Below are 52,109 nucleotides of genomic sequence, written 5' to 3' on the forward strand. Positions count from 1 at the left end.
TGGCGCGTTCATGGACACGGCAGGGGTGTTTGTGGAGGGCTCCACCACCTACGAATGGGTGCTGCAAGCGGAAAACCTGCTCGCGGAACCCCACAAGTGGCAGCAATTCTACGGCGCTAAGCCCACCTACGTCTTCACCTCACGCGAACTGCCCGTACCCGAAGGGGCCGACGTCCGCTTTGTCCGCGGAGCCGTACCTGAGGTGCTGGAAGAGATCAGGGCGGCCGCTGGCGAACTGAATGTGTGGGTGGTTGGCGGCGGTGATCTGGCCGGACAATTCCTGGATGCGGGGGCGCTGGACGAACTCGTCCTCACCCTGGCCCCAGCCACCCTTACCTCTGGCGCGCCTCTGCTGCCGCGCAATGTGGGAACGGATCGGCTAAAACTTCGCAGCGCCGTGCAGCAGGGCGCATTTGCCGTGCTGAACTATGAGGTCCTGGCGCTGGGTGGTGAGTCGTAATGAGCATTACCGTAGATACTTTACGCACAGCCGCGCTGGCTTTGAGTGGAGCGTATGAGGACTTTCCGTTCGGGCCGGAAATCAGCGTGTTCAAAGTCAAGGTGCCCAGCAGCGGCGGGGTAGAGCGTGCTGGGAAGGTGTTCGCCCTCGGCAACCTCGATAGTGAACCCTTGAGTATCAGCCTCAAATGCGACCCCGAACTGGCCCCGGCCCTGCGGGCTGCACACCATGGCATCACGGGTGCCTATCATATGAACAAACGGCATTGGAATGGCGTTGACACCTCCACCGTGGAGGCGCAGATGGTTTTGGAAATGCTGGAAGACTCATACGATCTTGTGGTGGCTGGGTTTCCCAAGAAACAGCAACTTACATTGGAGTGGAACGCATATGTCGCCAAAAGCTGACAGAGGTTCGTTGGATTACCCGTATCTGGGCCTGACCCGCCTGGCCGCGCAACAAGCTGCCGCAGACATTGACTGGCCCAAGGGCTTTAACCACGTGGACAAGATGCTCGCCGTAGGGGGCGGGCAAGAGGGCTTTGACGCGCTGGCTGAGGGCATCATGAGCTGGGAAATTCAACGCCGTGCCGGGCTCGAAGTTAACGCTCCGCCGCGGGCCGTTGTTGGCGCGCGGGTTATCAGTGGATTCGGGGTGGGTGCGCTCCGGCTCCCCATCCCGTGCGAGGTGGTGTGGGCCATGGAACCGCAATGGGCGCCCGGCCCTGACGGACAGGATATTGAACTTGCCGGTTTCGGATACGGAACCTTGCCGGGGCACCCGGCGCTGGGTGAGGAAGCATTCATTGCCATGAAGAAGCCCGACGGCGGCGTCCACTTCAGGCTGTTGGCGTTCAGTAAACCGGCGGGCCTCATCTACGCTTTGGGATCACCCATTACGAAGTTGACCCAAGCGGGCGTGACCCGGTCCTACCTGCAAGCAGCCCGGACGTTAGCCGGCGGCTTCTAGCAAACCCGAGGGGCCCACAACTCCTTGGGCCCACGCGCCCGAGGGGCCCAACGCCTTGGACCCACAGCTCTTTGGGCCCACAACTCCGAGGGGCCCAAAAGCCGGGTCGCTTGCGACCCGGCTTTTGGGAGGAGTTGGGGACTAGCCGAAGTACTTCGGCAAAGTTCCCTCGTGTGCAACGCGCAATTCGTCCAGCTCGGCGGTGAACAGGCCTTGAATATCCAGGGCGGCACCTGCCGCATCCACCACGCCGATGCGTGAGAGCGGGAAGTTCCGGGCCGTGCACATGTCGTTGAAGCGGACTTCTTCGCTGCGCGGAACCGACACGATGGCGCGTCCCTGTGTCTCGGAAAACAACAAAGTGAACACGTCCACGCCGTCCCGGGCCGCCACGTCATCCAGGGCAACTCGTGCCCCGGTGTTGAAGCGTAGCGCCGACTCAACGAGGGCTGCGGCGAGGCCGCCTTCGGAGAGGTCGTGGGCGGAATCGATCATGCCGTCGCGGGAGGCGTTGATTAGGATTGCACCTAATTCACGCTCGCGCTCCAGGTTCACCGCTGGCGGGAGGCCGCCTAGGTGGCCGCGCATGTTGGCCCATTCGGAACCGTCCAGGTCATCGGCCGTGGTGCCGAGCAGGTAGATGGCCTGGCCATCCTCAGCCCATCCCGAGGGCGTGCGGCGCGCAACGTCGTCGAACTTGCCCAAAACAGCCACAACAGGTGTGGGGTGGATGGGGGTGGTGCCCGTCTGGTTGTACAGCGAGACGTTGCCGCCCGTGACCGGGATGCCCAACACCATGCAGGCGTCGGAGAGCCCGCGGATCGCTTCGGCCAATTGCCACATGACATCCGGGTCCTCAGGGGAACCGAAGTTCAGGCAGTCGGAGACGGCCATGGGCACGGCGCCGGAGGTTGCCACGTTGCGGTAGGCCTCAGCCAGGGCCAGCTGTGCGCCGTGGTACGGATCTAGGAAGGTGTAGCGGCCGTTGGCGTCGGTGGCCACGGCAAAGCCCAGACCGGTTTCCTCATCAACGCGGATCACGCCGGCGTCATCGGGGAACGCCAGTGCGGTGTTGCCGCCAACATAGCGATCGTACTGGTTGGTGATCCAGTCCTTTGAGCACATGTTCGGCGATGCAACGAGCTCCAGCATGGCAGCCTTGAGCTCCTCCGGTGTGGAGGGACGGGCGGCGTCTTGAACCGAGCCGGTGAACGTGTCAGCCTGCAGGGCATCCTGCCACTCGGGGCGGGCGTAGGGGCGGTCGTAGACCGGGCCGTCGTGCGCAACGGTGCGGGGATCGACGTCCACAATGACTTCGCCGTCCCACTTGATGATCAGGCGGCCCGTGTCGGTGACCTCGCCAAGCCAGGAGTACTCCACGGCCCACTTCTCCATGACGGCTTCAAACGCTGCAATGTTCTCCGGGGAGACAACAGCCATCATGCGTTCCTGCGACTCTGACATCAGGATTTCGCCCGGGGTCAAGGTGGGGTCGCGCAACAGTACGGAGGTCAGCTCAACTTCCATGCCGCCGTCGCCGTTTGAGGCCAGTTCGCTGGTGGCGCAGGAAATACCTGCCGCGCCCAAGTCCTGGATGCCCTCAACCAGGGAACCCTTGAACAGTTCAAGGCAGCACTCGATCAGGACCTTTTCGGCGAAGGGGTCGCCCACCTGGACGGCGGGGCGCTTGGAGGGCTTGGAGTTGTCGAAGGACTCGGAGGACAGGATCGAGGCCCCACCGATGCCGTCGCCGCCGGTGCGTGCACCGAACAAGACAACCTTGTTGCCCTTGCCCGAGGCATTGGCCAGGCGGATGTCCTCGTGGCGCATGACGCCCACGGCGAGGGCGTTGACCAGCGGGTTGCCCTGGTAAACGGAGTCAAAGACCATTTCGCCGCCAATGTTCGGCAGGCCCAGCGAGTTGCCGTAGCCGCCGATGCCGGCAACGGCACCGTGCATGACGCGTGCGGTGTCCGGGTGGTCGATGGCGCCAAAACGCAGCGGATCCATGACGGCAACCGGGCGGGCGCCCATGGAGATGATGTCGCGGACAATGCCGCCAATGCCGGTTGCGGCACCCTGGTACGGTTCGATCATCGTGGGGGAGTTGTGGGACTCGATCTTGAACGTCACGGCCCAGCCGTCGCCCAAGTTGGTGACGCCGGCGTTCTCACCGATGCCCACCAGCATGTCTTTCTTCATCTCCTCCGTGACCTTCTCGCCGAACTGGCGAAGATGGTTCTTGGAGGACTTGTAGGAGCAGTGCTCACTCCACATGACCGAATACATGGCCAGTTCCGCGGCGGTGGGGCGGCGGCCCAAAACCTTCACGACGTCGTCGAACTCGTTTTGCTTCAGGCCCAGCTCGGCCCACGGCAGTTCAACATCCGGGGTGATGGCGGCATTGGCAACCGTGTCCATGTTGAACTTTTTCGCGGATTCTGTTGAGATCTCGCTCATTTATTTGTCTCCCAGAAGAATGTTCAAAACTGAGTTGAAGAAGCCCAGGCCGTCGGTGCCCGTGTGGCCAGGGCCATACCCGGCTTCAACGGCGTGCTCGGGGTGCGGCATGAGGCCCACTACGTTGCCGGCAGCGTTGGAGATGCCGGCAATGTCGCGGCGGGAGCCGTTCGGGTTCCCGCCCATGTAGCGGAAAGCCACGAGTCCCTCAGCCTCAAGGGCGTCCAGAGTCTTCTCATCGGCAATGTACTGGCCGTCCTGGTTCTTCAGGACAATGGTGATGTCCTCGCCGGCGGCATAGGCGTTGGTCCATGCGGTGGTGTTGTTCTCCACGCGCAGTACCTGATCGCGGCACAAGAACTTCAAGTGATCGTTTTTGATCATGGAGCCGGGCAGAAGGTGCGCCTCGGTCAGGATCTGGAAGCCATTGCAAATACCCAAAACAGGCAGCTTCGCATCGGAGTTGGCGGCATCTACAATCTTGGTCATCAGCGGCGCGAAGCGGGAGATGGCGCCTGCGCGCAGGTAATCACCGTAGGAGAATCCGCCCGGGATGATGACGGCGTCAACATCGGCCAGCTCGGTGTCGGCATGCCATAGTTCAACCGCGGTGGCACCGGAGAGGCGCACTGCGCGAACGGCGTCGCGGTCATCCAAGGTACCGGGGAAGGTGACCACGCCAATGCGTGCACCCGCCAGACGGGAATCAACCGGAGCCAGGGTGGCTCCACCAATCAAGGGAGTTTCACTCATAACTAGTCCGCCACAACTTCGACGTTGACAACGTCTTCAATCACCGGGTTCGAGAGCATGGTTTCAGCGGCTTCGCGGGCCTGGGCCAGGATTTCCTCGGTCACCTCGCCGTCCACGGTCAATTCAAAGCGCTTGCCCTGGCGGACTGCGGAGAATGCGGTGAATCCCAGGCGAGGGAGTGCGCCAACAATGGCTTTCCCCTGCGGGTCCAGAATTTCGGGCTTGAGCATGACGTCGACAACGATCCGGGGCATCGAAGGAACTCCTGGTGATTAAGAGGGGGTGCCGCGGAGGTGCCGTCTTACGCTGTCTTTGGGCCAGGGTGTTTGGGCCTGAAAACCTATAAGGGAAGCGCTCCGCGAGCTTGCCATCCCATTCTACGCAAGTGTGTGCAAACTCTGGAATTCGTGTGGTGCACATCTCATGTGCGGGCGCAGAGTTCGTGATCCTAGCTAGAGGACCAAATGAAATCCGCCAGCTTGCACCGCCGATGGAAGAAGCCCGGAGCGGCCGGTGGACCACCCGGTTGGGTCAGCCTTTTTCTCCGTTTGCGGATTCCTTGATAACCGAGAACGTCAGGCCCGCCAGCGCTACAGTGGGCGGCTAGCGAAACGTTGGCGGGTTTCGGGGGCTCTGTTGTTAGCCAGGGCCTCCCTATGTCTTGAGTCGGAATTTAGATCTGCGCTTGAGGACCGCATGTCTCACGCCTCATTTACCCAAGTCATATTTGAGAGCCACTTCACAGAGTGATGCATAACACCGTACGATAGGGCGGACGTCCTATGTCCAGTGGGTTGGGCGCGCAACGTTGAGCGTTTGACCGTTTTTACCGGCCGCTTTGGCCGCTCGAGAGGAATAGATGAAATCTATCAACAGGGTGCCCCGCTTAAAACGCGGAAAAGTAGTGGGCACCGCAGTTCTGCTGGCTGGCGGGCTGCTTGCCGGTATGGTGGCCGGGCCAGCCTTCGCCCAGGATCCTGCTCCTGCCCCGCTGGCAGTGACAAGTAGCTATACAGAACAGATTTTGGCTCAGAACGGCGATAATAAGATTGACCCCTCGCTGGGCCGTTACTACCGCATCCCCGCACTCGTAGATCTTGGCAACGGGATCGTCCTGGCCTCCTATGATGGACGCCCCGACGGTGCTGACGCACCCTCGCCCAACTCCATAGTTCAACGCCGCAGCACCGATGGCGGCAAAACGTGGGGTGCCCCCACCTACATTGCCCGCGGTCAAGAGGCCAAGAACGGCAATCTGCGCTACGGCTTCAGCGATCCCAGCTACATTTTTGACCAAGAGACAGGGGATGTTTTCAACTTCCATGTCTATTCAAAGGACGTTAGTTTCCAGGGCAGCGGCTATGGCAATGACGACGCGGACCGCAATATCATCAGCTCCGCGGTGGCCGTTTCAAAGGACAAGGGTCTGACCTGGTCCACCGATCCGGGCAACATGCCTAACCTCCCGCCGTCGGACTACACGGCCGAGTCAGCCTATGCCGGCCTTGATGGTCCCCTCATCACGGACATCGTGAAGCCTAATGGTGACGCCAACAACGTTGGCGGGATCTCCGGTGTCTTCGCCGCCTCCGGCGAGGGCATCCAGCTCAAGTACGGCCCCAACAAGGGCCGTTTGATCCAGCAGTTCACCGGCAAGGTCAAACAGGCCAACGGCAATGTCCCGTACCAGGCGTACAGTGTCTACTCCGATGACCACGGCAAGACGTGGGAGCGCGGCGCCTTCACCGGCACCGGCATGGATGAGAACAAGTCCGTGGAACTCTCCAACGGTGATGTCATGCTCAACTCACGCGCCAGCTCCGGTGAACGCGCCCGCAAGGTTGCTATTTCCAAGGATGGCGGCCAGAGTTACGGCCCTGTCACGGTGGATACCAACTTGGTTGACCCGGTCAACAACGCCTCCATTACCCGCATGTACCCGCATGCTGCCCAGGGGTCCGCCGAGGCCAAGATGCTCTTGTTCTCCAACGCGAACTCGAGTAACGGCCGCAGCAACGGCACCATCCGTTACTCCTGCGACGACGGCACCACCTGGAGCGCGGGCAAGCAGTTCAAGGCTGGCGCCATGAGCTACTCAACCGCCACGGCCCTCAGCGGTGGCGCCTTCGGCGTCTTCTACGAGGGCGATAACAACACCATGACGTTCGGCAAGTTCGACGCCGCGTGGCTGGAAGTTGACTGCGGGGCAGCCATGAACGCAACACTGTCAGGAGCGGCCGCCACTGGCGCCAACGGTGCCACGGTTCAGGCGACCTTGACGGTTCGCAATAACGCTGAGACTACTTTGTCCGGTGCGACGGCGTCATTCTCGCCTAAGACGGGGTGGACCTTCGGTTCCACGATTGTCCCCGATGTCGCTGCTGGTGCGTCGGTTGACGTGCAGGTACCCGTCACGATCCCCAGCTTCCTCAAGGCCGGAAATAGCACCGTGAGCGCCACATTGAGCCGGGGCGCCTTCAAGGTCACTTCCAACGTGAGTGTAACTGTCACTGGCGGCGCAGCCAGCAACATTGCCGGCCTTGATATCAAGGGGTTGGCCACTGACACCGCACGCGATCTGGCGGCGACCCCCTACACGGTTGGCAGCCTAGTGCCCTACAAGTTCCAGGTTGATAGCCTGAGCAACGTAGCCGTTGAAGCAATCCCCACCTCGGGCAACTTCAACCCACTGTTGCGCGTAGCAGAGGGTGGAACTACAGATACAGGGAACTGCCGTTTCGGAAACCTAGGAGTTGGCAACGGCTACCCTTGCACCACTCCGAAGCATGCCGTCACCGCCGCCGAGCTGGCTAACGGTTTCTTTGTTCCGCTGACCACTTGGGAAGCACGTGCCACAGGCGCGGAAACCAAAAAATACACCATCACCGGTGCCGAAATTGACCTGTTGGTGCGCAAGCCGTCGGTGACGGCTACCATCACAGCTGGTGAGCTCGTGGACGTTGACGAGAGCGGGTTCGCTTCAGTTGGCGACACCGTCACCTACACCTCTGTTGTTACCAATAACGGGAACGTCAACCTCTCGGATATCACGGTTTCAGGGTGGGATAAATTTAGCCTCGCCGCAGGCGAGAGTAAAACAGTCACGTCCCTCTACACCCTGACCGCAGCAGATGTTGCGGCCAATATGGTTGGAGCCAAGGGATTGGCTGTAACGGCAAAGAACGGTCTGAAATCTGCTGCGGCAACGGCTTCTTCAGCCCCCGTCAGGGCCTGTTCAGATGCGTTGTGTGGGGCCCGTGCTCCCATGGCCAACCAGATCCCACAGAATCAGCTCACCATCAAGTCAGTTTCCTCCCAGGAACTGGTCGGTGAGGCAGCGCCCAACGGTCCTGCAAAGGCCCTCATTGACGGCAACATTGATTCTTTCTGGCACACCAAGTGGCAGGACGGGACCGATCCGTTCCCCCACTCTGTGGTTTTTGACCTCGGTGCCAGCTATGACGTCACTGGTTTTGAATACACACAGCGCCAGAATGGGCCCAACGGCAGGATCAAGGACTACGAGATCTTTGTTTCGGACAGCCCCACTGAGTTCGGTACCAAGGTAGCCAGCGGTACATTCACCAGCGTTCTCGAAGGCCAACGCATCACCATAGAAGGCAACAAGTCGGGCCGCTACCTAAAGCTCGTTGCGTTGAACTCGATCGCCAACAATGCTTATGCTGGTGGAGCCGAAGTCAACATTGCCGGCGTGGCCGTCTCAACTGTCCCTGCCGTCATCAGTGCCACCCCCGGCACTGTTGCAGCAGGCAGCGACATCACGGTTTCACTCTCCGGATTCCCCGCAGATAGCGTTGTTGAGCTCACGCTCAACAACGGGCTGTCACTGGGCACCGTCACCACCGATGCCGCAGGCGCTGTTACTAAGACTGTGACCGTTCCTGCAAACACACCCGCTGCCAGCCACGAGCTGAGAGCAACCTCTGGAACCGCCACCGCCACCACGGCACTCGTTGTTACGCTCAAGCCTGTTGTGGGCGCCACCGTCACCGGTGAGCGTGCGGACAAAGACCGTGACCTGGCCACGAGCCCGTACACGGTTGGACAGTCACTGCCGTACAACTTTGTTGTCAAGAGCACCGCGAACGTAACCTCCTCCGTCTACCCGACGGCTGGCGAGTTCACCGGCTTCAACATCACCGGGACGCCGAACTGCCGCTACCGGGACCTCGCCGCAGGGGCAGCTTTCACATGCACCACAGCCAAGCGGGTCATCACGGCCGAAGATGTTGCCAACGGCTTCTTCACTCCTGTCACGAAGTGGGCTGCTGAAGCTACCGGTGCAACGAAGGCTGAATTCACGGCCGACGGCGGCGAAGTGGACGTTCTTATCCGCAAGCCTTCCCTGGCGCTGACCATTGGTGCAAGCGTTCTCGCCACCCAGGACGAAAGCTCCTACGCAAGCGAGGGCGACGTAGTCACCTACGCCGTCACGCTCAAGAATGACGGCAACGTCGCCTTGACGGGTGTTAGCGTGCCGGGTGTTGACGGTATCGCCGCAACGCTGGCAGCCGGTGCGAGCAGCACAGGAACTATCAAGCACACGGTGACGGCCAACGACCTCACGGCAACTGCCATTGATGCCAAGTCCTTCACTGCCACGGCAAGCAACGGTTCAAAGGCCGCGTCAAAGGAGGCAACACGGGAGTCGTTCGCGCTTCCCGCAGCACCCACCACGGATCCGACGACGGCACCGCCCACGATGGATCCCACGACAGATCCGACAACGGCACCGCCCACGACAGATCCGACAACGGCACCGCCGACAACGGCACCGCCCACGACAGATCCGACAACGGCACCGCCGACGACGGCACCGCCCAGCACTGCACCAGGTGCTGATGAAGCCACAGGCGAAGTGAACGTTACGCAAGTGCCCGCGGGCCAGGCTGTGACCATCACCGGTAAGAATTTCAAGCCGGGAACCACTGCTACCTTCACGCTGCATTCTGAGCCTGTAGTGCTCGGCGAGGCAGTTGTTGGCGAGGATGGCACAGTGTCCCTGACAGCCACCATCCCGGCCAGCGTTCCTGCCGGTCAGCACACGGTGGTCATCACGGGCACGGATGCCTCGGGCGCCGATGCTGCTATCAGCATCGAACTCCAGGTGACCGCGGCCGGCGGCACACCGAGCGCAACTGCCACGGCAACCGCGACTGCCACAGCCACCGCAACCACTACGGACGCCGCCACCGCACCTGGCGCCAGCAGCCAGGCCGGTAACGGCAACTCAAACGGCGACCTGGCCAGCACGGGCTTCAGCCTCATGCCGCTGGGTCTCGCCGGAGCAGTACTCGTCCTGCTAGGTGGCATCCTCGCCATGCGCAGGGCCTCAATGAAGGGTGCCCGGCACTAGTCACGGCGCACTAAAGAACTAAGGCGGGTTGCCAGCATCCAGGATGCCGGCAACCCGCCTTAGTTTTTTACTCCAGAGCCCTCAGCGCGTGGCGCCCAGCGCCTCAAGGGCCGCACCCAGCCGCTCGCGCAGCACGGCGGATTCGGCGCTGAACGCGCGCTGGTGCGCTACGTAATCGGCCTTGCCAGAAGCCGTCTCAATCTCGATGGGAGGATATCCCCAGGCAGCGAGGTCGTACGGGGAGGCTTGCATGTCCATGGCCCGGATCCGCCACGACAGTTCAAAGCAGTCCATGACCAGCTCACTTGGCAGCGCGGGCGAGAGCTTGTACGCCCACTTGTAGAGGTCCATGTTCGCGTGCAGGCAGCCGGGCTGTTCCAACTCGCGCTGGTTCTCCCTGGTGGGCCGCAGCTCATTGAGGCCGGACGCTTGAGGAGTATAAAAACGGTACGCGTCAAAGTGCGTGCAGCGGATCTTGTTGTCCTCAACAACCTGGTCGGTTCCCGTGGAGCCGAGCCGGAGTTCAAGGTATTCGTGCCTAACCTGGTTGGCTTCCTGCTGGTAGACCATGGCCCATTCGTGCAGCCCAAAGCAACCGAACTGGGCCGGGCGCAATGCTGTGCGGCCCAGAATGATCCGCGCAAAATCCACGGCTTCCTTGCGCTGGTCCAGAAACTTTCCCAGATCAAGCACCACGCCGGAGCCTTGCCCAGGCGCCCCGCTCGCCTCGAGCTCCTCTGGCGTCGCTTCCCGGTAAAATTTCCAGCCGAGCCGTTCGGCCGCTGCGGTTCCCGTCAGAACCGTGCCCGCACCGGGGTGCCAGCGGGAAAGCTGACCCGGTTTTTGTGTGTAGTACGTGAAAAGGAAGTCCTCAACAGGGTGTTTTGCTCCTGCTGACCGGCGAGCCAGATAGGGCGCGGCATACCGGTCAACACGGTGGCGGTGCGCCAAGGCACTGGCTTGCCAGGCATTCTCGGCAAGGGATAGTGGGGCAGGGATCATGGCCTCAATTATCCGTCATGGCGGCAGGGGCCATCGCGCCGCAGTCCGCGTGAGTGGCGGAATCAATCAGGGCCATCATGGACCTATGCAGATCCATGGCGCCAGCGCGGTCAAGTCCGAGCCGGGCCATCATGGTGCCCGGCACGGAAAGCGCCTTGGTGCGGAGCTCGGATCCAGCCGCAGTGAGGTCCACCGCCAAGGCGCGTTCGTCAGCGCTGTCCTTGGTGCGGGTGAGGTAGCCCAAGATCTCCAGGCGTTTGAGTAGCGGGGAGAGCGTGGCGGACTCCAGCAAGAGGGCGCTGCCAATGTCCTTGACACGGCGCGGCGCCTGCTCCCAGAGTGCCAACATCACAAGATACTGCGGATGTGTCAGGTTCAGCTCGGCCAGCACAGGCTTGTAGGCGGCAATGACACTGCGGGCGGCCACACTCAGGCCAAAGCACAGTTGACGTTCAAGCAGGAGATCATTCTCCACGATACTCACTCAAGTCACCCCTCATTTAGTTAGTGCACTAAGTAACACTGTACTATGGGCCGTATTGTCTTTATTAGCCGGGTTGAGAAGGTGTTTTTCAGCCCCCAGGCCTCGAGGAAAGCCCTATGCCCAAGTTGTCCCCAGTACAGAAGCTGATGCGGTTCACCGGACACCTGCGCTACATTTTAGGCCCCGCCAGCAGCAGCCCATTGGACCATGAGATGACTCCGGAGAATAAGAAGCTCCTTGCGCAACAACAGGCGGCTAGCCAGGCATTTGTTACTGTGACGCGAGCCGATGGCAGCAGCTATCTGGTACCTATTGACCCCAAGGATCAATCCCTGCGCTAAACGTTGGACGCCACATTTACATCCGTGCCTTTGGTGTGCTTCAGGCGTAAACTAAAGAAATCTTGCACGCAAATTTCTCCTGTGGAGAGGGGGTGTTGATGATGACGAGCGGTGACAAGTTCGTGAACAAATTCATGCATGCCACAGAGAAGTTCCAGGTGCTGTTCGGACCTGCTGACCAAGGGGACATGGATTCCCCCGTGGTGCATCGCCACGACGAGTTCGAAGACAGCAGTGATGAGCAACTGACCCACTTTGATGAGCACACGGATTCAAGCGGCCACCATTACGCTGTCCGCAAGGACGAAGAGCCAGCCGAGGAACATTAGCCCCAATAAGAAGCTGACCCACAGAATTCTGCGGGTCAGCTTTTTGGTGGGGACTAGCGGCCCGTGCCACCGTAAACAGTGGCCTCGTCTTCGCTGTCCAAACCAAAGGCCTGGTGCACCGCGCGGACAGCCGTATCCAGCAGGTCCGCACGCGTGACTACGGAGATGCGGATCTCTGAGGTGGAGATCAAATCAATGTTCACGCCGGCGTCGGACAGGGCCTTGAAGAAGCTGTAGGAGACGCCCGGGTTGGAGCGCATGCCTGCGCCGATGAGGGAGAGCTTGCCGATCTTATCGTCATAGATCAGATCCTCGAAGCCAACCTCATCTTGCTGGGCGCGCAAGGCTGCCAGCGCATCTTCGCCTTCGATCATGGGCAAGGTGAAGGAAATATCCGTCTTGCCGGAACCGTGCGTGGAAATATTCTGCACGATCATGTCGATGTTGGTGTGTGCGCCGGCGATGATGCCGAAGATCATGGCAGCCTTGCCGGGGATGTCCGGCACGCCAACAACGGTGACTTTACCTTCGGACCGGTCGTGGGCCACGCCGGAGATGATTGGCTGCTCCAAGGCAACTCCCTCTGAGATTTTGATTTTGTCGTCAGGGCTGGGCAGAACCCAAGTTCCCTCGTTGTCGCTAAAAGATGAGCGCACATGGATGGGCAGGCCAAAACGCCGTGCATATTCCACGCAGCGCAGGTGCAAGATTTTGGCGCCAGAGGCTGCCATTTCCAGCATTTCTTCGCTGGAGATCTTGCTGATCTTCTGGGCGGTGGGAACCACGCGCGGATCGGCCGTGTAGATACCGTCAACGTCGGTGTAGATTTCGCAAACATCAGCGTTCAAGGCCGCGGCGAGTGCAACGGCGGTGGTGTCGGAACCGCCGCGACCCATGGTGGTGATCTCATGCGTTTGGCGGCTCATGCCTTGGAAACCGGCAACAATCGCCACCTTGCCCTTGTCCAGGGCGGTGCGGACGCGGTGCGGGTCCACATCAATGATGCGGGCCTTGCCGTGAATGCCGTCGGTGATCATGCCGGCCTGGCTGCCTGTGAAAGACTGCGCCACACCGCCCTGTGAGCTGATTGCCATGGCCAACAGAGCCATGGAAATTCGCTCTCCAGCGGTCATCAACATATCCAGCTCGCGCGCCGGGGGATGCTCGGAAACCTGCGCGGCCAAATCCAACAGCTCATCGGTGGTGTCACCCATGGCTGAAACGACAACGACTACCTCGTGGCCCGCCGCCTGGGTGCTAACAACCCGACGGGCAACGCGAAGGATGCCCGCGGCGTCGGACACGGAGGAACCACCGTACTTTTGAACAATCAGGCTCATGGGTGCACACTCATTGACTTACCTAACGCGAAACTAGGAGAAGGAAATTTGGCTGCCGCTCGCGCCTTGCCACGCCTTGCGCTAGGCCAGTGCGGCATCATCAGCGCGGAAGGCAGTTGAGGAAAGTTTAGCGCGGAAGGGGTGTCAACGTGGAATTATTGTGTCCACATGGTGGTCCATGACGCCGCCGCTTTACTGCCTTGGCGTCTCTTTTTCTTCCCGTACTCCAGCTTTGCGGGCAAACACGCACAATATCAGTCGGCGGGATGAGGACGGGGTGCACGCCTGCGCCTATGCTGATCCAAAGGCCGCTACCGCGGCATAACCGCGGGAGAGTCCAGCGGCACCGCCCGCGGCGAGACCGCGGCACAGAGGGAGGCCACGATGACCGAGTTCTTGCCACCACCGCCCGCCACGGCTTCACCGCCACAGCCAGCAGCGCAGCCAAGCCCAGAGCAACTTGCGCCAGACGGGATTTTCCCGCCTGAGGGTTTTCGCGGACTCAGCGCCAAAGGGCTCTCCCGCAGCTTCGGTTCCGTGCACGCCGTAGTTGATATGGAGCTTCTTGCTCCGGCTGGGCAGGTAACGGCACTCATTGGGCCTAACGGCGCAGGCAAAACCACGTTGCTGCTCATGCTTGCCTCGCTGCTGGCTCCAGATACCGGGAGTATCAGCGTCATGGGGATTGACCCCGTCAAGGACCCCACCGTGGCTCGGGCCAAAATTGGTTGGATGCCGGACACCTTAGGGGTGTGGGAATCCCTGACTGTGCGCGAAATCCTGACCACCATGGGTCATTTTTATCATCTACCCAAAGCCGGAATTCCGGGCCGTGTGGAGGAACTGCTGACGCTAGTGAGCCTTTCGCCGCTGGCGGATCAGAAGGCGCGCGTGCTTTCCCGCGGGCAGCAGCAGCGGCTCAGTCTGGCCCGGGCCCTGATTCATGATCCGGAGGTGCTGTTGCTGGACGAACCGGCCTCCGGGCTCGATCCGGGATCACGCGTGGCCCTGCGACGTATTCTGCGGAATTTAGCCGCACACGGAAAAGTAGTGGTGGTTTCCTCCCACGTTCTTGCAGAACTCGATGAAATTGCTGACGGTGCCGTGTTCGTCAACCAAGGCCGGACGGTACTGGCACAGACAGTTGCGCAGGCTGCGGACCAGGGCCGTAGCTACTGTATTGCAGCCCTTGACCCCGCTGCGCTCGCGGAAGCGTTGGGAAATTTGGGTGTGGAATTTTCCCACGGCACGGTCCGAGCAGAAAGCGTTCTGGTTACTGTTGGCTCCGAGGTAGGGGCCGCGAAACTATTGCAGGACCTCATGGCTGCGGGCGTGGCTGTGCATGATTTTGGGCCCGCAACAGGGGCCTTGGAAGAGACCTATATGAGCATGGGGGTGGAACAGCCGTGACAACAACAGAAACTACGCCGTCAGCACCGGGCCTAGATACAGTTCCCGGACAGAGCAATAAATTCCGCCGTTATGTGAATGGCATCAGCGCAGTCATGGGCATGGAACTGCGCCAGCGGCTGCGCTCTCGCGGCTGGTACATCATGCTAAGCATCTGGTTTGTCCTCATTGGCCTGGTTGCTGTTCTCACCTGGGTCAGCTGGCAGGCTCAGACGAATAGGACAGATTTTTCCTATGTTCCACCGGACCAACTTGTGGAGGGACCAGGCCCCCTGATCTTTGAAGCAGTGCTGGCTTTTGTGCTGTTCTTTGGCTTGCTAGTGGCGCCAGCGTTTTCCGCCAATGCCATCAGCGGAGACCGCTCCGCGGGCACGCTCGCTATCATGCAGGTGACCTTGCTACGGCCAGGCCAACTGCTGTGGGGAAAGTTCCTGGCATCATGGATCGCTGCGCTGGCATTTCTCGTGGTCAGTGTGCCATTCCTTGTGTTTGGAATTATCCAAGGTGGTCTAGGGGTGGGGTACATCTTTATTGCCCTCCTCATGCTTGCTGCGGAACTGGGGGTGGTCTGTGCCCTGGGTGTGGGTATTTCGGCGCTGGCCAACCGTCCACTCTTCTCCATTGTGGTGACCTACTTGGTGGTGGCGTTGCTGAGCTTTGGCACGCTCATCGCTTTCGGTTTGGGTGCTCTGCTGAGCAACGGAACAGTGTTGGCGAATCAGACCTACTACAAGGCGATCGTCTATGCTCCTGCCCCGAATGGCGAGGTTGAAGGCGAGGATTCACAGTACTATCCGGTGACGCCGAACAAGGCGGATATAACGGATGAGAACAATGAGTATGCCTGTTATGGGCCGCTGGTGGAGAACCAAACAACTAGGACTGAGCGCGTGGCGTGGCTGCTGGCCATGAACCCATTTGTGGTGGTTGCCGATGCCATTCCCTATCCCAGCCACAGTGCGCAGGAGCAGTCGTATTACGGATCCGGAGTGTTCGAATCCATTAGCCAAGGCGCCCGCTACTCTCAGGCGGGGCCTAACGCGACGTACCAGTGTGCGAATGGCAAGATCGCACCGCAGTACCTGGAGCAGGACAAGCCGCTCTGGCCGCTGGGCCTGGGGCTGCAGCTCCTCGTCACGGCCGGAATCCTGGGCCTTGCGTGGCGGGCGCTGCGCACACCAGCTGGAAAACTCGCGAAGGGCACTCGTATTGCCTAATAACACCACCTAAAAACGAGTGCATAGATCATGCCGGCCCCCAGCTTGGGGGACCGGCATTATCTATGCACTCGATGCGAATTTTGGGCTTTTCGCCTGCTGAACTACTGCAGAACGGGAACCTGGGGTGCCTTCATGAGCACCACATCTGCCGGGATCTGGCGGATGGCGCCCTTGTCTGCGCTCGTGGCCATGGAGGCGTAGGCGCGAAGGGCGGGGGAGACCTCGCGCTCGCGGCCCACAGGCTGGTAGCCGGTGGTGGATTCAAGGAGTTCGCGGCGGGCATCAAGCTCCACCGGATCCACCATAAGTTCTAGGGAACGGTTGGGGATGTCGATGCGGATGATGTCCCCATCCCTGACCAGCGCGATGGGTCCGCCGGCCGCAGCCTCGGGGGAGACGTGGCCAATGGAGAGTCCGGAGGTGCCGCCGGAGAAGCGGCCGTCCGTGATCAGCGCACAGACCTTGCCCAGCTTCAGGCCCTTCAAGAATGAGGTGGGGTAGAGCATTTCCTGCATGCCGGGGCCACCGCGCGGGCCTTCGTAGCGGATGACCACCACGTCCCCAGGCTTGACCACCTTGGAGAGAATCTTTTCCACGGCTTCGTCCTGGGATTCGCAGACCACGGCCGGGCCCTCGAACGTCCAGATGGACTCGTCCACACCCGCGGTCTTGACCACGGCGCCGTCGAGCGCAATGTTTCCGCGCAGCACGGCCAAGCCACCGTCCTTGGAGAAGGCGTGCGCAACATCGCGCAGGCAGCCACCGGCGGCGTCGGTGTCCAGCGAGGTCCACTCGGCAGACTGCGAGAACGCCGTGGAGGAGCGCTGGCCACCGGGGGCTGCGGTCCACAGGGCCTTGGCCTCTTCCGTGGGCTTGCCGCCGCGGATGTCCCAGTCGTCCAACCAATCGGTAAGTCCCTCGGAGTGGACTGATTTAACGTTGGTGTGCAGCAGCCCGCCGCGGTTCAGCTCACCGAGCAGGGCGGGGATGCCGCCGGCGCGGTGTACGTCCTCCATGTAGTAGGTCTTATCGCCTGCCACGTTCGGGGCCACCTTGGCCAGGCAGGGTACCTGACGGGATTTGGCGTCAATATCCTCAAGATCGTACTTCAGGCCCGCTTCCTGTGCTGCGGCGAGAAGGTGCAGGATCGTGTTGGTGGAGCCGCCCATGGCAATATCCAGGGCCATGGCGTTATCAAACGCCTCGAAGGAGGCGATGGACCGCGGCAGCACGGAGGCGTCGTCGTCCTCGTAGTAGCGCTTGGCAATGGCGACGGCGGTGGCACCGGCGCGCTCGTAGAGTTCCTTGCGCGCGGTGTGGGTGGCCAGCAGTGAGCCGTTGCCGGGCAGCGAGAGCCCAATGGCTTCGGTCAGGCAGTTCATGGAGTTGGCCGTGAACATGCCTGAGCAGGAGCCGCAGGTGGGGCAGGCGTTCTCTTCAATGAGGTTGATGTCCTCGTCGGAGATGGAGGGGTCCACGGCGTCAGAAATGGCGTTGACCAGATCCAGTGTGCGGATGGAACCGTCGGTCAGGGTGACCCGGCCGGCTTCCATGGGGCCGCCGGAGACAAACACGGTGGGGATGTTCAGGCGCAGTGCGGCCATGAGCATGCCGGGGGTGATCTTGTCACAGTTGGAGATGCACACCAGCACGTCGGCGCAGTGGGCGTTGACCATGTATTCCACGGAATCGGCGATCAGATCGCGTGAGGGCAGCGAGTAGAGCATGCCGCCGTGACCCATCGCGATCCCGTCATCCACGGCGATCGTGTTGAATTCGCGGGCAATAGCACCGGCTGCGTGGATGGCGTCGGAGACAATCCGGCCCACGGGGGCAAGGTGCGTGTGGCCCGGGACAAACTCGGTAAAGGAGTTGGCCACGGCGACGATCGGCTTGCCGATATCGGCTTTGGCAACGCCGGAGGCCATCATGAGGGCGCGGGCGCCGGCCATGTTGCGGCCGTGGGTGACTGTGCGTGAACGTAAAGGAGGCATAAGAGTAGTTAACCAGCATTCCGCCAGTGGGAGGAAGACGGCGCTAATACTAGTAGTGGCAGTGCTAGATTTGTTCAAATGAATGAAGAACGACGCCGTGAGCTGGGCCAGTTTCTCCGCGACCGCCGCACCGGGCTGCTTCGTGCGGAGCACGGATTGGCACCTATTGGCCGCAGCCGGACCATGGGGTTGCGGCGCGAGGAGGTTGCGGCGTTCGCAACCGTCAGTGTCACCTGGTACACCTGGCTGGAACAGGGCCGGGACATCAACGCCTCCCGGCAGGTACTTGACTCCGTTGGCCGGGTGCTGCGGCTCAGCCCGGCAGAACAAGCTTATGTTCTGGCCTTAGGAGGCCATGGTGCCTCGCCGGTGGTTGGGGCGAGTGCCATGGAAGGGGTGCCACCGCATCTACAGGCGTTGTTGGATGCATTGGAGTTCCCCGTTTTTGCCGTTGCCCCGGATTGGGGGATAGCAGGGTGGAACGCGGCCTATCAAGCCCTTTATTCGCGTATTGCCGTGGTGGAAAAGGTTGAACGCAATTTGTTGTGGCTGGTCTTCACAGATCCGCAATTGCGCCAGATGTTGCCCGATTGGGACATCACCTCGCGCAACTTTGTTGCGGAATTCCGTGCCGAGGCAGGTCCACGGCTGGGCTCGGCGCCGCACACGGCGTTGGTGCGTAAATTGGCTGAGGCCAGCACGGAATTTGCCAGTATCTGGGCAGAACGCGTGGTGCTGAACTTCTCCTCGCGGCAGCGGATATTCCTGCAGGCAGAGGTGGGGGAGCTGGTCTTTGAACAGCACCGTCTGGTGCCCTCCGATGTCCCTGATCTGCACTTGGTGATGTACGTGCCCACCGCGGGAACCCGCACGCAGGAGCGCCTGGCGCAACTGCGCGCCAGCGCAACGCAAGGGTAAACAGGGAAGCCGGGCACCCGGCGTCGTGCTTGGTGCGGGTTTAGGTCAGTGCGTTGCGGCGGCCCTCGAAGGCACGGCCCAGAGTGACCTCGTCGGCGTATTCCAAGTCGCCACCCACGGGCAGGCCGGAAGCAAGGCGGGTCACGGCGATCCCGATGGTTTTGAGCATGCGCGAGAGATACGTTGCCGTGGCTTCGCCCTCGAGGTTGGGGTCGGTGGCAATGATAATTTCCTGGATTTGGCTGTCATTGAGGCGGGTGAGCAGTTCACGGATGCGCAACTGGTCCGGGCCAATTCCGGCGATCGGATTGATGGAGCCGCCCAGCACATGATAGCGGCCTCGGAAGGCGCGTGTGCGCTCCACGGCGAGGACATCCTTGGATTCCTCAACCACGCAAATGATGGTGGGATCGCGGCGGTCATCGCGGCAGATGTTACACAGTTCCGCCTCGGTGACGTTGCCGCACACGGTGCAGAACTTCACACGTTCCTTCACGGTGACGATGGCGCGGACCAGCCGTTGCATGTCCTCAGTTTCCGCTTCCAGGATATGGAACGCCAGCCGCTGAGCCGATTTGGGGCCGATGCCTGGCAGGCGCCCCAGCTCATCAATGAGCTCTTGAACTGCTCCTTCGTACACAATGCCTCTTGTCTATTGATCTAAAACTAGTGGTTCAAAAATACGGCGGTGTGCCTGATTATGCTCCGCGGATCCGTGGATTCGTCCGCCGCGCTTGGGAGACGGGTCAGAGGTTCGGGTTCAGTGCGCGTTCTTCCACGAGCACTCCGCCCAGAATACGCTCAACAGCAGCCTGACCCACCACACCAGATTCCTCGATGGTGACATCGTCCGGGCTGGGGACGTCCTCCACATAGGGCCCGGCCGCGGCTACTGCCGGTGCCTGGGCGCGGGCAGCCTGGGCTTCGGAGCTGTTAGCCAGCCGCTGATACATGCTCAGCTTTTCCCCACCCACTGCACCGTTCGGTCCCTGTGCCTCCTGCGCAGGATCACTCACCTGGGCTGGTGCCGGGGTTTGGGCAGCCTCTGCCAACTGGGCCGGAGGAGCGGGGCTCACAGGGACCACCGTAAAGTCCGGTGCGTTCACTGCCTCAGAACTTGCCAGAGAGCCGGACTGTGCGCCGGCAGCAGGTGCCGTGCGCTGTTCTGCCGTGGAAGTTTCCGCTGTTTTTACAGTTTCTACAGTTGGAGCAGGCGATTCAGCGAGGGCCGAAGTTCCTGGCTGGGCCCAATCGGGTGCGGAGGACATGGCGCCCCAGCCAGGATCGGCGACGTCTGAGCGGCGCGTCTGTCCCAGAGATACACCCCAATCCTGGACGGCATGTTGGGGATCGCCGGAGTCTGCTGAATTTGGCTGGGTGCCCTGGTGGGCTGCTTGCTGGGCCAAAAGTTCGCTGCGGCGAGGGGCTTCGGGTGTGCTGGGGGCAGCCGCCGGTTCTGCAACGGCCGGCGCATCCCAACCCGTAGTCCAGGCTGCAATAGGTGAGATCTTCGGGGGAACATACGGTTCGGCGGCAGGAGGCGCTGCCGGGTTGGGTCCGGACGTGAGCTGGCTCGATGCAGCCTGATCCGATGTTGCCGGGTTGGATACCGCCGTATTCGTTCCAGTTGGTGTGTGTATGGATTCGTCTGGGTGGTAAAGATCAGCTGGCGGGTAAGCTGCGTCGGACTCGTAAGGATCCGTGGGAGGGACGAAGTCCGGGTAGGGCTCATCCCACGGATCGCTTGGCTCGAGTGGACCGTCCCAGGGAATGGAAGAGGCTGTGGACTGCGCCGCCGCTGGCGGTGCTGATGCCGTGGAAGGATCCGTCTGGCCGGATACCGATGGCTGAAGTGCCGGTGCTGAAGCAGCAGGTGGGGCCGTGGATGTTGCCGGTGATGGCGGTGATGGCGGTGATGGCGGTGCCGAGGGGGCCTCGGTCGCAGGAACTGCCCTGTGGTGCGGTTCCACAGGGAGTCCCCAGTCATCGGTCGCTGGGGCCGGGCTGGCAGGGGCTGTGGCAGGGTTGGGTGCCACGGCAGGTCCCGCGGCGGGTGACATGACAGGTGCTGCGGCGGTCTGCCCGGGGGTCGGCTGCGACGCAGCGGCCTGCTGCCACTGCCCTGTGCTGGCATGTCCTGTGCTGGCGGCTACGGGTGGGGCGGCATTGTTACCAGTCCCTTCACGCCGTGGCGAAGGGCTACCAGTTTGAACTTTTGGGTTTGGTTCAGAGCTCGCTTTCGGGGCCTCGCCGTCGACAGGAAGGATCTGAACGCTCAAGCCAAGAACCTGGTTAATGGCTTGTTGCAGATTCGCCATATGGCCGCTGTTGCTGAACGCGGTGATGAGTCCGGTGGAGGGGATCCCCACACGCAACTCCTTGCCATCAAAGGTTTGCGGCATAACGCTTTGGTTTACAAAGACCCACGAAGCCATGCGAATGTTTCTCACGGCAGCGGTAATTTCCGGCCAGGCGCGGCGGATAACTTCAATGCCGGAGGACCCTGATGGCGCGGATGCAGCCGTACCGTTTGCCTGCTGCGGCGCAGATTGCTCCGCTGGTGCCTGGTGAGCGGCCATCTGGGCAGCTGGCTGTTCAGCGGGGATGCTGGAGTGCCCACCGGGGGTGGGTAAGTCATCCCACGTGCGTGCGGCCTGTGACGGCTGGGGTGTCTGCACCTGCTGCTCAGCGTGAACCGGCTGGACCGGCTGGACCGCCTGCTCGCGTTGAACAGGCCGAACAGGCTTTGTGGCGGGAGTTGACTGGTCCTCGGGTGAAACTGGTTGGGCTGCGTCAGGCCCGGGGACGGCGGGGGAGGAGGGCCGGGCCGCAACTTCGGCGCCAGCTGCTTCTTTCGCTCGGGCTATTTGCGCCCGTACCGCTGCCCAACCACTGCCGGATTCACTGCTGGAACCAGCTGCTTCTGGAGCGTTTGCTGAGCTGCCGGGCGCAGCTTGGTAAGGGGCTGCCGCGGCGCTGGAAGAGGCGGTGTTGGAGGAGGGGTAGCTCTGTGTGGGCACGCCCTGCTCTGGTGAACCGGGTGTGCCAGCTGAGGCCAACACTGAAGATGAAGCTGTGGGTGTGCCGGCGTAATTGAGTCGACGTTCAAGCTGGTCAAGGCGGGTGGCCATACCCCGAGTGGAGGAATCGGCTCCCGGGAGCAGGAGCCGCGCGCCCAGCAGCTCAAGATGCAGCCGCGGTGACGTTGCGCCAGTCATCTCATTGAAGGCCGCGTTGGTGACATCTGCTGCGCGGGAGAGTTCAGCAGCACCGAGCTGGGCTGCCTGCGTTTGCATCCGGGCAATGAGTTCCTCCGGGGTTCCACGCAGGATTGCGTGGGCGCTTTCCGGCATGGCTTGGACAATGATGAGGTCACGGAAGCGCTCCAGCAGGTCCTCGACGAAGCGCCGGGGATCATGGCCAGTCTGGATGACCCTGTCCACGGATTTGAAAACCGTAGCGGAGTCAGCTGCTGCAAGTGCCTCCACAACATCGTCCAGCAATGAAGAATGGGTGTAACCGAGCAGATCCACGGCCAAGTCATAATCAAGACCTGTTTCCGGGGCTCCGGCCATCAGCTGATCGAGAACTGACAATGAATCACGGACGGAACCGCCGCCGGCACGCACCACCAAGGACAAGACGCCCGGGGCGACGGACATATTCTCTTGTTCACACAGCTGTGCCAGATACGCCATGAGCGGCTCCGGGGGCACCAGCCTGAAGGGGTAGTGATGGGTGCGTGAGCGAATTGTGCCAATGACCTTGTCAGGCTCAGTGGTGGCAAAGATGAACTTGATGTGTTCCGGCGGCTCTTCAACAATTTTCAGCAGCGCATTGAATCCGGCGGAGGTGACCATATGGGCTTCATCGATGATGAAAATCTTGTACCGGTCACGAATTGGGGCAAAGGTGGCGCGTTCGCGCAGATCGCGGGCATCGTCAACACCACCGTGACTGGCAGCATCAATTTCAATGACATCAAGGGAGCCAGCGCCGCCTCGGGCCAGTTCAATGCAGCTATCACACTCCCCGCAGGGGTGCGAGGTGGGTCCCTTAGCGCAGTTCAGGCACCGGGCAAGGATCCGGGCTGAGGTAGTCTTTCCGCAGCCACGCGGGCCGGAGAAGAGGTAGGCGTGATTGACACGGTTCTTTTCCAGAGCAGCCATAAGGGGCGCCGTGACGTGATCTTGACCGATTAAGGTGGCGAAGGAATCTGGGCGGTACCGGCGGTACAGGGCTGTTGGTGCGTTCACAGTTGAAACCCTATCTAATCCGCCTGACAAATTGCCGCACGATGCGCGCATATTGGGGGCATCTGGGGATAAATAAAGACCCCCCATGCACCCGCCAGAGCCCGCTTACCCTTGCTACCTTCCGGTCCTGGGGGAGTTCACAGGGTGACGCCACATGAGGGGCCGGGAATCAGCTTACCTGACATTGCCGGTCAGTTGCGAATCAGCCGTTCCCTCCCGTCGGGGCATGGCGGGAACGGACGGCTACACGCTAGCTCATCCCGGAGCCCCGGAGAAGCTGTTTCAATTTTGTGGCGGCGGTGATACGTTCACCACAGGGGCACCTTATTGATAGACGAACATGCAGCCTTGGGCCGCCGCGCCTCTCAGCGGCGCTGGGCGCTTATAGGGGCGAGGATCATGCCGGACTATGACATCTTAAAATGGATCTTTTGGGCATTAGCTTTTGGCAGCGCCATATTGGTTCTGGTCCGCAGTGAAGTCTTTTCCACCCATTCCACCCAACGCACGAACCGGCACTCGGGGCAGCAAGCCATCCTCATGATAATGACTGTTGCCTTTGCGCTGGCAGGGTTCGTAACGGCGGCGATGGAGATGCGGGTCACCGGGCGCTAGATGTGCCGAAGGTGCGGCCACATTCTCAGATTCGGTCCGTCTCAGGCGTTGACCGCAGTGAGTGAAGTAAGGGTGGTGGGGCTTAAGCGGGACCGTGCTGCCCTTTACTTCCTGCCAGGATTTGAGCTGACTTGTGGCCGGAATTATGGTGTACGTCACTTGTTCGCTGACCGATTCGTGAGTTGGGCACTTTGTCAGGTACTCTTGAACCTGCCGTGTTCTGCACGGCAAGTTGGAGGATTCGCCTAGCGGCCTATGGCGCACGCCTGGAACGCGTGTTGGGTTAACGCCCTCGGGGGTTCAAATCCCCCATCCTCCGCCAAATACGACCCCTGGAAACCGAAAAGTTTCCAGGGGTCGTTTTGCGTTGCCTTAATGTTGAAGACTGGCTCGGGATGCCGTTGTTAGGTTTGGAGCCCCGTGCACAGGCATCCAAACCTAACAACGGCATCCTGGAACTGTAGAGCGCCACATGTAGGCAGGGGCGGTGCGGCGCTAGACTCGGGCTGTGAATACGCAAAGCCTGAACACTATCCCCCTCGCTCTCAACGACGGCACTGCGCCCACACTGGCGCAGTTGGCTCCCAAAGCGGTGCTACTGGTCAATGTTGCTTCTGCCTGCGGATTTACCCCGCAATACGACGCCCTTGAAGCACTGTACGAAAAATACCGCGACCATGGCTTGGTGGTTGTTGGCATTCCCTGCAACCAATTTGGCGCTCAGGAGCCGGGCACAGAGGAAGAAATTGCGGAGTTCTGCCGTAAGAACTTCGGTGTCACCTTCCCCCTTGCCACCAAGAGCGATGTCAATGGCGCTGCGGCTCACCCCATCTATGCACGGCTTACAGGCAATGGTGCCGAGCCAATCAAATGGAACTTTGAAAAGTTCCTGATCACGCACGACGGCGACGTGCGGGCGCGCTTTTCCTCAGCCGTTACCCCTGATGGGCCTGAGATGCTCGCTGCAGTGGAAGCGGTTCTTGCTGAGATTCCAGCATGAACTTGCAGCGGAGGGGCACCAGGAGCTGGCAGTAACGGCGCCCCGTCTACCCGCCCTTGTGGCGTTAAGCTGCCAACCCGTCCAGCCAAAACTGCAGGAATGCGGCGCCAGCGAAGTCGTTAACCACGTCATCGCTCAGGTTCAGATCCGCTGCGGTCTGCACTGGGTACGGCTTGGCCAGTACGCCCTCGCCCGGACGGACATCGACGTGCTTCACGCAGTGGTCCCGGTGGTGCAACCAATCAGCCATGGCGTAGTCAGTGCGGGAATCGCCTACCGTCCGCCACGCCTGCGGCACAATTCCCTGCGCTGCCAGAAGCTCCACGGCGCGGCTTGCGCCAAGGTCCTTGCCCAACTGCACCGATTCAATATCGGTGGAAATGATGGAGGGATCTACCCGGTAATCCACGCCACCATTGGACCCGGGCGCCCGGTGCTCAAGGCGGACAGCGCCCAAGCCGTGCGCGGCCAGCAGCACTAGCGCGTCGGCGTCGAACTTTTCCTGCTGGGCCAGATAATTGCCGCTCTCCACCTCAATGTGCTGCTCCACGGAGACCATGGCCCGCTTAGTTTCATCAAAGAACATGTAATCGGCGTAGGAGTTCGCCACCAGCTTGCGAATCTCCGTCCCAAATTCGGCAGGCATGGCCAGTGACTTATCAACATGGACGGGGCCGGGCCCCTCGGAGGTGAAGCTGAACCAGACGGCACCCTTTTCACAAATGGCGTGGACCACAGAGCCCTGGGGCAGGCCGGCCTGGAGCATGGGATGCATCAGCTGCTCGGAAATGAAGGCGTCGGAGCGCCCGGTGTTGAAGACTACGGGGATGCCTCGGCGCACCAATTCGATCAAGTTGGCGATGATGTCAGCGGAGACACGCCGGGTGACGGGGCTGGCGAGCGGGCCGTCAACATCAAGGAGAAGGGCAAGGGGAGGGTGCGCGATTGTCATGGAACCATGTTCTCAGCAGCAGTGGACAAGAGCCACTTTGCATAACCATTGTGCAACACACCGGGACGCGGGTGAGTCACACAGTTCCTTTCACCCCCTCTTGTCCTTAGTCTGAAGGGGTGATCTTCAAAGCAGTTGGCGATAAACGCCCGTACCCGGAGCATGGCTTCGTCACGCCCAAGGACTGGGCCGGCGTGGCGCCGCGCCAAGTCCGTCTGGCCGATCTGGTCACCACCAAAGCTCAGCTGGACTTAGAAGCCCTCCTGGCTGAGGACTCCACCTTCTTCGGTGACTTGTTCCCGCACGTGGTCCTGTGGCGGGGCACCTTGTATTTGGAGGATGGTCTGCACCGTGCTGTGAGGACGGCCCTGCACCAGCGCACCATTTTGCACGCCCGCGTTCTGGAGATAGATGACTAGGCCGCCTGCGGGGCAGTCCACGGACGGTCCCGCGCCGGAGAGCCCCGCAGCGGAGAGTGAGGTGCTGCTCACTGCGCGCCAGCATCGCAGGGCGCAGAGGGAAGCGCGCCGCCAGGCCAAAGACGAAGCGTACGAACTTCGCATGCAGCGCAAGAGGAAGAAAGACGGCACCACCTGGCGCGGGCACCACATTGTGGACACGGATGGTTTAGCCCAGGCGTTCCCCGAGCCTGAATCGCCTGAAATATTATCCAGCACCGTGCGCCGGCGCATTACGCACGCCGCCGTGTTGTTGTTGCTCCTGGCGTTGGTGGTGGCCGGGTTGGTGCTGGTGGGGATGGTGCAGCGCGGAGAGCTGGAACTGAAATTGGGGGCCGGGCGGCCTAGCCCCACCCAGTGGGCCTGCCCCACAGAGACCCTTGACTATCCGGCCAACAAGGCCGTAAGCGTGAACATTTTCAACGGCAGCACTGTTGAAGGCTTGGCGGGGAAGGTGGGTGCCGAACTGAAGAAACGCGGTTACCAAGTCAAGGAAGTTGATAATAAGGGAGTGGCTCTTCAGGCCCCCACGGTGATCACCTCCGGGCCTGCCGGGCGTGCTGCGGCGTTTAATTTGCAGCGCAACTTCCCTGACAGTGAATACGTTGAAGACAACCGCGAAGATGCCACAGTGGATGTTGTGGTGACGGGCCTCTTTGTTGATCTGGTGGCTGCCAAACAAGTGGATCAGAGCGCGGGGGTGCTCTCCTGCCCGCGCCTGAGCCCGGCACCCAGCGAAGGTACACCCAGCGAAGGCGCCACTGTACCTGCCGGATAGCTCGGCCTGCCAGATAACTGTGCCTGCCAAAGAGAAGCCTGCCAGAGAGCCTAGCCCTGCTGGACGGGGCGTCCCTTGGCGTCGAAGCTTGCGCCAACTCCGGCTTGAATGAACCTGACGGCCCCCGCAATGTGCTCTTCATCCGGGGTGTCCATGTTGCGCCTTGAGGCACTTGCCGTCAACGAGCCGTGGATGAGCTGAACCAGGCCGTCAACGTCTGCAGCGGGTAGGTAACGCTGAGCCATCCCGGCGCGCAGAATATCCGTCAAGATAGTGTTGAGTTCGCCAACGTGAACACCTAACTTGGCGAACGATTCGCTTGAGAGAACAGAGCGCATGGCCGGTCCGGGAGGCAGGTGGCGCCGGGTGAGGTCCTCCATTTGGGCCCGCACATAAACAGCCAGGCGGTCCACTGGATTTTCTTGGCCCTCCAGTTTGCTCTTGAGCTCAACAACAAACTTGCCGGTCTCATCCAGGGCGTAGGCCACCAGAAGTTGTTCCAGATCGGCGAAGTAGTTGTAGACGGCGGTTCTTCCCACACCAGCAGTCCGGGCAACATCGGTCATGGTCAGGCCGGGAAGGCCGTGGGTGAACAGAAGCTCGCCAAAGGCGTTGAGGATTTTGCGCTGCGTCTGCTCGCGCTGCGCCGCGTTCGTGGGCGCGACAATTCTTGGCATAGAGACAGTTTAGCGGCAATTCGTCAGTAAAAGTATTTTGCGCCCGCAACGCCTCCTGAACTATTTCTGGATTGCTGCCCGCCGGATTCCCAAGACACGTACCACTGCGGCACTGACGTCCCGCTCAAACGGCAGTTCCGCAGTGGTGAGCAAGGATGCGGCCTGCGCCTTGTCAATGCACTTGGCTACGAGCCGTTCCGGGATGTTCAAAGACCTCCCGAAGCGCAGCCAATCGTTGCGGTCCAGCCCTGTCCGGCTGCCGGCGCTGCCGCCCACTGGCAGGGCCATGCCGGGATCGCGGGATGGGTCCCCGTCGGTGAGCTCTGTCAGGATGCCGCCCGGCACGCCTGCTGCGAAGCCTTGCTCAATTTCGCCAGCTAGGGTGCACTGAAGATCATATGCGGGGGCTACCATCCACTCACCACTCTGTTGCTGGACCACTGAAATATTTTTGGCATGGAGGTTTCCATTACCTGTGAGCCAGGCAAAGAGGAATTGCAGGAAAATATTTCGGGCAGCTAAAGCCTGGGAAGAACACATGCTGATGGCAGCGGCAGCTACCGCCTCACTGGGTACCGAGTATTTGCGGCCCGGCCCCAACCCCATCAGTTGTGCGCAGTCCTCCACCGCCAGGGGCCCGGTGGGGGACCGGTCAAAACGTGAGACTAGCAGCGCTGCCGCACCAACGCCGTCGTGCACCAGGCGGGCCTGCGCTATGGGGATGGACAGGGCCCGGGCCTTGGTCAGCAGGAGGTGCTCGGTTTCAACTTGGTGCTGGTGGCTGCCATCGTTGAACTTCAAGAGATAGGCGCGGGACGGGTCCTTGTCATGGCGGTAGGACGCCGTGACCTTGTCCTGCAGGCCAGCCAGCGCCGACACATCAACAGGCCCCGGGATGGCGGCAAAATCGGCAAAGTTGATGTCATCCATGGTTTTGGTGACTGTCAGCAGCGCGGGGATGGTCTCTGGCTGCTGGCCTGCGGGCACAATCTGGACATCTCCCACGGGATTTTCCCCCGCGGCTATCAGCAGCGAGAATTCGTCATCAAGGGTGGTTTTGACGGCCCAACGCAGCTTGGCCAGGCGCTCACCTTCCGGTAGTAGCCCGGAAAAGAAGGCGGGTACGCTGCCGTGGCTCAGCGTGACGGGGACGTCCAAGGCCGGCAAGGTGGAGGCGATCCCGGGCCCGCCGCTCTTGAGATACTCCGGCAGATAGGCGAACACAACTCCCAAGCCGGCTTGCCGGGTCAAGGTTGCCGCGGCCATGCCTCGCTTATAAATGGTGGCTTGGGTGACCGATTTGGCATAGTCCAGACTCTTCATCGGATCACGGCTGTTCTTCATCGGGTCACCGCCAAGGAAAGGCTCATGCCCAAGGCGGCGGCCACGGCGGTCAGGATGTCCAGCCGGACTGTTTCGCGGCCGTTTTCCAGATCGCTGAGTACGCGGGTGGAGATATCGGCGAGGTCCGCCGTTTCATTTTGCGTCAGGTTCAGTAACCGGCGCCTGGCACGCAAGGCCGCACCCAGTTCTGCAACATCCATGGTGGTTTCGCCTTTCCCCGCAGCTGGCACGGAGCTCCCGGGGCCGCTGAACGGCCTGTGGCTCCATCCTAGTAGCATGACGCCATTATTCTGCATGATCTTGCAAAATAAGAGAGACTACGGGGTTGTGTGACTATCCGGGTCGCTGTTGGCCAGTGGCGTTAGAGGGCGGATCCAGACCATTTTTCTGGCCTCTTCTCACCTTGCAGCCGGCATTGACTAAGGTTGAGCAGTGACCGATTTCCTGCTGAAGAGACCCTGGACCGGCCGTATTGGCGCACTACTAGGCATCTTGGTCATGGCGTTGAGCTTGCGCCCTGCTGTCTCCGTGGTGCCGCCCCTCTTGGGCGAGCTGACCGGTGAACTGGGCTTTGACCCCGCATCAACGGGCCTGTTGGCTATGTTGCCGCCGCTGATGTTCGCTATCTTTGGCCTGCTGACCCCTGTCCTGATCCGTAAATTCGGCCTCGAGAAGGCTCTTGTAGCCGCCGTGTTTTTGGCTGTGGCGGGGCAGTTGGTCCGGGCGGCCACAGACTCTGTGTGGCCGTTCCTAGGCTTCACCGCAGTGATCATGGCGGGCTACGGCATTGGCAACGTGGTGCTGCCGCCGCTGGTGAAGAAGTATTTCCCTGACCGTGTGGGACTGGTGACGGCCGGGTACGTGACGCTGCTATCGGTGGGCACTGCTATTAGCCCGCAGCTGGCTGTTCCGGTGGCGCAACTTACCGATTGGCGGGTCTCCATTGGCATGTGGGCCGCGGTGAGCCTGGCCGTTTTGCTGCCCTGGATCATCCAGTTCACACGGGACCGCAAACCCCGCGCCGGAATCTCATCCACGAACTCCGCTCACCTCAGTGCCTCCTCCTCGCAGGAGCCCACGCCCCGGCTGCGGCCTTGGCGCTCGCCGGTGTCATGGGGGCTGGCCATTTTTCTGGCGGGCAACTCCGCCCAGACCTACGTCTATTTCACCTGGTTACCGCCTTACCTCTCAGGCCAGGGGCTTGATGCGGGCGCAGCAGGTTCGGCGCTGGCCTACTTTGCCATCCTCGGATTGCCGGTGAGCCTGTTGGTGCCGCTGGTGGTGCCGCGCATGAAAAACCCGATCATTGCTGTCTGCGTTTTTGCACTGTGTTGGGGCGCCGGCCATGTGGGCCTGTACTTATCTCCCCTGGACGGGACATGGCTGTGGGTGACATTTGCCGGATTGGGCCAGGGCACCTTCGCCATGGCACTGCTCATGGTGAATCTGCGCTCGCGGACCACGCACGGATCCTCAGTGCTGTCCGGGTTTAGTCAGGGTCTTGGCTATGCGGGGGCGGGAATTGTCCCGCTGTTCTTCGGTACCCTCCACGACGCCACAGGATCCTGGAGCGCCTCATTCGCCACGTTGGGAGTTTGCATGGCGGTCATGATGACGGGAGCATTCATGATCAACTCAAAGCGGTACATTGAAGATTCCGCCACGGAACCCCTTCCCCCAGCCCCCGCGGAACGTGCAGTAGATCTCAAGGAGTAACCCAGTATGAGCCCTCGATTCTTAGTGACTGCCAGCATCCCGGAGCCCGGTATGGCGCTGCTGTACGACGCCGGTGATGTCACCTTGTTGCCGGAGGTTCCGGACGCTGATGCACTGCGAGCCCTCTGTGCCAGCGGTGATTATGACGTGCTGGTGGCACGCCTGTCAGACACCATCGATGCGTCATTACTGGGCAGTGCCAAGCTCCGCGGTGTCTCCAACTACGCCGTGGGGTTCAACAACATTGACGTCCCTGCTGCCACCGCCCGCGGGATTGTGGTGGGCAACACCCCCGGAGTCCTCACCGATGCCACCGCGGACATTGCCATGCTGCTCATTTTGGGCACGGCCCGGCGCGTCATAGAAGCTGACTCGTTGGTCCGCTCCGGCGGGTTCAGCGGGTGGAACCCACAATTGCTGATGGGCTCCGACGTGTCCGGGCAGGTGCTGGGCCTGGCAGGTTTTGGAAGGATTGCACGGGCCACGGCCCGCCGGGCTGCGGCTTTTGGTATGGATGTGGTGTTCTCGCCCCGGCCGCCGGCCGAACGCATTGTTTCAGAGGAAGAGCTGGGGGACCTGGCCGGTAAGGTCCGGCAGCTGCCGTGGGAGCAGGTGGTGGCGCAGGCCGATTTTCTCTCCATCCATGTGCCGCTGAATGAGGACACCCAGCACCTGGTGGACGCCTCCGTTCTGGCTGCCATGAAGCCCGGCGCATTCTTGATCAACACGGCACGCGGACCTGTGGTGGATGAGGCGGCGCTCGTTACGGCGTTGCGTGAGGGTGTCATTGCCGGGGCCGGACTGGATGTGTATGAGAATGAGCCCGAGCTGGAAGCGGGGTTGGCGGAGCTTCCCAACACGGTATTGCTGCCTCATATTGGCAGCGCCACGGTGCCTGTCAGAAACAGGATGGCCGTGCTGGCAGCAGCCAATGCTATTGCCATGGCCAAGGGAGAGCTGCCCCCGCACCCGGTCAACCCGGAAGCCTTCTCAAACTGACGCTATCCCACCTTTGGCGTGTTTTCCCGGGTCGCTATCCCACCTCCTGCTCAACCTAGGGCGCACTCCGGTGAGAGATGGGTCCAAGGTGAGTTCCGGCGTCGGACTAGAAGCGTGAAGAGCTGCCAGAACCGGAGAAGCTGCCCCCGCTGGAACCGTAGCCGGTACTGCCACCAGCACTGGCGTTGCTGCGTGTTGTATCAACTTGCTGCCGGGCGCTGACATAGCCGCTGTTGAAGGAAACTACCGAGTAAAAGCTGTTCCACCCGTAGACCGAACCAAGAATGGTGGGCTGCCTGCGGTGGAAATCCTCTTTCCGGTCCGCGTCCATGGAACTGCGCATTGCCGTTTTTTCAGAAGACGTTTTTGCGTACTTGTCAATGGCGGCGTCTGCATGCTGTTGCAGCAGGGCCGTCAGCCCCTCACGGATGTGCGCCAATTGATCCAGAGCGGCTTCTGGAGTGATGCGCCCTTCTTGGAATGACGCGCCTAGTTGCTCAAGTTCGGCCAGCTTTTGGGGACCGAAGGAATTCAGTACAAGGGTGCTGGGTAGCCCTTGGGCCTCGAGTTGGGAAACCAAGGTTGGTAGTTGATGTAAGTCATCGCGCAGCGGCCGTATCTGACGGTCCCATGCACCCTCCCACCCGGAGAAACGGTTCAGAAGCGTGTTGGTGTCGCCAATGACATCATCCAAGGCGTCCAGTTCTTGGGCCAGATCCGCATACTGGCAAACGATCATGACATTTGCTTTTTTGGATAATTCCTTCTGAGAGTAGGCGTGCGATTGCTGATTAAGTACGCTGGTCTCGTTATACCGGGCGCTGAAGTTCCGGTATTTTTCCAGCACTAAGGCACCATAGGAGGACGCCTCCGGTATGGTTTTGGCATTCAACTCAGTGGTTTCCAAAGCAAGGCTCACACTGGCAAAGCCGGCGTCGCCACGCTTTAAGTGTTCAGCCGCTTTCTTCCGGTTTTTACTGCGCATGGCGGCACGGATACCGAAGCCAAGAGTAGTGAAGAGAGCAGCAATGCCGGTGCTGATGAAGAACCACGTTGATTGGTACCACGGCTGATTGATCAGCTTCGCAGCCTTCTTCACTCCGGTGATGGTGCCGTCAGTCCACTGGGCGTCACGGAACAAATCCCTCGCTGAATCTTGAATGGCGGCCCGCTTGGACAAGGACACCTTGCGATCCTCTCCCATGTAGGTCCCAACCTGGCGCCCCACGGGATCGAAGGCGAAGATGAACAGGCCGTCGGCAAACTTTTGCCCGTCCGCGCTGAGCCAGTAAGGATGCAATGCTCGGGCGTAGCGCAACACTTCCTCATTGAAGTTGTCGGATTTTTTGCCGTTGCGGGTAAAGATCACCACCTTCGTGGGGGCACGGAAGTTGATGTTCTCGAGCGCAGTTACCAATTGCGGTTCGAAGAGCACGCCGGCGGTGTCCTCAATAACAACGCTGGCCGGTGCCTCTGCTACAGCGGCCGGAGCAACCCCCACCATGGTCATGAGCGCCAGCAGTAGAATCCCCAAAGTCTTCTTCATGGTCACAGCCCACCATTATGGCCGGGCCAATAGCAAGTTAGGCCGGTCACCGCAGTGCAGAAGTTGCAAGAGTCCGTCAGCAAAGAAGTACTGCGACGATTGGTTCAGAGCAGGTGTCCCAACACCCAATCCCAGCGCAGCAGTTCCTGCTCCAGGCGCAGCGTGGGCGCGAAGGTGCCGTCCATCAAGGCGTAATGGAGAGCGTTTTCAGCAGGGTTCAGGTGCGTTAGCTGTGCTGATGTGGCGGTGCCCTCGTGGCCCCAAAAGTCGCGGTGGGCCAAGAGCGTTTCCTCATCCATGAGAATGCTGCGCACGTGCGGATGGTGGGAGCGCAGCTGGTCCAGGATGCGGAAGCCGTGAGTGTCAATGTCTCCCCAATAGAGCACCTCAACGTCTGCGAGCCAGGCAGCGTCACGGATTCCTTCGAAGCCGTAGCCGCCGCCAAACACCGCCAAGGTGCGGGGCATCTGTGGCAGTGCCAGGAAATTGACCAGGTTTTCCGTGGTGATGATCGTGTCCACATCCACCGGGAAACCGGCAAAGGCGGCTGCCGTCACCTCAATATCTTCCATGCCCTGAGCCACAACCTGGGTTGGGTCCAGAAAGCGCAGCCTGACACGGTCTGGGGCTGCCAGAAAACCGTGCCGGCGGGCGTAATTCTTGCCGCTGAGCAGCCGTTCCGGTACCAACATCGCCAGCATCGAATCAATGAGCCGGCGGTGGTTTTCCACAAACTTTGTATGGACTCCGGGCAGGGAAAGCTGCCGCAGGTAGAGCCCTGGAGCCGGATTGGCCTCCATCCACAACGCAACTCTGGCCGCAGTCAGGGCATCCACCCCGAATTTGAGCAGCTCCAGCGGCCGTTGCAGTGACCACGCCTCCAACCGGATGTCCAGTAGGGTCAGGTGCCTACTTAGCGCTGTGAACTTTGCGGCTTCGCGCCCAAACCCCAGGAAGGTGATTTCCTCCGCGGCGGATGCGAACACGGCGGCGCACGGCAGGGTATTGGCACCAATGGTGGTTGCCCCAACGCTGATGTACTCCAGCGCCGCGCCGCGTGGCGCCGGGTCCCACGTTTGCGCCCAGGCCGCGGCGCGCGCGTAATCTGTGCGTAGTTGGGTGGCGCTGGGGTATTTCAACGTTCGACGCCGGGGATGGGTTCCCGAGGGTGTGTGAAACTCCCGCAGCAACTCACCGCTGGTCCAGGCACGCAGTACCGCGGTGCGCAGATCGGCCGGACTGCTCCATCCGGAAGTGTTAGCGGCCACGCTTCTCCCGTTCGGCCCGGTACTGGTGAATGGTCATATTGCGCAGCTGGGAATCCGCACCTGTTTCGTTGGCCACAAACCCCACGTTGGCCACAAAAGGTTCAATGACGTGGATCTTTTGTAAGGGCGTGACAATGAGCAATTGAAGTTTCAGACGTTTGAACAGCTCCAGCCCGTACTTGGCCGATTCGTCCGAGCCGCGCCCAAAGGCTTCGTCAATGACTACAAAGCGGAAGCTGCGCTGATTGCCCGGTCCTGCGGCAATCCCAAATTGGAACGCCAGGGCAGCAGCAAGGATGGTGTACGCCAGTTTTTCCTTTTGTCCGCCGGATTTGCCGCCGGAATCAGTGAAGTGCTCGTGTTCCTCACCGGTTTCAGTCCATTTCTCGGAGGCGGAGAACGTGAACCAGTTACGCACATCCGTGACCTTCGCCGTCCACCGCTCATCCAGGTTGGTGCGTCCCTCACGGCCCCGGAAGCGCTCCACCAAGGCTTCGACCTGCAGGAATTTTTGTTCGGAGTATTGTTCCTGCGCACCGATGGAACCCTCCGAACAAGCCCGAAGGTCAGTGCCGAACTCCCGCACTTCAGGATCGCTGCTTGCCTGCGGTTCCAACTGGATGTGCCGGCCGGGGTTGTATTCAATCCGGGCCAGGGACTCGTTGATTTCACCAATACGGGAGACAATATCCTGTTTTCGGGCGTCCAAGAAAGCATTGAACGCCACGATCTCATGGATGGTGTTTTGCGTCAGCGATTCCTTGAAACGTTCGGCAAAGCGCGGGAGATCGTTCTCCGCCAGCTGTGTCAGGATCTTGTTGAACTCTCCTGCAGCCTCCAGCGATGCATCAAGATCGGTAGTCTCGGCAGGGTACTTGTTGCGGAAATCGGTCATGAACCTGATGGTGATTCCCTCGGCGGTGCTCATACGCCGGCTCAGGCCATCGATGCTCCGGGTGAGGGTTTCCCGGACCTTGCTCTCAATCTTGGCCGTGTTCTTGTACGTCAGCACGCCCGACTCAAGCGCCACCGCGGTGAGTTTGCCCAGCTCAGCCAGCAGCCCGGCGTCGGACGTCAAAGCACTTTCCGCCAGGGACTCCCGGCAGTCTGCAATCTGCTCGGAGAGGGTGCGAATGTCCGCCTTGCCGGAGCCGATCCGCTCCATCAAGGTGCGTAGCCGCTGATTGGTCTTCTCCACGCGAGCCGCGGTTTCGCTTTCCCTGCGGGTCAGCTCCCGCAGGATGTCGCTGGAGGATTCAAGCGCCGCCTTCTCCTGCGTCAGCCCGGCCATGGCACGCACGGTTGACTGCCAGTTGAGGTCCGCAAAATTTCCGACGGCGGAAATGGTGCCGATGAGCCGTTGCTGGCGGCCCAGATTGCCCAGCTGGCTGTCAATGCGGGCAAGACCGTCACTGGCCGTGCGGAGTTGCCCTTCTGCCTGTTCAAGGGAGGTGCGCAGGCGGGCAATTTTATCGTGGTTGTCCCAGCCAAGCACATAGGATGAGCGGTCGCTCAGGGCCTTGCGGTCATCCTTCTCATGGCGGCCAGCACCACTCTTGAGCTGGCCGTTGATGGTCAGGGCTTTGGGATAACGCCGGAACTCGGCCATACTCTCGCAGCACTGGTGATCAAAACGGCGGCCCAGCTCGTCCAATAAAAATTCGCGCAGCGGTGTGCCGGCCTTGATGCTGATCTTCCCAGCCAGGGTGTCCGGGGCTGGCGGGCGAGGGGTGGGGGTGTCGCCAACCTTGAGATAAACCAGCCGAGCGCGCAGGTTGTTCGAGTCAACCCAGTCACTTACGGCGGAGTAGTGCCCGCCGGCGACCAGCAAGGACAGGGCAAAACCATGCAGGGTGCGCTCGGCGGCGCCTTCCCATGCGGCCTCAGATTCGCGCACCTTCAGCAGCTCTCCAGCAAAGGGCAGCTCGGATTCTGCGATGCCAGTGCCATCGCAGAGTTTCTTGCGCAAAGCGATCAACCAACTGGGAAGCAGGCTTTGCCTGTTCAACAGACTCTTGAGTTCCTCCTTGTGGTCCCTGGCCTGCTCCACAGCGTCGGAGCGCTGGCGGTCAAGGGCGGTGCGCTGTCCCTGCAGTTCGGTGTTGGCCTCAAAAAGGTGCTTCTCTACCCCGGGCAGGGCAGCGGCGTTGGCGTCAAAGACCACTTGATCTTCTGGTTCAAAAAGTCCCAGGACGGTTGCGGCCTCGGAGTACGTGGCAAAGCGCTCACGCTGGGAGCCGGATTCAATGGCCATGCGCGCCAGCTCGGCCTCGATGCTCGCGATCCGCCCACCGCCGCTGGTGCGTATGTCATCACGCAGATCTGCCAGCTCCCGGGTGAAGCTGCCCAGCTCGGCCGTCAGCGCAGTTTGCTGCTCGCTCACCTTGGCTGCGGCACGTTCCAATTCCAGTAGATGGGCCTCGCTGAGCTCCAGTTTCCGGGAGGTGAACCAGGCAGAGAGCTGTTCGCGCTGCTGCTGCGCACCGCTGTGCTCCACGGTCAGGGTCTGGTGGCGGGCCGCGTTCTCGCGAACGGGTTCCAGCATGCGGATCTGGTCCTTGGCCCGCAGCACAGCATTGTGGGCCTTCTTCAGATCGTCGAAGTGGTGCAGCAGGTTTTTGATCCGGGTTTCAACATCGTCCTCCTCCAGCATGTTGGTGCGGACAAAGTGGGTGATGTTCTCCACCTGCTTCATGGAGACGGTGCGGTGGAACAAGTCCATGGCTTGGGCGGAGCCAATACCGAAGTGGCGTTTGAAGGCGGCGCCGTATTTTTCAAAGACGTCAAAGACAGCCACGCCATCGTTGCGCAGGCGGCGCTTTAATTTGCTCAGGTCGGTGCCGAAATCGGAGAAATCGCCTTTGATGGACTGCTCGCCCTCGGCGATGGAGTAGAAGCGGGTGGGCTGCCCGGCCTCCTGCGTGGCCCACAGCGTGATGGCCAAGGAGATGGTCTTGTTCAAGGTGGCATTGTGAAAGACACCCAACACCACGGTGAATGTGCCGGGTCCGCGCAGTGCCACAGGGCGGGAAGCATCGCCAAGACCGCTGCGGGCGCTCTTGTGGAAGCCGCGCACATAGGACATGAGGCTGCGTTCCTTCTTTTGCGCACCGGCAGCCTTGTTGTATTCAATCCTGTTGGCAGGTAGCAAGAGTGTGGTGATGGCATCGACAACGGTTGACTTGCCGGAGCCAATGTCACCTGTCAGCAAGCTGTTTTCGCCATCGAGCCGGAACGTCCGGACATCCTTGTTGAAGGTGCCCCAGTTCAGCAGTTCCAAGCGGTGCAACCGGAAACCTGGCCGGGTACCGGAGCTATCTGTGGTGAGGTCATCAAGGCTGAAAAGACCCGACTGGGCTTGCATGCTCATGCTCTGGCCGCCTTGGCTTTGCTGGTGGGGGGCGTGTCGCCTGCGAGCGTGGCGCGGTAATCGGAGAGCCTGGCGTCGAACTCTTCGAGCCACTGGGCATCCACATAGGCCTTGAGGATGCGCGCCACCTCATAGCTCTGCTCCTGGCCGCGGAGCTTGCGCAGGAAACCCAGTTCGGTGACTTTCTTGATGTTGCTGGCCAGCTGGTCCAAAATGCGGGCCTCATTGCTGGATTCGGGCAGGAATACGGAAACCATCTCAGAAATTTGTTGCACTGTCATGATGAGCCGGGTCTCACTGTTTTGCGTATCAAACTCGGCCAACCGGGCACGTAGTAGGGCCAGCAGCAGGCTGACCTGGAAGGTCAGTTGGCGGCGGGGGATGAGGCGGGGAAGGTCTGTATCTGCGTCGGGATGTGAACGCAGGAATGCGTAGCCTTCACCGTCGTCAAGGACCAGTTCCAAGCCCAGCACAGCCACATAATCGCGGGCCTGGGCGGACAGTTCCGTGAGCCGTTGCCACAGTTTTTCGTCGCCTTCGCGGTAGAGCACGCCCTTGAACAGCTTGGTGACCACAAGGGGCAGCCCGTCAGGGGTTCGTGCCGCAACGCCCAGGATGTCATCGGGTTGGGCAGAGTCTTCAAGGATGGCTGTCATGATGGCCTCACAAAGATGATTTTTTCAACGGTGGCTTCCCGCAGGCTGCCGTCGGGGAGTGTCCAGGAAAGGGTTTGAACAGAATCGGAGTCGATGGTTGCCGAACTTGACGCGGTGGCGAGCTGAAAATATGTGACGAGCTCGGCCAGCCCCTGACTAAGCGGGAAAGCGTCCGTGACCTCAGCCAAGGTGGCTTGTTCGGCGTCTGCCAGGACCGCATCAATGTTGGCTTCCAGTTTTTGCGGATCCACATGGAACTGTTCGAAGAGCGCTTGGGCGTCCACATCGAGGTCATCGGCAACATCGACAAAATCGTTGATGGGTGTTTGGCGGCTGGGCTCATACAGTGGCCGTTCAAAGGGCAGCGCCACGGGCACGTCATGGCCGGGCAGATCGGCAAACACGCCCGTAGGAGGGATGGCGCGGACGGCTACGGCACCGGATTCAATGTTGCGGATCAACGCCATGATGCGCTTATTTTCCAAAAAAACCTTGTCATCGAGCAGGCGCCGGATCTGGGCCGAGAGCTGGCGCACGGTGGATTGGGTCTGTTCTACGGCAGGAAGCCAGTCCTTCTGCATGGACGTGATGGAGTGCAGCCCCTCCTGCGTGGCAAGGGCATCAATGTGGGTGGCCCGTTCCAGAAGTTCGTGCAGCTCGGAGCGCAGCTGGGGGGACATCAGGTAATCCCAAAAACCTTGGAACGTGCGGCCCTGCAGGGAACCGCTGATGTCCTGCTGGGAGGAGAAAATTGACTCGAGGAGGTCACCCTGACCGCCTTCCCAGAGGGAGATCTGTTCACGTAGTTTGCGGTCAAGTTTGCGAAAGTTCGCCTCCACTTCGCGGAAATCCGAGAGCAGGTCCTTGGCTTGTGTGGTGAGTTGGTGGAAGTGGTCCACGGCTTCGGGGCGGCTCATGACGGCAATGGTGCCGGAGCGGATCAGTTCCATTTGTTCGTCAATGTCATCACGCTGACGTTGCAATTCCGCCAGCCGTGCGTCCGGGTCCGTTTCAGAACCGTGGACCAGGGTTTTGAGGAGGTTGAAGATGCTGGACAGTCGCGATTGAGTGGGGACAAAGTCGCGTCCGCGCAATGCTTCAACCCAGCGAATCACATCTTCGGTGGAGGCGGTGAGATCATAAACAGGCTCATCACGGTTCTCAGCATAGAATTTTCGCAGCCACGCCTTGGCCGGTTCGGCCCAGTCATCAAGGTATTCGCTGGCGGAGCGGGGGAACCGTTCTTCACCTAAGGTGTCCCGCAAACTGAACAGCACATCATCAAGGATTTCCACCAGATCCTGGCGGCCTAGATTACGTTGGTTGGGGCCGGTGAACGCCGCCATGAAGAACGTCAGGGCCAGGGGCGCATTTTGGGCGCGGAGCAGGGACCAACCGGCGTGGTTCTCACGCAGGGAGTTGATTGAAAAGTAGTCCATGAAGAACTCCAAAAAGGTGGTGATTGCTTCACTGACCATGGTAGGCGCAGGAACTGACAAAGAGGCATTGAGGCACAGGTGTAGGTATGTCACGGAACTGGGCTTTAGCTGCCCAAAGTTTCTAATCCACGTCCGAGGTCACGCTGACGGGCACCTTTGATTGTTCCAATCATCTTTTGGCGAGCGGTTTTACGGTTATCCGGGCCGAGGGCTAGGACAATGCAGAATGATAGGAGTGCCCAATTGGCTCTGGTGCTTGCCATCAGCAAGATCCCGGGAGCGGAGTTCCTGAGCAAGGTTTTTGATGTTCTGATTGCGGGCCTGCCTAGAGCGATGGCTGCGGTGGCTGCATGGAAAATCTCCGGTCTACTGGCGGTGTACTTGATCAGGTGGACCCTCTCACACAAGTTCCCTGCCACAACGGCGAACATTGTCACGGGCGCTTTCGCGGGCGTCATCCCTGGTTTGCTGGTCTTTTACGCGCTGGGACCGGTCACAAGTGCTGCGGGCGATGCCGTCGAGATTGGCATTGAAGCAGCACTGACGTACAGCCCCCTTCTGGTCGGGCTCTGGCTGCCCTGGCCATGGCCGGTGGAGCCGGGGTGGGTCTGACAGGAGCCGAAGCATCCGCCTATCTGCTGGCGATCGTGGCACCCTTCATTTCCACCAACACAGTAGGCATGATTCTGGCAATGGTGACTGCACTACTTCTCGCCTTTGGCCTCACCCTGGTGGCCAACTTGGCGTTCCTGCGGGCCGAGCGAAAAAAGGAAATCGCCTAAACGGGTAGGGAACTGACTCACCTGGCAGTGCCCTAAAAGCTTTTCACGTACGACGGCGAGACCTGGCTTTTGCGGCCAGAGCCCGCTGTGTTTGGGGCAGAGTTGGAGGGGCGTTAGTGCGTTCGGGCAACCCGCGGTTTGGACCGTTCCGCGGTGTCTTATAACTAACGATGAATACACCGATTCAAGCGGCAGGTTATGAGGCATAGTTGCGAGAATCGCCGGCTACGGCCGCTACACGTGATGTGGTGGAAATCGGGGCAAAGCCACTGAACCCACCAGAAACCCAGCGAGACGTCTCATATAGCTAGAGATATAAGACATTAAGGGTGTTGCAGTTAAGTCATGGGTCTGCTGCCGCTCGACCCGCAGCAGCCCATTGCTAATTTGGACGCTGAATTCAGTCGGTATCCTTTCCCGCGCCTGCTGATTGAACGACCAGGCGTTTTGAGAGGAACCGGTGTTGGCCCAAAGGGCCTCACCCCTGTGTGGAAATGGGCACTTGTGGAACAACCACTAGATGGACTGTGTTAATATTCCTCGGGCATATGCCGGATTAGGGTTCGACTAGGCAGTCACGATGACAAGAAAGTGTTGATCTTCATTAGAAGTTGTTCAGCACGATCTAGTGTGGCCGGAGAAATTTTCAACGTGCCCTGCTTCTGCAGTAAGTACTTCGCTGGGGTGTAATGGTTCAAGCGCCCTTTGTTTATTCCGCGCTCCTTCATGACAGCCTCGACACGCTTAGTGATGCGATCCCCTTTCGGCAGGTCGCCAACTTTGATGTCCTGCCCGTTTAGGTGTGACTTGTACGCACCGTTTACGAGCTTTATGTAAAACACCGGATCAAATAGATCCTCGACGTCTGCTTCCTCGCGCCCTACCACTTCGCTGATGAGAATAATTCCCGCGTCAGCGAGTTTTCCCGCAGCCTCTAGCTTCCTGATTGATTCAGCGTCCTCGAACCCTGCGTCTGCCAATACTGCGATGTTGAGTTTGTTTGCACCAAGGAGACTGACAAATGCGGGAAGCTTTGCGATGCCACCGACTGGTGCGATTGACCACCGTTCGTTTAGTCCTTCTCTACCAGCTGCGATCAGGGTCTGCGACAAAATCTCCAGGTACATGAGATCGGAAGGGCCTTCGACGACTAGGGTGTCGGGTGATACGAAGAGTGTCTTGGACAGGTCGACACCCATTGCCGCGTGTAGAGGGAATGAAGTCTCCGCATCCGCGTCCATAACTTCTGACGAGACAAGAGTTCCCTTGTCGTCAGCATCAATGACTGTTCGTACTCGATGAAGAACGTGGGGATCGATCATGAACGGGGAGTGCGTAGAGAAGATTACTTGGTGCTTCGGAGCTAGGCGTTCGTCGATGAACCGTAGAAGATCACTCTGCGCCCAGGCATGCGGATTGATGCCTGGTTCATCGAGGAGCAGGATCAAGGGCTGATTGGATTCATGTTCGATGTGAGAAAAGTACGCGAGGAATGAAAAGAACCATACAAAGCCGCGCGATCGTTCATCAAAAGGTACAGTCACACTGTGCTTCTTGTTCCCAACCTCGGATCTGCAGAAGAGGCGCTTTGTTGAGCGGAGGAACTGCACCCGTATCGGGTTTATCCATCAGCCGAATTTTGACGGCCAACTGCTTGTTTTGAGACCAGTACTCGAAAACCTCTTCCGAGATGGCGTTGGAAGCATTTTCGGAGTCCCGAACTAAGTGCTCGTGGCTCTCCGGTTCTAAGAAATCTTCGAGGTCAGCACCCGCGGCGGCTAAAAGTGAAACCACTGCTTGCTCACTGCGTGTGAGTTCTTCATCGTCTCTCTTCTTCACGAGGTCGGGGATAGATACCAGCCCGGGCATCGAATCGTAGTCGTCAAAGTAGACGAACTTCGGTCTTCTCGGTGAAAGGATGTCAATCGCACGTAGTGATGATCGCCCATCGCGCCAAGAGTTCACTTTTGCAATGACTGCCGTTGCGGCCTGAGTGGGAGCCTCGAGCTCATTGAGCTTGGCAAGAAGAGTCGCGGAGTCCCTGGTACCCTTTATTGCCGCTGCATCGCTGGGGGTGAGTTCGACCCCTTCGAGAAGGTGAGAGACAACGGCGGCTTGATCGATCTGGACGGGTCTGATCAAAGTTTAGTTGACATCTGACTTGTGAGTTTTGGCTTGCAAGTGAAAGGATGTTCAACATGCCTAAAGCTTTTCGGCGAAGAGTTCCGCCGTGACGAAAGTCGCGGTGGCCCGTAAGGGCGAATCTACTATTGTCCAGATCGCGAAAGACTTCGGTATTTCCCCTGCCGCTTTGCATCGGTGGTTGAAGATCGCCGATGTCCAAGACGGGGTGGTCCCCGGGGTCACGAAGGAAGAATCCACCGAGCTTCGAGAAGCGAAGAAACGGATCCGTCTCCTTGAGCAGGAAGCGGAGGTGATGCGCCGAGCGGTGGCTTATCTTTCCTAAGGACGTCAACCCAAAATGATGTACCCGCTGGTCCTTGAACTAGCCGCTCCCCAGGCCCCTGTACGGGTTCCTGTCGCGGTGACCTGCCGGGTCTTGGGATTCTCCCGCCAAGCCTTCTACCAATGGTGTGCGAACCCTGTCAGTGACCGGGACTGGGAAGAAGCACACCTAGTCAACGCCGCCTTGGATATCCATGCCGAGGAACCGACGTTCGGGTACAGGATGATCCATGACGAACTCGTCCACGAACAAGGACTCGTGGCCTCTGAGACCCGTGTGGGGCGGTTGTGCAGGGAGAATAGGATCCTTTCTGTCATCCACCGCCGGCGAGGTACAGGGAAGAAAGCTGGCCCTCCCGTTCATGACGATCACGTCCAACGGGTCTTCACCGCCACAGCACCGAACCGGTTGTGGCTGACCGATATCACCGAGCACCACACCGGCGAGGGCAAGCTCTACCTCTGCGCGGTCAAGGACGTTTACTCCAACCGGATTGTCGGCTACTCCATCGATTCCCGAATGAAGGCTGCTCTGGCTGTTGACGCACTGGCTGCGGCGATCAGTCAACGGAACCCGCAAGGAACGTTGATACACAGCGACAGGGGCTCTCAATTCCGATCCAAGAAGTACGTCCGTCTGATCAGCTCAGCTGGCCTGCAGGGCTCCATGGGACGGGTCGGGGCATGTGCAGATAATGCCGCGATGGAAAGTTTCTACTCGCTGCTTCAAAAGAACGTGCTGAACCAAAAACGGTGGGAAACCCGGGCAGAACTACGCTTGGCCATTGTGGTCTGGATCGAGAAAACCTATCACCGCCGACGCCGGCAACGACGACTCGGCAAGCTAACGCCAATAGAGTTTGAGACAATAAACAAGACCACTCAACCGGTCACCGAAATATCAGCCCAAACTGTCAACTAAAACTTGGGCAGACCCTCAAGGACCTTGAGGGTGTCGTGATATCTGCCGATGCGTTGCATACCCAGCGGGAGCATGCCCAGTACCTGCACTCCCGAAAAGCGCACTATGTCCTTACCGTGAAAGCGAACCAGCCCAAACTTCACGACCAGTTGTGCACCTTGCCGTGGAAGCAGGTCAGGGCCGGGCACAAGACCCACGAAACCGCCAATGGCCGCGAGATCGCGCGGACCGTCAAATGTGTCAGCGTTGCTGCCGGGATCAAGTTCCCCCATGCCGCACAGGCCGCACAGATCACCCGCAAGTCCCGGCCGCTCGGAACCCGGAAGTGGTCGACCGAGACGGTCCACATCGTCACCTCGCTGGCGCCGGCAGCAGGGAAACCGGAACTCATCGGGTCCCTGATCCGCGGCCACTGGGGAATTGAAAACGGCCTCCACTGGCGCCGGGACGTGACTTGGCGAGAAGACTCCAGCCAGGTCCGGCGGGGCAACGCTCCCCGTGTCATGGCGTCCCTGAGGAACATCGCCATCACGATATTGAGGCTCGAAGGCGAAACAAACCTTGCCAAAGCCACCCGCGGTGCCCGCAACTATCCTGACCGCGCCCTCAAACTCGCCGGCCTAACTACCAGCTAAACGACTTTGCAGAAGCCCTGGGTATGACACCGCCTTCTATTGACAACTTCCCCCGGTTCGTGGACGATACTATTATTCGACAATAACTGCTCTTTGAGAAAAATATCTGGGGAATATAATTAGTAAAAAACGTCCATTTCTAGCGGCGATTTTGAGCATTATCTTTGTTGGCGCGGGTCTAGCAATTGCTGCACCGGCACAAGCAGTTGACATACGCGTTGATGGCTGCACAGTTCACTCGAACAACCCTCATCCTTCGGTTCATTACAACGGAACTATTGATGGGGTAGGAACAATCAGCTGCCCAACACGTGCATCTAACCTCTACTTGAAAGTAACCCTAGAGAAATACAATGGTGCTTCATGGACAAGGCCTGCATTGGATTATTTAAACTCATTTGGATTTAAGTCGACTGCAGCGTCCTCATGCAGTGCAGGACCGGGAACTTTTCGCACAAGAGTTGACTATGTGGTTAAACGATATTCAACCAGCACCCCAAAAGCCGGTAACCTTTACACTCCTTGGATGGGTGTAGCCTGCGGACCTGCATCGAGAATTGCAGGTTAGGGTTGTCATCTATTTCTTGAGACTATTAGTCTTCTTTGGGCGCTAATCCAAAAAGTTTTGTCATTTGGGGAGTAGAAATGAATTCGAATTTTGAAGTTATTTGAGTTTCAAACCATTTAACAAAAAACTCCATTGGCCTACCGGCAGCTTCATTTTCAGCCCAAGACAATGCGTCCCTCACATCTTGCACGTCAGTCACCTCATACTCATCAACAGCCCATGAGTAATTTTCTATCACCGGAGGAGTCCAAATACGCACTCTATAGGTGGCGGGATCAGGATATTCAAATACGTCATCTTCGCGCATCCATTGTATATTCATGGCACTACTCTAGGTCAGAATATCGATAAAATTTCTTGATCATAGAATTTTTCCTCAAGTTTAGCCGCTTCCAATCTTTCGTTGACCTTTGGGTCATCATCCAGTGAAGCGGCACACAGCAACCCGTCACCGTGCCCTCACCAGGACGCAGAAATGCCCCGAACCAATCAAGGTCCGGGGCATTTCTGTGTCCCACTCCTCGGCGTTGTCAAGCCGTCTTAGCAAAAACTGCCCTCGACTGTCTCGTAACCTAAGTGCCTCGTATCCCATGGGATACGAGAGGGGTAATGTGTCGTACCTTCACCGGGGTTTTAGGCCGGGAGGGTATGGGGAAGGGTGGCTCCCGCAAGCCTCCCAGCATCACGGCCGCCGCAATGGCACCGGCTACCACTACACTGCCGGCGGGGACTGCGGTCTTGCTACCCAAGGAGACTGGATTCTTGGAACCTGATACATGAAGAACAGCCTGTGAACCCAGAGAAGCCTGTGAACAGCTGTTTCAGCCACTGCGCGGCTATGCACCTTCTATCTAGTGTGCCAAGAATTGATAGAGCGCTAGGTTGGTGCCCTTGAGATTGTGAAGACGTCAGCGTGTGGTCGGCGGACCAGAATGTCAGAATCTTCCCTTGCTGTGGGGTCCTTCTGCGTGCTCGACATGAAAGCGTTCAATAACGACCCCTGCTCTGCCTCATGCGCCCGCGACTACACGCAGCGGCTCCGTGGTCGCCGATGCCGGGCAAGGTCGTTTCTATCTAGTTGCGAGGTGTTCGAGTTCGTCGGGGAGCATCATGGCGAGTTCGCCGTCCACGATGCCGGTGATGGGCTGGATCTGACCACCGTTCCACCAGTACACGTGCGGGCTGAGCGGGTGGGGCATACCGTCGTGTTGGGCTCCTGTCACCTTGGCCATGAACAGCAAATCCGCGATCCCGGTGTCATCGTTGATGATGTGCAGGTTCAAGGCTGTTGCGGCGGGGACCGTGATGCAGACACCTAGGGGCCCTGCGGTGAGCTCAAGTTTTTCAAGGAGTTCGGCGGGGAAGGCCAGCCAAGTGGCCTGGAACTCGGATTCGGACATGATGCCCAGGAACGAGCCACCGTCGCCGTCGGTGGCCTGCTGGGGCGTGCTAGTTCCTTCGGCGAGAAGGTTGGCTCGGGCCCCATCCCAGGCACGGTCCTCCCCGGCCCGCTGAACGTGCTCATCCCTGAGGTAGTTGACGGTTTCGTCCCCGTCGTAGGCCATCAAAAGCGGGAGCCCGCCTACCCATTGGGCGTAGTTATAGTGCAGCTCGGCCTGTTCTTGAGAAATCATGCCCGGGTCGATGATCTTGGCCCTAGTCCCAGCAAGTAGCGCTTCAATGGGCATCGCATCGATGATGGATCCGGCCGGTTTGGCGGTCATCCGTGCGAAGTAGTCCTCGAGCATGGGCTTCCATTCCCGCTCGGGGGCGTCGGGCAGTGTCCGGGCCACGGTTTCAAGCCCGTATATGCGCCCGTCTGAGAGAAGAACGTGATCCGCGGCTATCTCGACGCCGTACCCCATGCTGGTGAGGACGTCGGCACAGACCTGACGCATCTTCACGCCCTGCTGCAGCGTCAACTGCGGGAAGGTTGCGTCGAGTTCTTTGGGTTTCCTGCTGAAAAGAGCCATGCGGTGGGTTCCTTGCTTTCTCGAATGAACTACTGTGGATCAGGACGTGTAAGGGTAAGAGGTTAGGGGTTACTCCCAAGAGTTCGACAACCTAACGGACATAATCACATGGCTGCGTCAACGGTGACTTTCCCTCCATGACTACATCATCCACGACGGCATAGACATTCAGCGAAAGAGCGATGCAGCGACGCAGCGATTAAAGCCTGTAGCCAGTCAGCGCACATGTCACTCATTGAGAAATAACCTTCAATTGATGAGATCGCGCATCTGGTCAATATGCCCGCATCTTTGGATGATGCTGTTATTTGTCGTAGAAAATTGCGTATCAGAGGCCTTGTAGCCAAGCTCCGAACATTCGTTCCGCGACTCCCGGATCTTAAAGTGTCTCGATCAACTGTCTTGTATCCCTAGGGTTACGCGACGTTAGGGGTGCCGCAGTTGGTGGCATGTTAATGGGGCATTGAGTCGAGCAGATCATACGGAAATGTGTTTTCTGTGGAAACATGCGGTTTCGCAAATTTCCGGACTCGTCAACGCATGCTTAAATGAATGACCGACTTAAGGACGCATCGGCTCGGGATCCCGGCCGGAAGACCTCGACGTGCTCAACCTTTCGTTCGTGAAGAGCCGGGTCATTGAGAAACACCGCAATGGCTAGCAGGCTAGATCAGTGGTCGAAAAAGTTGATTGCCGGGACGCTGTCACTCTGCCGCTCTCATCGCTCGGAGGTTGCTGCGGCAGGGCGGCCGTCTGCATGAGTTCATGCGGTGGACATATTAGTGCTGTATTGGACCTGCACTTGCGATCAGCGCGCGTTGTGCGCAGAACCTAACTAGATCAACGTCGTGGCTCAACTCATTGGCCTCAGGAGAATAGGGCATAAGCAGCTTTGCATCGTGGCCACCCCCATCCTTTGCATGAACCACCCGACACCTAATGTCATAGATGCGATCAGCTACCTGATCGATAAGATCAGACGCTCGATTTTCGACATTAATGGTTGACACGTCTTCAATCTTTTTCCTATTTTTGAGGTGCCCAGCGCGTTGGGGATGATTCATTACAAAGTCTTTTATCTCATCTACTTCCAGACAGGATCGAAGCGTTGCCTTTAATTGTTCTCGTTCCGATCTGCCTTTGACGCCTCCGCCCAGAATTAAAAGGCGGCCCAATTCCCCATCGTCCTCGATATTGAACAGAGGATTTCTTAAGGTAGTTCGTGCTTTCCTGATTGCTTCCGACTCGGAGTATCGAGCAAAGAAGAACTCCAGCACCTGATAGTAGGCCAGGAACGCCAAGAGATTCATACCGTTCGCTGAGGTGGCGTAGCGGTACAACGACAAAGCTTCTAGTGAGTACGAGTATCGGGGAGGCGATAGAGGGATCAATGCGGGTGCTTGTGAAGTCCGCGCGTAAGTCGGGGGGCTTCTAAAGAGAGCTAGATTTGCCCCGTACGCGTACTTCAACTGCAGGTCGAATAGAAAAGATGCCCCTAGTTCGTCGAGTACTTTCAGGGCCTCGAGGTGGGTTGCCGGCTGCAGGCCCTCAATCTTCAGGGAATTGCTCGCACTTCGCCCATCTCGCTCTCTAATAAAGAAACTTCGGGAGGATAATATCTGTAGAGCTTCTGTTGCTGGGCTCACCTCGAGACTCCATCGACCGCGCGGGTCCGTGACTCGAATTCGGTAGCTCGGAGGCCGGGCGTTCGCAGGATCTGCGGTCGCGCTCTCTAAGTCGGGGCTTGTTTCTGTTTCCGATTCTGCGTCAGAGAGGGCGAGCGGGGCGTCTAGCGCAATGGGGTGCCAACCACCCTCGGGATCTTGCACCTCAGCTCCTGGGATTTCAGAGATCGCCATTCCCCTCAGTCTGCTATTTTCGAGGCAGGCCTCAATGAGCCCCGTCTGCTTGTCGTAGAGCGCATCGTAATTGCCTAAGAATCGTTTGGATTGCACATTGATTTCAAGAAAATTGTGAGCAGTAGCTGCCGTAGCACGTTTCCAGACTTTTTCATCCCGGCCTCGGAGTATGGAGAATCGCAGCTGTCTCTTGCCATCCTCTGAAGTAGTCCATTCGCAGGTTGCGCTAGATTCCTTCAACTGCTCGTGAAGTAGCTCTAAAGGTTGAGCGTCTGTTTCGGAAACTTTTGTTAGCATCATGCGAATATACACAAGTCGGACTGGCAGTGACTTCACATGCTGAGTCCATACGAACTCCGGACTAGAATCCCTCCTCCACAGTTGACAGCGTTGAAGAGCATGTTGACCTGGGTGAGTCCAGTAAGAATGTCCTGAAGATGGCTCCACTTACCGGCAGCTGTAGCCGGTGGATCAGGCCGCTGTGAGTCTGTCCTGCGTATTTGAAAAGCAAAGTCTTACCGTCTAGCCACATGCCGCTCGGCTGGAGCAAAAATGGCGTTGGACTGTCCCATAACGCAAGTGCCTCGAAACCCATACCCATTGAACCCTGCTTTCTGCGCACCCGGCACTTAGTGAATCACCTCCTAGCTCGGGGTGGCGTCATGGCCTAGATCAATACCGCGGAAGAATGTCCATCATGACGAACGAACAGTCCATAGGGGACCAGCAGGAATGGCCCCGGCCCGGGCACTCATTCACCTACACGACGGCATTTACCTTGGATGGGATCGAGCCATTCGAATTCGAACTGAGCGTCTCAGCGGAGGCAGACGAGATGCACATCAGCAACGTGATCGTCGGAAGAATAGGCGGATCCAATGCCGCAGACATCGAATTGCGCAAGGAGCTGTACTACGTCATTGGCCGCATTACTGTAGCAAGCGGCCATATCGAAGCAGCCATGAAAAGGCTCGTGCTCGCATTGCAGGAGAACCGGACACGCCAATTTAGTCTGGTGGACAAGACTTGGTCAGATCTCCACAAGATCCTGATGAAGGAAAGTCGAAAAAACGACGCTTTCTCGTGGAAAGATCAGGTACGACGAAATCTGGCAACACATCTTCAGTGGTCCGAAGAACGCAAGCTAAAGGATCACCGTGACAACTTTATTCACGGTTCAACATGGGATTACGCTATGCCCGTTGTTTTACTTTCAAGGTTCTACAGAAAAGACGACGGACAACAAATTTTATTCAAAATGGAACAAATTCAGAAGATATCCTGTGAGCTTGAAGAATATGCCAGAAGACTTGAAACTTTGCTACATGGCCACTGGCATGAGGCCATGCTTCCTTCACGAGCTCAGGTCCCTGGGTATTCAGCATTTATCCGGCAAAATTCCCCTATCGTCGCCAACGAGGAATGAACGGTCCGCCGTTACCAGCCTGCGTCATCTTTCAGCCGAAACTCGGTGTCTCACAACTAAAGCGTCTCACAACACATGGGATACAAGACGCTACAACTCCAAGCCGGACGCCAAGGGCCTGTCGAGCAGGCACTGCGGGAGGGAATCGATCGGTCCAAAAGCTCGTTCCGCACGCACGTACGTGCCGGCACTTTCGGCATAACTATTGGTACACGCAAGTTACGCGGAATCCCTACATGTTTCACGACCGTCAGTGTCTCAGTGGGGGAGTGTCCCACTTCCTTGGAACTGGGACGAACCGCAAACCCCTAAAGCTAGTTTGGAGAACTAGCACCGACATTCTCAGAAATTTCAGCGAATTCCCCGTTCCCATAGAGCTTCCAGTTGATGCCGGATGAATCAGTGAACGTGACAAAGATCCGATCAGACAACCATTTTTTCGCCTGTGACTCGGGGCCGTAAGGCCAATTTTCCCCACGAAGGTGCCATTTGGCATCTACACCGCTTATCCCGACCGTGAGGTCGCCGAGATTGGCTGGTGGGGCCTCAACGACTCTGAACCCTTTCGGCACTTCTGGGAGAGTGAGCTTCACATGCTTGTATCGTCCGCCCCTAAGGATTCTGAGGGTGCATCCAACTAAAAGCTCTCTCTGATCGTCGTAAATGGCCTCGCTAGGTTTGATCGGGCGGCTCATAAAAACCTTGAGATGAACAGCGCTTACAGCCTGTTCTTTTATTCTTTGTGCCTCGAGCGCGGCCTTCTCCGCCTCGACGCCCTCAGCTATAGCCTTGGCCTCCTTGGCGGTGTTGTGCTGCTCCACGGTGACATCGACTGCAGCCCTTTGAACCTTCAATGCCGCAATCGCACCGACAAAACCCAAGAACGTCACAACCACACCCGCCCAGGACGCAACAGGACCCCACTCAGTTGCCATAGGTGCAGAATCACGCCTCAGCATGACCAACAAGACGACTATGGAGCAGAGCAGGAAGACGGAGACCAGCAACAGAATTTGTTCAAGACCTGTCCGTTTTGCCCAGATTTCAACAACAGCGTGCGCAAATTTTTTCACCACGTAAGTCTGCCCCATGACGGGGCATTCCGCCTTCATAAATGCGGAAAAGATCTTCGGAACCGTGGAACGTATTGAGGGCAGCGTCATTGAGCAAACAGAAATGGACGCAGCCGACTATCAGGCAGGTGTGGAAGTCATGCGCCGCAAGCCGAAGAGGGCTATCGGCTGTTGAGTCTCAGGGCTCCTGATATCACGATTTAATTGATGAGAGCCGGCGGCTTGGTTTTGATTGCGTATTTGAGGATCAGGCTGGTGCCGGGGTAGCGGGTTT

At 59.3% G+C, this 52,109-nt stretch carries 44 protein-coding genes, 1 tRNA gene, 1 other RNA gene and 1 pseudogene (1 of these 47 only partly in view); 22 read left to right on the forward strand and 25 right to left on the reverse strand.

Going from position 1 to position 52,109, the window contains the following annotated elements:
- The 3 genes in view from ABIB48_RS16165 to ABIB48_RS16175 are tightly spaced (each overlapping or abutting the next) and all read left to right on the forward strand, a layout consistent with a single transcriptional unit that may run on beyond the window.
- Window positions 1–460, forward strand: partial view of a dihydrofolate reductase family protein gene (locus ABIB48_RS16165; protein WP_315914448.1) — the 3' portion only. Its footprint begins 110 nt before the window's first position; 460 of the gene's 570 nt are visible here — the last part of the coding sequence; its start codon lies off the left edge, out of view; it ends in the stop codon at window positions 458–460.
- A complete protein-coding gene (locus ABIB48_RS16170) occupies window positions 460–867 on the forward strand; it encodes an MmcQ/YjbR family DNA-binding protein (protein ID WP_354213617.1) in 408 nt (135 codons plus the stop codon). The genes ABIB48_RS16165 and ABIB48_RS16170 overlap by 1 nt, the downstream gene beginning before the upstream one ends.
- A complete protein-coding gene (locus tag ABIB48_RS16175) occupies window positions 851–1,429 on the forward strand; it encodes a DUF1990 domain-containing protein (RefSeq protein ID WP_354213618.1) in 579 nt (192 codons plus the stop codon). Before ABIB48_RS16170 ends, ABIB48_RS16175 begins: the two co-directional genes overlap by 17 nt.
- 141 nt (window positions 1,430–1,570) lie before the next feature.
- On the opposite strand, the gene purL is transcribed toward ABIB48_RS16175, so the two are convergent.
- The 3 genes from purL to purS are packed head-to-tail and all read right to left on the reverse strand — an operon-like array spanning window position 1,571 to window position 4,896.
- Window positions 1,571–3,880 (reverse strand): phosphoribosylformylglycinamidine synthase subunit PurL, encoded by a 2,310-nt coding sequence (gene purL, locus ABIB48_RS16180; RefSeq protein ID WP_110105965.1) that lies wholly within the window; start codon window positions 3,878–3,880, stop codon window positions 1,571–1,573.
- Between the two features lie 9 nt (window positions 3,881–3,889).
- Window positions 3,890–4,642 (reverse strand): phosphoribosylformylglycinamidine synthase subunit PurQ, encoded by a 753-nt coding sequence (gene purQ, locus ABIB48_RS16185; protein WP_354213619.1) that lies wholly within the window; start codon window positions 4,640–4,642, stop codon window positions 3,890–3,892.
- 2 nt (window positions 4,643–4,644) lie between these two features.
- Complete coding sequence (gene purS / locus ABIB48_RS16190; protein ID WP_038465086.1) at window positions 4,645–4,896, reverse strand: phosphoribosylformylglycinamidine synthase subunit PurS; 252 nt, start codon at window positions 4,894–4,896, stop codon at window positions 4,645–4,647.
- A gap of 605 nt (window positions 4,897–5,501) precedes the next feature.
- On the opposite strand from purS, the gene ABIB48_RS16195 reads away from it, so the two are divergent.
- Window positions 5,502–10,019 carry a discoidin domain-containing protein gene (locus tag ABIB48_RS16195; RefSeq protein ID WP_354213620.1) on the forward strand — a complete coding sequence of 1,506 codons (4,518 nt, stop codon included), beginning with the start codon at window positions 5,502–5,504 and terminating at the stop codon, window positions 10,017–10,019.
- Between the two features lie 81 nt (window positions 10,020–10,100).
- On the opposite strand, the gene ABIB48_RS16200 is transcribed toward ABIB48_RS16195, so the two are convergent.
- The gene (locus ABIB48_RS16200; protein ID WP_354213621.1) at window positions 10,101–11,021 is read right to left on the reverse strand and encodes a 3-methyladenine DNA glycosylase; all 921 of its coding nucleotides are present in this window, start codon (window positions 11,019–11,021) and stop codon (window positions 10,101–10,103) included.
- Window positions 11,022–11,025: 4 nt separating this feature from the next.
- On the reverse strand, window positions 11,026–11,505 hold the full coding sequence (locus tag ABIB48_RS16205) for a MarR family winged helix-turn-helix transcriptional regulator (RefSeq protein ID WP_354213622.1): 480 nt from the start codon (window positions 11,503–11,505) through the stop codon (window positions 11,026–11,028).
- A gap of 116 nt (window positions 11,506–11,621) precedes the next feature.
- Here ABIB48_RS16205 and ABIB48_RS16210 point away from each other — a divergent pair, with 116 nt between their 5' ends.
- The gene (locus tag ABIB48_RS16210) at window positions 11,622–11,846 is read left to right on the forward strand and encodes a hypothetical protein (RefSeq protein WP_315914441.1); all 225 of its coding nucleotides are present in this window, start codon (window positions 11,622–11,624) and stop codon (window positions 11,844–11,846) included.
- 98 nt (window positions 11,847–11,944) lie between these two features.
- Entirely contained in the window at window positions 11,945–12,175 is a 231-nt protein-coding gene (locus ABIB48_RS16215; protein WP_306457019.1) for a hypothetical protein, read from the forward strand.
- 53 nt (window positions 12,176–12,228) lie between these two features.
- Here the strand turns inward: ABIB48_RS16215 and ABIB48_RS16220 are convergent, their stop codons facing one another.
- Window positions 12,229–13,515: an aspartate kinase gene (locus tag ABIB48_RS16220; protein WP_110105903.1), complete on the reverse strand. Its 1,287-nt coding sequence runs from the start codon at window positions 13,513–13,515 to the stop codon at window positions 12,229–12,231.
- 384 nt (window positions 13,516–13,899) lie between these two features.
- Between ABIB48_RS16220 and ABIB48_RS16225 the strand changes: the two genes are divergently transcribed.
- Window positions 13,900–14,925 (forward strand): ABC transporter ATP-binding protein, encoded by a 1,026-nt coding sequence (locus ABIB48_RS16225; protein WP_354213623.1) that lies wholly within the window; start codon window positions 13,900–13,902, stop codon window positions 14,923–14,925.
- Entirely contained in the window at window positions 14,922–16,142 is a 1,221-nt protein-coding gene (locus ABIB48_RS16230) for an ABC transporter permease (protein WP_354213624.1), read from the forward strand. Before ABIB48_RS16225 ends, ABIB48_RS16230 begins: the two co-directional genes overlap by 4 nt.
- Before the next feature lie 104 nt (window positions 16,143–16,246).
- Here ABIB48_RS16230 and ilvD read toward each other — a convergent pair whose 3' ends face one another.
- Entirely contained in the window at window positions 16,247–18,139 is a 1,893-nt protein-coding gene (ilvD, locus tag ABIB48_RS16235) for a dihydroxy-acid dehydratase (RefSeq protein WP_354213625.1), read from the reverse strand.
- 78 nt (window positions 18,140–18,217) lie between these two features.
- Between ilvD and ABIB48_RS16240 the strand changes: the two genes are divergently transcribed.
- Window positions 18,218–19,057, forward strand: coding sequence for a helix-turn-helix transcriptional regulator (locus tag ABIB48_RS16240; RefSeq protein WP_354213626.1), 840 nt, complete (start codon window positions 18,218–18,220; stop codon window positions 19,055–19,057).
- Window positions 19,058–19,097: 40 nt separating this feature from the next.
- Here the strand turns inward: ABIB48_RS16240 and recR are convergent, their stop codons facing one another.
- The 3 genes from recR to ffs form a co-directional block, all read right to left on the reverse strand.
- Window positions 19,098–19,697 carry a recombination mediator RecR gene (gene recR, locus ABIB48_RS16245; protein WP_110105907.1) on the reverse strand — a complete coding sequence of 200 codons (600 nt, stop codon included), beginning with the start codon at window positions 19,695–19,697 and terminating at the stop codon, window positions 19,098–19,100.
- Window positions 19,698–19,803: 106 nt separating this feature from the next.
- A complete protein-coding gene (locus ABIB48_RS16250) occupies window positions 19,804–23,313 on the reverse strand; it encodes a DNA polymerase III subunit gamma and tau (RefSeq protein WP_354213627.1) in 3,510 nt (1,169 codons plus the stop codon).
- A 71-nt stretch (window positions 23,314–23,384) separates the two neighbouring features.
- Window positions 23,385–23,480, reverse strand: an RNA gene (ffs, locus tag ABIB48_RS16255) — signal recognition particle sRNA small type.
- A 232-nt stretch (window positions 23,481–23,712) separates the two neighbouring features.
- Here ffs and ABIB48_RS16260 point away from each other — a divergent pair.
- From ABIB48_RS16260 to ABIB48_RS16270, 3 genes are all read left to right on the forward strand, one after another.
- On the forward strand, window positions 23,713–23,928 hold the full coding sequence (locus tag ABIB48_RS16260; protein WP_146213025.1) for a hypothetical protein: 216 nt from the start codon (window positions 23,713–23,715) through the stop codon (window positions 23,926–23,928).
- 234 nt (window positions 23,929–24,162) lie between these two features.
- A tRNA-Ser gene (locus tag ABIB48_RS16265) sits at window positions 24,163–24,250 on the forward strand.
- A 186-nt stretch (window positions 24,251–24,436) separates the two neighbouring features.
- Window positions 24,437–24,928, forward strand: coding sequence for a glutathione peroxidase (locus ABIB48_RS16270; protein WP_354213628.1), 492 nt, complete (start codon window positions 24,437–24,439; stop codon window positions 24,926–24,928).
- 64 nt (window positions 24,929–24,992) lie between these two features.
- On the opposite strand, the gene ABIB48_RS16275 is transcribed toward ABIB48_RS16270, so the two are convergent.
- Complete coding sequence (locus tag ABIB48_RS16275) at window positions 24,993–25,880, reverse strand: HAD family hydrolase (RefSeq protein WP_354213629.1); 888 nt, start codon at window positions 25,878–25,880, stop codon at window positions 24,993–24,995.
- A gap of 119 nt (window positions 25,881–25,999) precedes the next feature.
- On the opposite strand from ABIB48_RS16275, the gene ABIB48_RS16280 reads away from it, so the two are divergent.
- Window positions 26,000–26,299, forward strand: coding sequence for a type II toxin-antitoxin system VapB family antitoxin (locus tag ABIB48_RS16280; RefSeq protein ID WP_110105911.1), 300 nt, complete (start codon window positions 26,000–26,002; stop codon window positions 26,297–26,299).
- A complete protein-coding gene (locus tag ABIB48_RS16285; protein WP_354213630.1) occupies window positions 26,292–27,116 on the forward strand; it encodes a LytR C-terminal domain-containing protein in 825 nt (274 codons plus the stop codon). The genes ABIB48_RS16280 and ABIB48_RS16285 overlap by 8 nt, the downstream gene beginning before the upstream one ends.
- A gap of 50 nt (window positions 27,117–27,166) precedes the next feature.
- On the opposite strand, the gene ABIB48_RS16290 is transcribed toward ABIB48_RS16285, so the two are convergent.
- The 3 genes from ABIB48_RS16290 to ABIB48_RS16300 are packed head-to-tail and all read right to left on the reverse strand — an operon-like array spanning window position 27,167 to window position 29,337.
- Window positions 27,167–27,793 (reverse strand): TetR/AcrR family transcriptional regulator, encoded by a 627-nt coding sequence (locus tag ABIB48_RS16290; RefSeq protein ID WP_315914433.1) that lies wholly within the window; start codon window positions 27,791–27,793, stop codon window positions 27,167–27,169.
- A 60-nt stretch (window positions 27,794–27,853) separates the two neighbouring features.
- Window positions 27,854–29,137, reverse strand: a complete 1,284-nt coding sequence (locus ABIB48_RS16295) for a type II toxin-antitoxin system HipA family toxin (protein WP_354213631.1) — start codon at window positions 29,135–29,137, stop codon at window positions 27,854–27,856.
- On the reverse strand, window positions 29,134–29,337 hold the full coding sequence (locus tag ABIB48_RS16300) for a helix-turn-helix domain-containing protein (protein WP_245932130.1): 204 nt from the start codon (window positions 29,335–29,337) through the stop codon (window positions 29,134–29,136). The genes ABIB48_RS16295 and ABIB48_RS16300 overlap by 4 nt, the downstream gene beginning before the upstream one ends.
- A gap of 232 nt (window positions 29,338–29,569) precedes the next feature.
- Here ABIB48_RS16300 and ABIB48_RS16305 point away from each other — a divergent pair, with 232 nt between their 5' ends.
- Together ABIB48_RS16305 and ABIB48_RS16310 are read left to right on the forward strand one after the other, a co-directional pair.
- Complete coding sequence (locus ABIB48_RS16305; protein ID WP_315914431.1) at window positions 29,570–30,853, forward strand: MFS transporter; 1,284 nt, start codon at window positions 29,570–29,572, stop codon at window positions 30,851–30,853.
- 6 nt (window positions 30,854–30,859) lie between these two features.
- Window positions 30,860–31,852 carry a 2-hydroxyacid dehydrogenase gene (locus tag ABIB48_RS16310; RefSeq protein ID WP_354213632.1) on the forward strand — a complete coding sequence of 331 codons (993 nt, stop codon included), beginning with the start codon at window positions 30,860–30,862 and terminating at the stop codon, window positions 31,850–31,852.
- 106 nt (window positions 31,853–31,958) lie between these two features.
- Here the strand turns inward: ABIB48_RS16310 and ABIB48_RS16315 are convergent, their stop codons facing one another.
- From ABIB48_RS16315 to ABIB48_RS16335, 5 genes are all read right to left on the reverse strand, one after another.
- Window positions 31,959–33,398 carry a DUF5129 domain-containing protein gene (locus tag ABIB48_RS16315; protein ID WP_354213633.1) on the reverse strand — a complete coding sequence of 480 codons (1,440 nt, stop codon included), beginning with the start codon at window positions 33,396–33,398 and terminating at the stop codon, window positions 31,959–31,961.
- Between the two features lie 104 nt (window positions 33,399–33,502).
- Window positions 33,503–34,666, reverse strand: coding sequence for a Wadjet anti-phage system protein JetD domain-containing protein (locus tag ABIB48_RS16320; RefSeq protein WP_354213634.1), 1,164 nt, complete (start codon window positions 34,664–34,666; stop codon window positions 33,503–33,505).
- Window positions 34,656–38,036 (reverse strand): ATP-binding protein, encoded by a 3,381-nt coding sequence (locus ABIB48_RS16325; RefSeq protein WP_354213635.1) that lies wholly within the window; start codon window positions 38,034–38,036, stop codon window positions 34,656–34,658. The genes ABIB48_RS16320 and ABIB48_RS16325 overlap by 11 nt, the downstream gene beginning before the upstream one ends.
- Entirely contained in the window at window positions 38,033–38,692 is a 660-nt protein-coding gene (locus ABIB48_RS16330) for a DUF4194 domain-containing protein (protein WP_354213636.1), read from the reverse strand. Before ABIB48_RS16330 ends, ABIB48_RS16325 begins: the two co-directional genes overlap by 4 nt.
- The gene (locus tag ABIB48_RS16335) at window positions 38,689–40,224 is read right to left on the reverse strand and encodes a DUF3375 domain-containing protein (protein ID WP_146213026.1); all 1,536 of its coding nucleotides are present in this window, start codon (window positions 40,222–40,224) and stop codon (window positions 38,689–38,691) included. The genes ABIB48_RS16330 and ABIB48_RS16335 overlap by 4 nt, the downstream gene beginning before the upstream one ends.
- 150 nt (window positions 40,225–40,374) lie before the next feature.
- Between ABIB48_RS16335 and ABIB48_RS16340 the strand changes: the two genes are divergently transcribed.
- Window positions 40,375–40,743, forward strand: coding sequence for a hypothetical protein (locus ABIB48_RS16340; RefSeq protein ID WP_110105921.1), 369 nt, complete (start codon window positions 40,375–40,377; stop codon window positions 40,741–40,743).
- Window positions 40,734–40,913, forward strand: coding sequence for a hypothetical protein (locus tag ABIB48_RS16345; protein ID WP_110105922.1), 180 nt, complete (start codon window positions 40,734–40,736; stop codon window positions 40,911–40,913). The genes ABIB48_RS16340 and ABIB48_RS16345 overlap by 10 nt, the downstream gene beginning before the upstream one ends.
- A gap of 575 nt (window positions 40,914–41,488) precedes the next feature.
- Here the strand turns inward: ABIB48_RS16345 and ABIB48_RS16350 are convergent.
- Window positions 41,489–42,457, reverse strand: a complete 969-nt coding sequence (locus tag ABIB48_RS16350; protein ID WP_354213637.1) for an ATP-dependent nuclease — start codon at window positions 42,455–42,457, stop codon at window positions 41,489–41,491.
- Window positions 42,441–43,055 (reverse strand): hypothetical protein, encoded by a 615-nt coding sequence (locus ABIB48_RS16355; protein ID WP_354213638.1) that lies wholly within the window; start codon window positions 43,053–43,055, stop codon window positions 42,441–42,443. The genes ABIB48_RS16350 and ABIB48_RS16355 overlap by 17 nt, the downstream gene beginning before the upstream one ends.
- A gap of 39 nt (window positions 43,056–43,094) precedes the next feature.
- On the opposite strand from ABIB48_RS16355, the pseudogene ABIB48_RS16360 reads away from it, so the two are divergent.
- Window positions 43,095–44,301: pseudogene (locus tag ABIB48_RS16360) on the forward strand (IS3 family transposase).
- Window positions 44,280–44,936 carry an ISAs1 family transposase gene (locus ABIB48_RS16365; protein WP_110105926.1) on the forward strand — a complete coding sequence of 219 codons (657 nt, stop codon included), beginning with the start codon at window positions 44,280–44,282 and terminating at the stop codon, window positions 44,934–44,936. Before ABIB48_RS16360 ends, ABIB48_RS16365 begins: the two are co-directional and overlap by 22 nt.
- Window positions 44,937–45,529: 593 nt before the next feature.
- Here ABIB48_RS16365 and ABIB48_RS16370 read toward each other — a convergent pair.
- The 3 genes from ABIB48_RS16370 to ABIB48_RS16380 form a co-directional block, all read right to left on the reverse strand.
- On the reverse strand, window positions 45,530–45,826 hold the full coding sequence (locus ABIB48_RS16370) for a hypothetical protein (RefSeq protein ID WP_354213639.1): 297 nt from the start codon (window positions 45,824–45,826) through the stop codon (window positions 45,530–45,532).
- A gap of 748 nt (window positions 45,827–46,574) precedes the next feature.
- Window positions 46,575–47,477 (reverse strand): hypothetical protein, encoded by a 903-nt coding sequence (locus ABIB48_RS16375; protein WP_354213640.1) that lies wholly within the window; start codon window positions 47,475–47,477, stop codon window positions 46,575–46,577.
- Window positions 47,478–48,256: 779 nt separating this feature from the next.
- Window positions 48,257–49,123 (reverse strand): hypothetical protein, encoded by an 867-nt coding sequence (locus tag ABIB48_RS16380; protein WP_354213641.1) that lies wholly within the window; start codon window positions 49,121–49,123, stop codon window positions 48,257–48,259.
- Window positions 49,124–50,033: 910 nt separating this feature from the next.
- On the opposite strand from ABIB48_RS16380, the gene ABIB48_RS16385 reads away from it, so the two are divergent.
- Entirely contained in the window at window positions 50,034–50,762 is a 729-nt protein-coding gene (locus tag ABIB48_RS16385) for a hypothetical protein (protein WP_354213642.1), read from the forward strand.
- A 314-nt stretch (window positions 50,763–51,076) separates the two neighbouring features.
- Here ABIB48_RS16385 and ABIB48_RS16390 read toward each other — a convergent pair whose 3' ends face one another.
- Entirely contained in the window at window positions 51,077–51,853 is a 777-nt protein-coding gene (locus tag ABIB48_RS16390; RefSeq protein WP_110105369.1) for a hypothetical protein, read from the reverse strand.
- Here ABIB48_RS16390 and ABIB48_RS16395 point away from each other — a divergent pair.
- On the forward strand, window positions 51,852–52,010 hold the full coding sequence (locus tag ABIB48_RS16395; protein WP_170120904.1) for a hypothetical protein: 159 nt from the start codon (window positions 51,852–51,854) through the stop codon (window positions 52,008–52,010). The genes ABIB48_RS16390 and ABIB48_RS16395 overlap by 2 nt on opposite strands.
- Window positions 52,011–52,109: the final 99 nt, after the last annotated feature.

The sequence above is a fragment of the Arthrobacter sp. UYCu511 genome, assembly GCF_040547105.1.
Classification (GTDB): domain Bacteria; phylum Actinomycetota; class Actinomycetes; order Actinomycetales; family Micrococcaceae; genus Specibacter; species Specibacter psychrochitiniphilus.

Excerpts from the sequence above, each read along its gene's own strand:
- ABIB48_RS16170 (WP_354213617.1), top strand. The coding sequence starts at position 460 with ATGAGCATTACCGTAGATACTTTACGCACAGCCGCGCTGGCTTTGAGT.
- ABIB48_RS16175 (WP_354213618.1), top strand. The coding sequence starts at position 851 with ATGTCGCCAAAAGCTGACAGAGGTTCGTTGGATTACCCGTATCTGGGC.
- purQ (WP_354213619.1), bottom strand. The coding sequence starts at position 4,642 with ATGAGTGAAACTCCCTTGATTGGTGGAGCCACCCTGGCTCCGGTTGAT.
- purS (WP_038465086.1), bottom strand. The coding sequence starts at position 4,896 with ATGCCCCGGATCGTTGTCGACGTCATGCTCAAGCCCGAAATTCTGGAC.
- ABIB48_RS16195 (WP_354213620.1), top strand. The coding sequence starts at position 5,502 with ATGAAATCTATCAACAGGGTGCCCCGCTTAAAACGCGGAAAAGTAGTG.
- ABIB48_RS16200 (WP_354213621.1), bottom strand. The coding sequence starts at position 11,021 with ATGATCCCTGCCCCACTATCCCTTGCCGAGAATGCCTGGCAAGCCAGT.
- ABIB48_RS16210 (WP_315914441.1), top strand. The coding sequence starts at position 11,622 with ATGCCCAAGTTGTCCCCAGTACAGAAGCTGATGCGGTTCACCGGACAC.
- ABIB48_RS16215 (WP_306457019.1), top strand. The coding sequence starts at position 11,945 with ATGATGACGAGCGGTGACAAGTTCGTGAACAAATTCATGCATGCCACA.
- ABIB48_RS16220 (WP_110105903.1), bottom strand. The coding sequence starts at position 13,515 with ATGAGCCTGATTGTTCAAAAGTACGGTGGTTCCTCCGTGTCCGACGCC.
- ABIB48_RS16225 (WP_354213623.1), top strand. The coding sequence starts at position 13,900 with ATGACCGAGTTCTTGCCACCACCGCCCGCCACGGCTTCACCGCCACAG.
- ilvD (WP_354213625.1), bottom strand. The coding sequence starts at position 18,139 with ATGCCTCCTTTACGTTCACGCACAGTCACCCACGGCCGCAACATGGCC.
- ABIB48_RS16240 (WP_354213626.1), top strand. The coding sequence starts at position 18,218 with ATGAATGAAGAACGACGCCGTGAGCTGGGCCAGTTTCTCCGCGACCGC.
- ABIB48_RS16260 (WP_146213025.1), top strand. The coding sequence starts at position 23,713 with ATGCCGGACTATGACATCTTAAAATGGATCTTTTGGGCATTAGCTTTT.
- ABIB48_RS16275 (WP_354213629.1), bottom strand. The coding sequence starts at position 25,880 with ATGACAATCGCGCACCCTCCCCTTGCCCTTCTCCTTGATGTTGACGGC.
- ABIB48_RS16285 (WP_354213630.1), top strand. The coding sequence starts at position 26,292 with ATGACTAGGCCGCCTGCGGGGCAGTCCACGGACGGTCCCGCGCCGGAG.
- ABIB48_RS16290 (WP_315914433.1), bottom strand. The coding sequence starts at position 27,793 with ATGCCAAGAATTGTCGCGCCCACGAACGCGGCGCAGCGCGAGCAGACG.
- ABIB48_RS16295 (WP_354213631.1), bottom strand. The coding sequence starts at position 29,137 with ATGAAGAACAGCCGTGATCCGATGAAGAGTCTGGACTATGCCAAATCG.
- ABIB48_RS16300 (WP_245932130.1), bottom strand. The coding sequence starts at position 29,337 with ATGGATGTTGCAGAACTGGGTGCGGCCTTGCGTGCCAGGCGCCGGTTA.
- ABIB48_RS16310 (WP_354213632.1), top strand. The coding sequence starts at position 30,860 with ATGAGCCCTCGATTCTTAGTGACTGCCAGCATCCCGGAGCCCGGTATG.
- ABIB48_RS16315 (WP_354213633.1), bottom strand. The coding sequence starts at position 33,398 with ATGAAGAAGACTTTGGGGATTCTACTGCTGGCGCTCATGACCATGGTG.
- ABIB48_RS16325 (WP_354213635.1), bottom strand. The coding sequence starts at position 38,036 with ATGAGCATGCAAGCCCAGTCGGGTCTTTTCAGCCTTGATGACCTCACC.
- ABIB48_RS16330 (WP_354213636.1), bottom strand. The coding sequence starts at position 38,692 with ATGACAGCCATCCTTGAAGACTCTGCCCAACCCGATGACATCCTGGGC.
- ABIB48_RS16370 (WP_354213639.1), bottom strand. The coding sequence starts at position 45,826 with ATGAATATACAATGGATGCGCGAAGATGACGTATTTGAATATCCTGAT.
- ABIB48_RS16375 (WP_354213640.1), bottom strand. The coding sequence starts at position 47,477 with ATGGCTCTTTTCAGCAGGAAACCCAAAGAACTCGACGCAACCTTCCCG.
- ABIB48_RS16385 (WP_354213642.1), top strand. The coding sequence starts at position 50,034 with ATGACGAACGAACAGTCCATAGGGGACCAGCAGGAATGGCCCCGGCCC.
- ABIB48_RS16395 (WP_170120904.1), top strand. The coding sequence starts at position 51,852 with ATGACGGGGCATTCCGCCTTCATAAATGCGGAAAAGATCTTCGGAACC.
- ABIB48_RS16390 (WP_110105369.1), bottom strand. The coding sequence starts at position 51,853 with ATGGGGCAGACTTACGTGGTGAAAAAATTTGCGCACGCTGTTGTTGAA.